The organism is uncultured Thomasclavelia sp. (assembly GCF_944324745.1).
In the GTDB taxonomy this organism is placed as follows: domain Bacteria; phylum Bacillota_I; class Bacilli_A; order Erysipelotrichales; family Coprobacillaceae; genus Thomasclavelia.
This window is the reverse complement of record NZ_CALUXO010000021.1, coordinates 1-41,036: the sequence shown is the minus strand read 5'-3', so window position 1 is coordinate 41,036 and position 41,036 is coordinate 1. Positions and strand designations below refer to the sequence as shown.

The window sequence follows — 41,036 nt, the reverse complement described above, 5'->3', positions numbered from 1 at the left end:
AAAAAATGCTGATTTTACTAGTACTTCAGCATTTTTTTCATAATTTGATAAAAATTTTGAACATCAAACTATTTACAAATAGCTAGATTTTGTTATAATGTGTGCGTAATAAACACGAGGAGGAAATTAACGTGGTATTTGAAAAAGTAAAAGAAATAATTGTTGATTCTTTAGGATGTGACGAAGATAGCGTTACATTAGAAGCTAATTTAAAAGAAGATTTAGATGCAGATTCTTTAGATGCTGTTGAATTAATCATGGCAGTAGAAGAAGAATTTGATGTTGAAATTCCTGATGAAACAGCTGCAGAAATGAAAACTGTTCAGGATATCGTTGATTTTATCGAAGAAAACGCTTAATAATTTTATTACCCAGAGCAGCTGGGTAATAATTTTTTTAAAAAATTACTTTGATAATCAAAATAAAGGAGGATATTATGAAAATTGATTTAGTAAAACAATTAATTACTGAATTTGAAAACTCTGATGTTTTCAAAATGAAAGTAGAAATTGATGATATAAAATTAGAATTAGAAAAAGAACCAGCAGCACCGGTAAATGTAGTTAGTGCGCCAATGGCTCAATACCCAACTATGCCTATGCAACAGCCTGTAACTAATAATACTGCTGAAACAACAGAAGAAAAGGAACCGGAAGTTAGTGGTACACCTGTTAAATCACCAATCGTTGGGGTTTTCTATGCCGCTAGTTCACCAACTGCAAAACCATATGTTGAAGTTGGAAGTAAAGTTAAGGCTGGACAAGTATTATGTATTGTAGAAGCAATGAAAGTTATGAACGAAATTAAATCACCAATTGATGGAACGGTTAGCGCAATTTTAGCTAAAACTGAAGATTTAGTTGAATATGATCAAACATTAATAATCATTGAAGGAAATTAATTATGTTTAAGCGTATTTTAATTGCCAACCGTGGTGAAATAGCTGTTAGAATTATTAGAACTTGTCAAGAATTAGGAATCGAAGCAGTTGCTGTTTATTCAGATGTTGATAAAACATCTTTACATGTGCAATTAGCTGATTATGCGGTTTGTATTGGCCCAGCCAAAGCTTCTGAAAGTTATTTGAATATGAAAAATATTTTAAGTGCTGCAACAGCCTTAGGATGTGATGCTATTCATCCAGGATTTGGATTTTTATCTGAAAATTCTAAATTCGCCCGTTTAGTCGAAGAATGTGGTATGACTTTTATTGGACCAAGTGGTGATGTTATTGATATGATGGGAAATAAAAGTCAAGCTCGTCAAAAAATGATTGAAGCGGGAGTACCAGTAGTTCCTGGTAGTGATGGTAGTGTTAATACTTTAGAAGAGGCTAAAGCCTGTGCTGATAAAATAGGATATCCAGTTTTAATTAAAGCATCAGCTGGAGGTGGTGGTCGCGGAATGCGTAAAGCCTTTAGCGAAGAAGAATTTGAAGATGCTTATTTAACTGCTAAAGCAGAAGCTAAAGCCTGCTTTGGCGATGATGATATGTATTTAGAAAAATTAATTTTAAATCCAAAACATATTGAATTCCAGATCTTAGCCGATAATTATGGTAATGTTATTCATTTGGGGGAACGTGATTGTTCAATTCAAAGAAGAAATCAAAAAATGATTGAGGAAGCACCTAGTAAAGCTTTAACTCCATTATTAAGACAAAAAATGGGAGAGGATGCCGTTAAAGCAGCTAAAGGAGCTGGATATCGTAATGCTGGAACAGTTGAATATGTTTTAGATCAAAATGGAAATTATTATTTTATTGAAATGAATACTAGAATTCAGGTAGAACATCCAATTACTGAAATGGTTACTGGAATCGATATTGTTCGGGAGCAAATTCGCATTGCTGCTAACCAAAAGCTAACTTATAAACAAAGTGATATTCACTTAAATGGTCATGCTATTGAATGTCGTATCAATGCTGAAAATCCTAAAGAAGGATTTAGACCAAGCCCTGGGGTTGTAAAAAATGTTCATTTACCAGGTGGACCTGGAGTGAGAATCGATACAACGTTATATCAAGGTTACGAAGTATCATCTCATTATGATTCAATGATTGCTAAGGTAATTGTCCATGGGGCTAATCGTCTAGAAGCAATTCGCCGGATGCGTAGGGTTTTAGCAGAGTTAGTAATTGATGGAATTGATACTAATCAAGAGTTACAATATTTGATCTTACATTCAAGTGAGTATGTCAAAGGTAATTTTGATACTAGTTTCATTGAAAAGAATTTAGATAAGCTGGTGGTATAATAGATGGAAGAGTTATTTAAAGCACGGAAAGCTAAATTAAATTTATTTAAGTCTTTACGTCATAAAATGAAAACTAATCGTCGAATTGATATACCTGAGGGGCTTTACACTAAATGTGATGATTGTGGTGAATCAATTTTAACGACGGATTTAAAAGAAAATTATTATGTTTGTCCTAAATGCGGTGCTCATTTAAAAATGCAAGCTTATACTCGCTTAAAGTTACTCTATGATGGGGGTAGATATCGAGAACTTTATCGCGGGATTCAATCAAATGATCCATTAATGTTTCCTGGTTATCAGGAAAAGTTAAAACAGCTACAAGAAAAAACGCATTTAAATGAAGCTGTTGTCTGTGCAACTGGTAAGATTGATGGGAAAAAAGTTGTTGTCTGTGTAATGGATTCTCGCTTTTTGATGGGAAGTATGTCCGGAGCAGTCGGTGAAAAAATCACTCGTGCTATTGAACATGCTACTAAGCGAAAATGTCCATTAATCATTTTTACTACATCTGGTGGGGCCAGAATGCAAGAGGGAATTATTTCATTGATGCAAATGGCTAAAACTAGTGCAGCTTTAGCTAAACATCATGAAGCTGGTTTATTATATATCTCATATATTACTCATCCAACAACAGGTGGGGTTACGGCATCATTTGCGATGTTAGGAGATATTATTATCGGAGAACCAAAAGCCTTAATTGGTTTTGCCGGACCGCGGGTCATTGAATCGACAATTAAACAAAAATTACCTGAAGGGTTCCAAAGAACAGAATTCATGCAGGAACATGGGTTTATTGATTTAATTGTTGAACGTCCTAAAATGCGCGAAACAATTATTAAGTTATTAAAAATGCATAGTCGGGGGGTTCAATAATGACATTACAGGAAAAAGAAGTTAAAATTAAAGAAATTGAACTAGAATTATTAAAATTAAAAGAAGATCAGAAAGTTGATCATACGCTACAAATCAAAGATTTAGAAAATACTAAAGCTAAATTAGAAAAAGAAGCCTATCAAAACTTAACTGCTTACGATCGAGTATATTTAGCTCGTAAGGCTGATCGTCCTAATGTATATGAGTATATCGACAATCTGTTTGATGATTTTATTGAACTACATGGAGATCGAAATTTTAAAGATGATGGTTCAATTGTTGGTGGGTTAGCTCTTTTTAATGATATTCCTTGTACGGTTGTTGGTCATTTAAAAGGAAGAACAGTTGAAGAAAATATTAAATGTAATTTTGGAATGTCATCACCAGAAGGCTATCGTAAAGCTTTACGTTTGATGAAACAAGCCGAAAAATTTAACCGACCAATTATAACTTTTATTGATACACCAGGTGCTTATCCTGGTCTAGAAGCAGAAAAAAATGGGATTGGAGAAGCGATTGCTCGAAATCTAATGGAAATGTCACGTTTAAAAGTACCAATCATCGTGATCGTAACTGGTGAAGGTAATAGTGGTGGTGCTCTTGGTATTAGTATCGGGGATCGAATTGTAATGTTAGAAAACAGTGTTTATTCGGTTTTATCACCTGAAGGTTTCTCTTCAATTCTATGGAAAGATAAAGAAGGTAAACGGGTTCATGAAGCAACTGAGTTAATGAAATTAACAGCTCAAGATCTTTATGATATGAAAATAATTGATAAAATTATTCATGAACCACGTGGTGGTATTACTAAAAAACCAGAATATGTTTATAAACGGTTAAGAATTTATCTTCGTGATACCTTAGCTGAGTTATTAAAATTATCAAAATCATCATTAATTAACAAGCGTTATCAAAAATATAGAGAAATGGGTAGAATTACGAATGACTAATCGTGATATTTTAAACCGAGAATTAATTAACCATCTTTTTGTACGTTTATTTAATCAAATTCTTGATATTGAAAGCAAGTATATGGTTGCCCATGGAGTAGAGGACTTAAGTGTATCTGAATTACATATTATTGATGCTATTAGTTCTTTATCTAGTCCAACAATGTCAACGATTGCTTCAAAAGCAACGTTGACTAATGGTACTATTACTACCGCAATTAAAAAATTAGAAGCTAAAGGCTATGTTAAAAGACACAAGGATCAAAATGATCGCCGGATTATTCGGGTTGAGTTAACGCCAAAGGGAACTCGAGTTTGTAAAGTGCATAGCGATTTTCATGAAGAAATGGTTAGTCGGGTTTGTGAAGATAGTACTGTTTTAGATGATGAATTATTGATTAAATCGTTACAACAGCTGGTTTATTTCTTTGAAGATATCAAGGAAAGATATTAGGAGATTATAATGGATGGAATAAAGATATTATCTACTGGTTACTATGCCCCTTCCAAAATATTAGATAATTTTGATCTAGAAAAAATGGTTGAAACATCTGATGAATGGATCGTGTCAAGAACTGGTATTGAAAGAAGACATATATGCGAAACTGAAGATTGCACCCAGATGGCTTATTTAGCAGCTGTAAAAGCCATTGAAAAAGTTGATAAAGATAAAATCGGATTGATTATCTGTGCAACGATGACCCCAGATTATTTTACCCCTAGTACAGCTTGTTTATTGCAAGAAAAATTAGGATTAAATGATCATGAGGTAATGTGCTTTGATTTAAGCGCAGCTTGCAGTGGTTTTGTCTATGCATTAACAACGGCGCAGGCTCTTTTAAAAGGGATGCCAGATAAATACGCTTTAGTAGTAGGCAGTGAAGAAATTTCTAAGATTATTGATTTTACTGATCGTAATACTTGTGTTTTATTTGGAGATGGTGCTGGGGCTGTCGTTGTCAGCAATGGTGACGGTATGTTTGCAAGTTATTGTAATTCAGCTGGTAATATTGGAGCTTTATGTGCTCCGGCAATAAATAAGCAGGACGAAAACCATTTTCTAACAATGGCTGGTCAGGAAGTGTTTAAATTTGCAGTTAAAGTAATTCCTGAAAGTATAAATGCCATTTTAGATAAAACAGGATTAAGCTTTGATGATATTGATTATGTAGTTTGTCATCAAGCTAATTATCGGATTATTAGAAATGTTTATAAAAAAATGAAAGCTGATCCTAATAAGTTTTATATGAATCTACAAGAATATGGAAACACTTCAGCGGCTAGTATTCCTCTGGCATTAGGTGAAATGGATGCTAATGGTTTATTAAAAGCTGGTGATAAAATTATTTGTGTTGGTTTTGGTGGCGGTCTAACATGGGGCGCAACATTAATAGAATGGAGTTAAAAAATGAAGTTAAATGAAATATTAGGAATTGAATACCCATTAATTCAAGGGGGAATGGCAAATATTGCTACTGGTGAATTTGCAGCCAGTATTTCTAATGCCGGAGCATTAGGATTGATCGGAGCCGGTGGAATGGATACGGCAACTTTAAAGAAAAATATTGAAATCTGTCGTAGTTTAACTGATAAACCTTTTGGGGTTAATATCATGTTGATGAATCCATATGCTGATGAAATGGCACAATTAGTGATTGATGAAAAAGTTCCTGTTGTTACAACTGGAGCTGGTAATCCAGGTAAATATGTTAAAGCGTGGAAAGAAGCTGGAATTAAAGTATTACCAGTAGTACCTAGTGTTGCTCTAGCAAAAAGAATGGAAAAATATAACGTTGATGCAGTTATTGTAGAAGGTACTGAAGCTGGTGGTCATATTGGAGAATTAACAACAATGGCTTTAGTTCCTCAAGTAGTTGAAGCAGTTAAGGTTCCAGTAGTTGCTGCTGGTGGGATTGCTTCAGGAAAACAAGTTCTGGCAGCTTATGCTTTAGGAGCTTGTGGTGTTCAAGTTGGTACTTGTCTATTGGCAAGTGAAGAATGTCCAATTCATCAAAATTATAAGGATGCTGTAATTAAAGCTAAAGATACAAGTACAATTGTTACTGGAAGAATTGGTGGAACACCTGTTAGAATTATCAAAAATAAAATGGCTAAAGAATATGTTAAACGGGAAAAAGAAGGAGCCGGAATGGAAGAACTAGAAAAATATACACTAGGTTCTTTAAGAAGAGCTGTTCTTGAAGGTGATGTTGATACAGGTTCTTTAATGGCCGGACAAGTAGCTGGAATGGTTAAAGAAATTCAACCAGCAGCGACAATTATCAAAAATTTATTTGATGAATGTAAAGAAGAAATGAAAAGATTAGAAAGTGAGATTTAATGATGAAAAGTGTTTGCATAGGTGATATGAAGTTAGAAGTACCAATTATTCAAGGGGGTATGGGTGTTGGTATTTCACTGGGTAACTTAGCAGGACACGTAGCAAAAAATGGTGGAATGGGGGTAATTTCCACAGCCCATCCTGGATATCGGGCATCGGATTTTGATAAAAATCCAACTGAAGTAAATAAACGCGAGCTAGCTAAAGAAATCCAAAAAGCCAGAGAGATTGCTAAAGGAAAAGGAATGGTGGCTATTAATGCAATGGTAGCAATAACTGATTATGCAGAAATGGTAGAAGTGGCAATAAAAAATAAAATTGATGCGATTATTTCAGGAGCTGGTTTACCATTGAACTTACCAAGTTTTGTTAAAGGCACTAAGGTAAAAATTGCACCAATTGTATCTAGTGGTAAAGCAGCACGTTTGATTTGTAAAACCTGGGATCGTCGGTTTAAAGTAGCACCAGATTTTGTGGTAATTGAAGGTAGCGAAGCTGGAGGGCACTTAGGTTTTCATAAAGAAGATGTTTTAAATAAAACTACAGCTAAATTGGCTGATATTTTTAAAGAAGTAAAACAGACATTACAACCATTTGTTGAAAAATACCAAAAAGAAATTCCTATCTTTGTTGCTGGGGGTATTTACACAGCTGAAGATATCAAAGAATTTATGGAATTAGGTGTCGATGGTGTACAGATGGCAACAAGATTTATTTGTACTGAAGAATGTGATGCGGATCAAAAATACAAAGAAGCGTTTATTAGAGCTAAAAAAGAAGATATCGAAATTGTAAAATCTCCAGTAGGTATGCCTGGAAGAGCAATTATGACCAAACTTACAGAACGCTTAAAAAATGATGAACGAATTCCAGTTAAAAGATGTTATAATTGTTTAATACCATGCGATGTTAAAACAACACCTTATTGTATTTCAGCAGCTTTGATCAATGCTGCTAAAGGAAATATTGATGAAGGATTAGTTTTTAGTGGCAGCAATGGGTATCGAAATGATAAAATTGTAACAGTTAAAGAATTAATGGATGAATTAAAGGAAGGGTTTAAATAATGGGTAAAATTGGATTTGTATATGCTGGTCAAGGTAGCCAGGTAGTTGGTATGGGTAAATCTTTCTATGATAACTATCAAGTGGCTAAAGATGTTTTTGATCAGATTGATTTAGATATTGATGTAAAGAAATTATGTTTTGAAGGTCCAATTGAAGAACTTTCAAAGACAAGCAATACACAACCATGTATGGTGGCAGTTGCTATAGTTGCAACAAAGTTATTAAAAGAAAATGGAATAAATCCTGATTATGTCGCTGGGCTTAGTTTAGGTGAATATTCAGCATTAAATGCAGCTGGTGTTTTAGATGATCAAACAGCAATTAATTTAGTTCGCTTCCGTGGTCAGGCAATGGAAGAAGCAGCAGCTGGTATTGACAGTAAAATGATTGCTATTATTGGTCTTGATCGTGATTTATTAAATGAAGCGGTAGCTGAAGCTAGTGATTTAGGAGTAGTTTCAATTGCTAATTATAATTGTCCAGGACAATTAGTTATTGGTGGTGAAGCGGCTGCCGTAACTAAAGCTAGTGAATTAGCTTTAGAAAAAGGAGCTCGAAGAGCAATTCCATTAAATACTAGCGGACCTTTCCATACAAAACTTTTAGAACCAGCTAGTTTAAAATTAAAAGAAAAGTTCCAAGAAGTGACTTTTCATGAAATGCAAGTACCAGTAATCTTTAATAGCACTGCTAAAGAATTAGAAGCTGGAGTTACTGTTGCTCAAATGTTAGAAAAACAAGTAAAATCATCAGTATATTTTGAAGATAGTATTCGTTATATGCTGGCAAATGGAGTAGATACTATTGTTGAAATTGGTCCAGGTAAGGTGTTAAGTGGATTTGTTCGTAAGATTGACCGTAAAATTAAAACTTACCAAGTTGAAGATCAAGCATCATTAGAAAAGACATTAGCGGGATTAAAAGGAGAATAAAATGAAATTAAAAGATAAAGTAGTTTTAGTAACTGGTGGCGCTCAGGGAATTGGAAAAGAAATTTGTTTTGCCTGTGCTCGTGAAGGTGCTAAAATTGTAGTAAATTATATTGATATTGGTGATAACAAAGAAATTGCAATGCAAACTAAAGCTGAGCTTGAAGAAACTGGAGCAACTGTCATGTTAGCACAAGCCAATGTAGCTTCATTTGATGAAACAGCAGCGATGGTTAAAGAAGTTGTTAAAGAATTTGGACGAATTGATGTTTTAGTTAATAATGCTGGAATTACTAAAGATAATTTATTAATGAGAATGAAAGAAAAAGATTTTGATGCTGTTGTTGATGTTAACTTAAAAGGAACATGGAATTGTATGAAACATGTCACTAAGGTTATGATGAAACAACGTTATGGTCGTATCATTTCAATGTCATCAGTAGTTGGTGTTATGGGAAATGCTGGTCAGGTTAACTATGCAGCAACTAAATCAGGAATTATCGGAATGACAATGTCATTAGCTCGTGAAGTTGGTAGTCGTGGCATTACAGTTAATGCTGTAGCTCCTGGATTTATCAAAACAGCGATGACTGATGTTTTACCAGAAGATATTAAAGAAAGTATGATGAAACAAATTCCGTTAGGTACATTTGGTGAAGTTAGTGATATTGCTAATACAGTTGTTTTCTTAGCAAGTGATGATGCTAAATATATTACAGGACAGACTATCCACGTTGATGGCGGAATGGCAATGTAAGGAGAATGATGATGAAAAGAAGAGTTGTTGTTACGGGAATTGGTACAATTAATGCAATTGGGCATAATGTTGCAGAATCTTGGAAAAGTATTAAAGATGGTGTATGTGGAATTGGTGAAATTAAAAATTATGATAATTCACTAACAAAAGTTAAAATTGCCGGAGAAGTTAAAGACTTTAATGCAGCTGATTATTTAGATAAAAAATCTATTCGTAAAATGGATCGTTTTACCCAATTTGGAGTAATTGCTGCTCGTGAAGCTTTTAAAGATTCTGGATTAGAAATTGACAAAATTGATGCAGATCGTTTTGGAGTAGCAGTTTCTAGTGGTATTGGTGGTATTGGAACAATTGAAAAAGATCATACTAAAGCTTTACAAAAAGGTTATGATCGTGTTTCTCCATTCTTTGTACCAATGGTCATTACTAATTTAGCTGCTGGAAATATCGCTATCGATTTAGGAGCTAAAGGAATGTGTACATGTCCAGTCACTGCTTGTGCTGGAGGTACAAATGCAATTGGTGATGCTTTTAGAAATATTCGTGATGGATATCTAGATATTATGGTAGCTGGGGGAACTGAAGCTAGTATTACGCCATTAGGTATTGGGGGCTTTGCTTCAATGAAAGCTCTTAGTGATAGTAATGATCCAAATAGAGCTTCTATTCCATTTGATGCTGATCGTAGTGGTTTTGTTATGGGTGAAGGTGCTGGTATTTTAATTCTTGAAGAATTAGAACACGCTAAAGCTCGTGGGGCTCATATCTATTGTGAAATGGTAGGATATGGTGCTAGCTGTGATGCCCATCATATTACAGCTCCATTAGAAGATGGTTCTGGTGGTGCCAAAGCAATGATCAATGCGTTAGAAGATGCTAATTTAAAACCTGAAGATGTTACTTATATCAATGCTCATGGAACTAGTACACCATTAAACGAAAAAGGTGAAACTCTAGCAATCAAAGCCGCTTTAGGTGAAGCAGCTTATCATGTAGCGGTTTCTTCAACTAAAGGAAATACCGGACACTGCTTAGGAGCAGCTGGTGGTATTGAAGGTGTTTTCTGTGTTAAAGCTATTGAAGAAGGATATATTCCGGCAACAATTAATTATAAAAACCCAGATCCTCTATGTGATTTAGATATCGTTCCTAATGTTGGAAGAGAACAAGAAGTAAATGTTGCAATGTCTAATTCACTTGGATTTGGTGGACATAATGCAGCAATCGTATTTAAGAAATATGGAGAGTAAGAGAATGGAATTAAATAGTAATCAAATTCAAGAAATCAATCCACATCGTTATCCTTTTGCTTTAGTTGATCGTATCACTGATTATAAACCAGGTGAATATGCTAAAGGAATCAAATGTGTAAGTGTGAATGAAATGCAATTTTGTGGACATTTTCCACAACATCATGTAATGCCAGGAGTTTTAATTGTTGAAGCAATGGCACAAGTTGGATGTATTGCCATTTTATCTAAAGAAGAAAATAAAGGAAAAATTGCTTTCTTTGGTGGAATTAATAAATGTCGCTTTAAAGGACAAGTTATTCCTGGTGATGTTTTAGAAATGGAATGTCATTTAACTAAACAAAAAGGTCCTGTTGGAATTGGTGAAGCAGTTGCTAAAGTTAATGGTAAAGTTGTTTGTAAAGCTGAATTAACTTTTGCAGTTCAATAATTATTAAGCTAGTTGAAAAAACTAGCTTTTTTCTTTGATTGATAATTGTGAGTTCTTAATTATATAATGTAATTAGAAAAATTTTTACTTTGTAAGAAATGGACATTATCAAAATAAATGATATGGTAGAAAATGGAGGTAATTATGAAAATACAGACGTTATTAGAAAAAGCTGATGCAGTTATTAAAGATGAAAAACTAAAAACAATGTTTAAACAATGTTTTTTATCAACAATTGAAACAAGTATGAAAGTAGTTGATGATAAAACTTATATTATTACTGGTGATATTAATGCCATGTGGTTAAGAGATTCTAGCTGTCAAGTTAATCATTATTTAGATTATATAAATGATGATAAAGATCTACAATTAAAAATCAAAGGATTAATTAAAGCTCAAGTTGATTATGTTCTTCTAGATCCATATGCTAATGCATTTTTAAATACTGAAGATACTAAAAGAGAATATCACGATACTACTATTATGAAGCCATATGTATGGGAACGAAAATATGAAGTAGATTCACTATGTTATCCCATTAAATTGGCTTATCAATATTATCAAAAGTGTCAGGATACTTCTATTTTTGATCAAAAATATCTTCATTTTATTAACGTTGTTTTAGATACCATTGAAACTGAACAATATCATAGTCAAAGATCATCTTATACATTTGAAAGAGAAATTGCTAAAAAATGGAATTTAAGAAAAACCGAAACATTACAAAATCACGGTCACGGTTTTACTACTCGTTATACAGGAATGACCTGGAGCGCTTTTCGTCCCAGTGATGATGCTTGTGCATTAAATTATAATATTCCTGGTAATATGTTTTGCAGTATTGTTTTAGGGTATTTAAAGCAAATCGTTGCTGAGATATATCATGATCAATATTTAGTGGCCAGAATTGAAGATTTAAAATTTGAAATTGATTATGGGATTGAATTATTTGGAACTTATTTACATCCTAAATATGGTAAAATATATGCTTATGAAACAGATGGTTATGGTAATCATGTGCTAATGGATGATGCCAATGTTCCTAGTTTACTTTCAATTCCTTATCTAGGATATGTTGATATCGATGATGAAATATATCAAAACACTCGTAAGTTCATTTTAAGTGCCGATAATCCTTATTATTATCAAGGAAAACTAGCTAAAGGAATTGGTTCACCACATACTTGGAAAGAATATGTTTGGCCAATTGCTCTTACCATGCAGGCCTTGACTTCTAATGATGCTAATGAAATTAATGAACTTATTGAAATGATTGTCAATAATACCGGTAATACTGGATATTGTCATGAAAGTTTTGATGTCAATGATGATAGTAAGTATACTAGAGAATGGTTTTGTTGGGCCAATTCTTTATTTGCTGAGTTAATTATTAAAACATACTTAAAATAATTGTCTATTGCTTAAAAATCAGTATAATCTAGCCAGAAGGATTAAATTCCTTCTTTTTTTGTTTAGAAAAAATATTACCGGTTCTGTAATTCCAATTTGAAAGCGCTTTTTATATACTGGTATTTGTCAAAGGGAGGAAAATAGAAAATGAAATTTATTATGTCATTATTAGAAAAATATTTGATGCCTTTTTCTAATAAAATTACCGCAAACAGATTATTGAATGCGATTAAAGATGCTTGTATTTTAACTAGCCCATTTACTGTTGTCGGTTCCCTAGCGGGACTAATTAGTCAACAAGCTACTTATTGGTGTGGTCAATGGGGAATAGCATTAGATGGTATTTTGGGAAGTATTGTTAATACATTTGCTAACATTAATACTGTTGCCATGGGACTAACTGGATTAGTAGTTGTATTAGCTTCTTCTTATAATTATGCAACACAACTTAAAGGAAATAAAAAAGGTGATAAATGTGTTCCATTAGTTGCTTGTGTAGTATCATTGATAGCTTATATTGCTACCATTCCAAATGCAATTGATGTTGGTGATTCAACAATTACTGCGTTTCAAATTAATTTCTTCAACTATGAAGGAATGTTTACTGGAATGGTTATTGGTTTAGCCTCTTCATATTTATATTATCATTTAGTTAATTCTAAATACACTATTAAATTACCAGGTCAAGTGCCACCAATGGTCTTGAATTCTTTTTTATCAATTATTCCATTTTTTGTAATCATGGTTGTTTTTTCAGGAATTAAAGAAATTGTAACTGTTTGTGGATTTGCTTCGATTCAAGAATTGTTCACTCAATTTATTATTACCCCATTAAATGGTATTGGTACGGGATTACCAGCAGTTATTTTAGTAATTATCATTATGCAATTATTATGGTTCTTTGGAGTTCATGGTTTTTCAATCATGTGGGGTTTAATTTCAGTTTTATGGATGCCAATTTTCTATGAACATATTCAAATTTATGTTGAAACAGGTTCATTTGATAAAATTACTCAAGTCGCACCTAATACATTATGTAATGTTTATGCCATGATTGGTGGTTCAGGGTCAACTTTAGCTTTAGTAGTATTATTATTAGTTTTAGGTAAAAAAGGATCAGCAGAAAGATCAATTGGAAAAGTTGCTATCATTCCCGGATTATTTGGAATTAATGAGCCAGTAACATTTGGTTTACCAATTGTTTTGAATCCAATCATGTTTATTCCATTTGTATTTGTACCAGTTATTAATGCCATTATTGGATATTTCGCCACATCTTGGGGCTTAGTCAATCATTTGGTTGTATTAAATTCTGGGGTTGAGCCAATTTTCGTTAATGCATGGGTATTAGGAGCCTTTACAATTAGTCCAGTTATTTTATGTATTGTTTTATTCATCATTGATTTGATTTTATATTATCCATTTGTAAGACTACAAATTAAACAAAATAGTATAGAAGCAGAGAGTGAGGGTGTTGTTCTTGAGTAGAATACATTTTATTCCCCATGTTCATTGGGATCGCGAATGGCTTCGTTCCACTGATGCTTCAAGAATTAAATTAGTTTATTTCTTTGACCGCTTAATCGATATGTTAGAAAACGATAGTAAAATGGAATGTTTTACCTTCGATGGTCAAACCGCAGCTTTAGAAGATTATCTGGCAATTAAACCATATCAAAAAGAAAAAATTGCTAAATTGGTTAAAGAAAGAAAATTATTAATTGGTCCCTGGTATGTTCAACCGGATATGATTATACCATCTGGTGAAGCTTTAATTAGAAATTTATTAGTAGGTTCTAACTACGCTCGTTCTTTAGGACATTGTATGAACGTGGGTTGGGTACCGGATGCCTTTGGACAAAATAAAGTAACACCTTATCTGTTTAAAGAATTAGGAATGAAAGGAATTTATGCTTGGCGTGGGTTTGATTATGATTGCTTAGATGATTCATTATTTCTGTGGAGCGGAAATGGAAATACAGTTTTACCAACGGTTCATTTTGCCTTAGGTTATGGACATTATCGTGGTTTTCCTGAAGATTATCAGGAAGTAAAAAAGGATATGGAAAATTTTATTCCTAAATTAAAAGCTCGTTATCAAGATCAAGAAATATTATTCATGTTAGGAAGTGATTATGCATTTCCTAGAAGACATGCTCCAAAAATGATTGAATTGTTAAAACAAGATGGTTATAACTGTCAAATGAATAATCCCGAAGATTTCTTGGATACAATTTTACAAGCAGCAAAGAACAATCACCATGATTTAAATGTTTATGAAGGTGAAGCCCGCAGTGCGTCATTAGGACGAATTCATGCTGGAATTACTTCAACACGAATTGATATTAAAAATGCTATGCGTTATTATGAAACATTAATGGCTAAAGTGGTTGAACCAATGATTAGTATATCACGAATGCTCGGTGGTTATTGTGACCAAGAATTAGTTAATTATTTTTGGAAAATAATCTTTAAAAATCAGTTTCATGATTCAATTTACAGTTCTTCACCTGATAGTGTTAATCATACAGTTGCCAATCGTTTGTTGAATTTGCGACATGGCTTAAATGAATTAATCTGGATGAATTTTAGATATTTGGCAGAAAAAACCGATTTAAGTTCATTAAATGAAAATGAAGATATTCTAGTTTTATTTAATACTTTACCATATCAGCGTAATGACTATGCGTTTGTTAGTATGATCGTCAAGGATAAGAATTTTGTTTTAAGAAAACAAGATGGTTCAATTGTTCCGTACCAATTAATGAATGAAACAATTGATACTTGTCATGATATTGAATATTACAATGGAATGGAAAACTTCCATGATTCAGGTGAAGTTTTAGAAGGAACTAAGTTTAAAGTGCAGTTAAAAATTGCAACATCATTTTTACCAGCAATGGGATATGAAATCTTAAAAGTATGTTTTAATGAAACAAGCACTAATAATATTGATGGTGATGTAACAGTTTTTGCAAATGGGGCTGAAAATAAATATTTAAAAATTAAAATTGAAACTAACGGCACGATTACTGCAACAAATAAGATTACTAATGAAACATATAATAATTTAAATGCTTTTGTTGAAAAGGGTGATGATGGTGATGAATATAATTATTCACCATGTATTGATGATCAAGAAATTTTAATCAATGATTCCAAACCAGTTATTACTTTAGTTGAATCATCACCGATTGAAGCTAAATATCGAATTGTCTATAAGACAATGGTTCCAGAAAAGGTTGTTGAACATCATCGTGTTGCAAAATTAAAAGAGTTAAAAATCATTAGTGATGTTTCTTTAAAAGCCGATAGTCAAACAATAGATTTTAAAACAACAGTGGAAAATCATTCATCTGATCATATCGTCCGGGTAACTTTTGATGATTTATATAAATCTTTTCAAAATTGTAGCCAAGATCAATTTGGAACCATCATCAGAGATAATAAAATCGAAAATCAAAAAAGTTTGGAAGATGGAGCAACGGAGTATGTATTACCAATTTATGCAATGCAGCGTTTTGTCAAATTGAATCATCAAAAATCAATTATGGCATTAATTAGTAAAGGTCCATTAGAGTATGAAATTGAAGATAATCAAAAAATCTGTTTAACATTATTACGAAGTGTTGGTAAATTTGGAAAAGCTGATTTATTAATTAGACCAGGAAGATCTTCAGGCTATCGAATGGATACACCATCCTCACAGTTATTGGATAAATCAATTACTAGTGAATATTCTATCTTTTTAGGTAAAGCTGATCAAATGAGTGACTTGATTAAAAATGCTGAAGTTTTAAATACACCAGTACAAAGTCGTTATTTAAATGATATTAGTCGTCACAAAAATGCTGGTTTAGCTTGGCGTAATAGCATTCTTGAATTAGATTCAAGAGTTGAATTGATGGCTTATAAAAAATTAGAAAACGGTAATGGATCAGTAATACGGATTTTAAATAATCGTGATGATGATGTAAAAGATGTTGTATTGTCATTAGATAAGAATTGTAAGTGCTATTTGGCTAATGTTCATGAGGAAAAATTAGAAAAATTAGAGAATAAAAACGGACAAGTTTTATTTGAAAATATTATGGCAAATACTTTCATTACTGTTATAATAGAGTAGATTTTTTCTACTCTATTTTCACATGAAAGGATGGTACAGTAATATGAGTTTGATTAAAAATTTTCAAAAGTTTGGTAATAATTTAACAGAACTGGAAATTGAATCATTTCAAAAATTATTAACTTTTGAAAATTTGGAACCAAGTCTAACAATCTCTTCACTTGCTGAAGCTTTAAATGTATCGACAACAACGATATTTAGAATGGTAAAAAAGTTAAATTATAAAACATTTATGGATTTTCGTTATGATCTTTTATATCAACGTCATGATGAATTTGTCGCTGAAAAGACTAATAAAGATATTTGTGATCTGATGGAAAAAGAGATTCGAGATACAATAACTATGCTAAAAAGCATAAATATTGACGAGGCAATTAAAGACATTGTCAATGCCAAAAGTGTTCTTATCTGTTCATCAGGTATGAATAAATATGTGGCCAAAATATTGGCAGTAAAATTGAGTTTATATGGAATAAGAACAATCTACCCCGATGATAGTTGGTTTTTATATTTAGAAGCTAATAATTTAACGAAAGATGATTTTGTTATTGTTTTATCACGAAGTGGGGAAACTGAAGCGATTTTTGATGTTTTAAAAAATGCTAAGTTTAGTGGCTGTAAAATATTATTAATAACTGAGCGAAAACAATCACCAATGGGCAAGTTATCAGATTATGTCATGAATGTTTCGGTTTGTGAAGATGAAGGTTATGATATTGATTCACGGTTGCATATTCATCTGGCAATCGAATATTTATTAAGAGAATTAGTTAATCAGTATTTATATAATAAAAAATATTTATAATTAATAGGAAGATAGATATGGTAGAAGAAATTGTAAAACAAATGACATTAAAAGAAAAAGTTGGCCAGTTAAATCAGCATTTATATGGCTGGCAATGTTTTGAAAAAGTAGCTGATCATTATGAATTGACTGAGACATTTAAAAAACATGTTAAAGAATTCGGTGGCGTTGGAGCAATTTATGGTATTATGCGCGCTGATGCCTGGTCACAGATTGATAAAAATAATGGAATCAGTCGCGAAGATAGTAAAAAAGTAATTACAATGATCCAAGATTACATCAAAAAACATTCACGCTTTAATATTCCCGCATTAATTAGTGAAGAATGTGTTCATGGCCATATGGCTTTAAAAAGTGCGGTGTTTCCAACACAATTAGCTATGGGAATGACCTGGAACATAGAGTTAATGGAACAGGTGAGTCAAAATGTCAGTCAGGAATTAGCAGCTAAAGGTGGTAATCTTGCTTTATTTACTGGATTTGATGTGCTAAGAGATCCCCGCTGGGGACGTAGTGAAGAATGCTTTAGTGAAGATCCTTATTTAACTAGTCAGATGGTAAAAGCGGGGGTTACCGGATTTCAAAAAGATAATCACAGTGTTGGGATAGTTGTTAAGCATTTATGCGGTCAAGGTGCTGGAGTTGGAGGACATAATTCTGATGCTGCTAATATTGGAATGCGGGAGCTAAGAGAAATTCATTTACCACCTGTAAAAGCGGCTGTTATGGCTAATGCCAGTGCTGTAATGGCAGCTTACAATGAAATTGATGGAATTCCTTGTCATATAAATCAGTACCTGTTAAATGATATTTTAAGAAAAGAATATGGTTTTAATGGAATTGTGATGGCAGATGGCTGTGCTTTAGATCGTCTTTTATTAATGAATGATAATCCTTTATTAATGGGAAGTAAAGCATTAAAAGCCGGTGTTGACTTAAGTCTCTGGGATCAAGTGTATTTAAAATTAGATGATGCTATTAAATCTGGATATTTGCAAGAGAAGGAATTGGATCAGGCGGTTATTAGAGTTTTAAAATTAAAAGAAAAACTTGGTTTATTTAAACCATCAAAAAATATCCCTTTACCTGAAAGTGATGATTTATTACTTGAATGTGCTAGAGAATGTCAAGTACTATTAAAAAACGAGAATCGGATTCTACCAATTGCAACTGATAAAAAAATTGCAGTTATTGGTCCTAATGCTCATAATTATTTAAACCAATTAGGCGATTATACCGCTTATCAAGAAGCTGACGATATTGTCACTGTTTTACAGGGAATTGCTAAAAAGACTAAAACACCACCGATGTTTGCACTTGGGTGTACTACAAGGCTTAAACAATTTGAAGATTTAGATCAAACACTAAAAATAGCTAAAGAAGCCGATGTAGTTGTTATGGTCTTAGGTGGTAATAGTACGCGATTATATCAAAATGATTTTGAAAATAATGGAGCTTTGAAAATTCAAGAATATAATGAGATGAATTGTGGTGAAAATATTGATCTAGCTTCTCTAGAATTAGAGGGTTATCAAAATCAATTGTTGCAAGAAGTTAGTAAAGTTAATTCTAATATTGTTACTGTTTTAATCCAAGGACGACCTCACGTAATAGATCAAGTATTGAAATATTCTAAAGCGGTTATTGCCAGTTTTTATCCTGGAGCTCGTGGTGGTGATGGGATTAGTGATGTGTTATTTGGAGATTACAATCCTAGTGGCCATTTATCAGTTTCGTTGCCGCGGCATGTAGGGGCCTTACCTTGTTATTATAATCATAAATATAATGGGGCTCAAAAAGACTATGTTGATTTGAAGCCAGGACCACTTTTACCATTTGGCTATGGATTAAGTTATAGTGATTTTGTCTACCAAAACATATCTATTCCTAAAACAATTAGTATTTCCAAATTAAAAAAAGATGGATTAGAAATCTCACTAGATATCTGTAATTTAAGCAATATCGATGGTAGTGATGTCATCCAAGTGTATTTAAAACATCTAAATGCATCGATAGTAGTTCGAATCTTGGAATTAAAAGGATTTAAAAAAGTATTTGTTCCTAAATTAGCAAAGGTAAATGTTCAAATAAAGCTAACATATGAAGATTTTGCTATTTGGGATGAATTCATGAATTTTACAGTTGAAGCCGGGAAAGTGATGATTTGTCTAGGACAAGATAGCCAAAATTATCAAGAATATCTCCTTACCATAGAAAAATAAGTTTTTAATATTTTAAAATAGTAATTATTTGTTAAAATAATGGTAATAGATATGAAAGGATCATGGCAATGAAAGAAAATGAGAATATTTGTTTAGAAATTGATGATAATAGTTTTGAATATTATCCAATAGCACCAGAAATAGTACAGACTTCTAATTTTAAGTTTAAAAATTTTCAACATTATGTAGATGTTAATGCTAATAGCGAGTTTGCATACACTTATACACGTGGCGATAATCCAACAATTAAAATTTTAGAAGATAAACTGGCTAGATTGGAAGGTGGTCAACAAGCTCGAGCATTTGCTTCAGGAATGGGAGCAATTTCGGGAACTGTTTTAAGTTTAATTAAACAAAACGACCATATTATTATTGTTAACACTGTATATGGTTCTAGTGTTAAGTTGATTCAGCAATTATCTAAATTTGGAGTGGAATCAACAAAAATTGATGTCAATGAAACAAAAGAAATCTTTGATTATATTCAAGAAAATACTAAAATGATTTATTTTGAGAGTCCTTCATCACAAAAGTTTGCAATGCTGGATTTAGAGTTGATTGCCAGAGTTGCTAAAGAAAAAGAAATCTATACAGTAATCGATAATACTTGGGCAACGCCATTATTGCAAAATCCGTTAAATCATGGTATTGATGTTGTAATCCATTCTTGCTCTAAATATATTGGTGGTCATAGTGATATTGTTGGCGGTGTGGTGATTACTAATGAAAGTTTAATGCAAAAAATTGATGATTTTGCAACGATTTTACTAGGTGCAACTATGACTCCAATTAATGCCTGGCTGGCAATTAGAGGATTAAGAACTTTACCAGTACGTTTAAAATCACAAAATGAAACAATTATTAAGATGTTAGATATGTTAAAAACACATCCTAAAATTGAAAAATTATATCATCCATATATTAATGATCGAGATTTGGCAAGTCGTTATTTAAATGGATATGGTAGTTTATTTGGCGTTGTTTTAAAAGAGGCGACACCAGTGATAATTGAAAAATTTGTTGATTCATTAAAGCACTTTACCCTGGCTTATAGTTGGGGTGGTTTTGAAAGTTTGATTATGCCAGTATATAAAGGAAATAATCTTGAAGAATTAAAACAGCGCGGGCTAGCTGTTGGTCAGTTGCGAGTTTATTTAGGGTTAGAAGATAGTCAGTTATTAATTGATGATTTTGTTTCAGCTTTAAATAAAGCTTATCAATAAATTAGTAGAAGTAGAAAATTCTATTTCTACTTTTTTATGTCTATTTAATATTAATAATATTGCGTAAATGATAGAATTTGATAGAAATTTTTATAGTGAAAAATAGCTTTAAGTTATAATAATGAAACAAGCATATTGTTTGACTCATTATGGCATTTCATTATAATGGCAACTATTGGAGGAATTTATGAATAATACTAAAAAGGGAATGATATATATTATTTTAGCGGCATTCTTTTTTGCAGCTATGAATGTTTTTGTTAGGATGGCTGGTGATTTACCATCAATTCAAAAGAGTTTTTTTAGAAACTTAATTGCGGCCATCTTTGCTTTTGGAATTTTAATTAAAAACAAACAGGGATTTAAATATCAGCAAAAAGATTTACCAATGTTATTATTACGCTCGTTTTTTGGAACAGTGGGCATATTGTGCAATTTTTATGCTGTCGATCATTTACTGGTAAGTGATGCTTCGATGTTAAATAAATTATCACCGTTTTTTGTAATTATCTGTTCAGCTATCTTTTTAAAAGAAAAGGCCAATTCGATGCAGAAAATATCCATAATTATTGCTTTTATTGGGACTTTATTTGTTATTAAACCATCTGTTAATTTTATTAATAATGTTAATTCATTGATTGGTGTTTTAGGAGCTTTAGGCGCTGGAGTAGCTTATACTTGTGTTAGACAATTAGGAAAACAAGGAGTGTCAGGACCAAAGATCGTCTTTTTCTTTTCATGTTTTTCTTGTCTAGTTGTAGTTCCATATTTGATTTTCAATTATCAGCCAATGACCTTACAACAGACACTAATATTAATCTTGGCTGGATTCATGGCAGCAGGTGGTCAATTTTCAATTACGGCGGCGTATAATCAAGCTCCAGGACGCGATATTTCTATTTATGATTATAGTCAAATTTTATTTGCAGCTATCTTAGGTTTTGTTTTCTTGAATCAAATTCCAGATGTTTTCAGTGTTGTTGGATATATGATTATTATTCTAGCTGCTGTCGCCAGTTATATTTATCAAAGAAAACGAATGGTTATTAAAGATTAAAATACCCAAAAGGAAATGGAATTTCTTGGTTTAATAAGAAGTTCAATTCCAATTGGGTATTTTATTTAAATTTACGTCGAGTATTATTTACTCGTTTCAAAGGTAAAGTTAAATATTGGGTGATAATGAAATTAATATGATCTTACATATGCCATATATGGCCGCCGGAATTACAATTCATGAAGGAGAAGCTCGTAATCAAATCTGTTATCAGGCTACTCATCATGAACTACTGGTTAGTGCTTTAGCAGTAAAGATGGCGCATGATATCGATCCTGATAATTTTGTTAGCTGTATGTTAGCCACTGGAAATGCTTATCCATATTCATGTCGCCTAGAAGATGTGATGGAAGCAATTACTAAGGATCGCGAAAATTATTATTTTACAGATATCCAAGTTAGAGGCTGTTATCCATCTTATGCTTTAAAGGAATTGGAACATTTAGGTGTTAAAATTGAATTTGTGCAAGATGGTAAACAAATTTTAAAAGATGGAACTGTAGATTTTGTGTCTTTTTCTTATTATAGCAGCATGGTAGCTTCAAGTGATGAAAATGCTAATGGCGGTGCTAAAAGAAATATCTTTGCCTCAATTGAAAATCCTTATTTATCATCAAGCAAGTGGGGATGGCAAATTGATTCTCTAGGACACTGAATTACTTTAAATTATTTATATGATTGTTATCAAAAACCATTGTTTATTGTTGAAAATGGCTTAGGAGCAACCGATAAATTAGTAGATGGTCAAGTTTGCAGATGATTATCGAATTAAATATTTAAAAGACCATATTCAAGCAATGAAAGACGATATTTTAATTGACAGTGTTGATTTATACATCATGGGGCTGCATTGATTTAGTTAGTGCCAGCTCTGGCGAGATGAAAGAAAGATATGGTTATATCTATGTCGATATTGATGACAAGTTACAAGGTAGCTTTAAAAGATATCCGAAAAAGTCGTTTTATTGGTATCAAAAAGTAATTGCTTCTAATGGAGAAAATCTTGATGGATAAAATAAAAAATTATTAGTTATTTTTTGTGAATTATTTGTTTAATCACCTTGGTTGTATTATAATAAAAAGTAGCAATGGGGTGGTATTATGAGTTATATTCAATTAGATACAATTGATTCTACAAATGAATATGTTAAAAGAAATATGGATAAATTAACCAACTTAAGTGTGGTTCGTTGCAATTATCAAACTAATGGTAAAGGAAGAAATGGTCATGTTTGGCAAAGTGAGGCCGGTAAGGATTTATTAATGAGTATTTTAGTTAAAGATTTTAAAAATCCTCAAGATTTGCAAAAAATGACCCAAATCGCTGCCTGCAGTGTTGTAGGTTTATTAGAACGTTTTGATATTAAAGCAAAGATAAAATGGCCTAATGATGTCTATGTAGATGATTTGAAAATCTGTGGGATTTTAGTTGAAGCTGTTTTTCAGCCAGATTTAAAAGGAATTGTAGTTGGAATTGGCCTGAATGTTAATTCTATTGGTGGCAGTTTTGCCTCAATGAAGATGAAAACTGGACAGGATTATTCGATTTATCCGCTAATGATTACGATGTTAACTTATTTTAAGATCTATTATAATCTTTATCAGCAGGGATGTTATGATAAGATATTGGATTATGCTAATGATATTGCCTATTTAAAAGACAAAAAAGTTAATTTTCAAGATTATGGTTTAGTAACCTTTTTGAAATTGAATGAAGATGGTACTGTTGATTTTATTGATAATCATAATCAAAGACATAATGTTTTAGTAAACGAAATATCGCTTCACAGTAAATAAAAGACTTTGGGATTTTTCCAAAGCCTTTTTTGTTTAATCAAAAGTTACATAAGGATTTTCCAGCGGTTTTACTACTTCAAGATTATCAACTGGTAAAACAGGAACGTCCATTTGATATTCAGGATCATATTCAACCTGAATTTTTCCTTCGACACTGACCCATTCATCAGGAATCAGTTTTTTCGCTAATGGACTAATACAAATAAGTCCTATTAATGATGTATCCTGTTCGCAGCACACCATTGCTTGTCTACCTAAGACAAAGCCATTATCTAAAACCCGATCAAGTCCAATGAATTTTCCTTTGATCTTAATCGTCTTTCCTTCATATTTTTTAGGATGATCCATAATATCCATACAGAAAATACCAAAATCATGATCAAGAACTTCAATTCGATCTTTAGAAATATCAAAAGGCATTTCTTCATCAGTATTTAATGTATCAATAGTACCATCAGGTAATTCATAGATAATCTGAGCATTAGAATTAATTGCTTTGATATTATTGCGTAAACTTGATTTTTTGACATTACGATCATAGCGATTAAAGATGACTAAATCACTAAATACCACTTGGCCATAAACTAAAGAACGCATGTTATTTACATACATTGAAAAAGTTGTTGTATCAAAAGTAGTCAAAACCTGCACAACATTCCAGCTTTCAGGAACGATTTCCTTAACAAAAGCATTTAAATCCATCATCCCATTAGCTTCAACTAAAATTTGAGTTGGTTGGTACTTAGTTACTAAATCATCTAAATCTTTAGCAGTATAATTTTCATGATCTAATGTAACTAAAGTTGTTGCTGCTCGTTTTAAAACTTGCATGTCATATGGGACTTCACCTTCTTCAAAACTGACCAGTAAAGTATCTTCACCTAGATAAAAATCAGGATTACTTAAAGTGTCATTAATAAATGTGGTTTTTCCACTATCTAAAAATCCCGCAAAAATATAAACTCGAGTGCTCATTAGGCTTCTCCTTCAAATAATGTTTCTAATTTTGCTTCGTCTAGTTTTTCACCAATAACACAAATTCTACCAGTAAAATCGGCATCACCAGTTCTAATTTCATATTCTCCAGGAACTAAATCAAAATACCACCACTTGTCATTATCACTATCAACATAACCTTTAGCTCTTAAAATATTTCCATATTCTTTACTTTCACTAAGGTCTTTTAAGATTGCTTCTAGCTGTTCTTTAGAATATTTTTTAGGTGTCTGTTTTCCCCAGCTAGTAAATACTTCATCAGCATGATGATGGTGATGATCATGATGATGGCCACAAGTACATTCGTGATCGTGATCATGTTCATGGTCGTGATGATGATGTTCACAAGAACATTCATGTTCATGATCGTGATGATGATGTTCGTGGTCATGATGATGGTGATGACCACATTCAGGACAAATATCAAGTTCAGCTAATAGTTCATCACGTAAATTATCACTATTACTGAAAGCATGAAGTAAAGTGTCTTTAGTTAATTTATCCCATGGCGTTGTAATAATATTAGCTTTATCGTTATGTTCTTTAATGATTTTAATACATTCATCTAATTGCATTTCAGTAATATCTTGGCTACGGCTTAAGATAATTAATGATGCATATTCGATTTGATTATTGAAGAATTCACCAAAGTTTTTCGTATATAAACGACATTTTTTAGCATCAATAACAGCAATATAGTTATCAAGTTCTAATTCATCACTATGAACATCACCAACCGCTTTGATTACGTCGGATAATTTACCAACACCTGAAGGTTCGATAATAATTCGATCAGGATGATAAGTATCTAAAACTTCTTTTAATGAAGCTTCAAAATCACCAACTAGGCTGCAACAAATACATCCAGAGTTGATTTCAGTAACTTCAATCCCGGCATTGTTCATAAAAGTTCCGTCAATACCAATTTCACCAAATTCATTTTCAATTAAAACAATTTGTTGTCCTTGATATACTTCATTGATTAATTTTTTGATAAAGGTTGTTTTCCCAGCCCCTAAAAAACCAGATATAATATCTACTTTTGTCATTAATATTTCATCTCCTATTCGCGTCTATTATAGCATTAAGAAATTAATCATTCAAATATGATAATTTTTTTGTAGTTTAATAAAGTGTTTGAAGAGTTGGATAAATACCATTGACAATGGTAATAGTAATCATTGATAAAATTTCTTTTTTACTAGTTTCTGGACTTTCCAAATGCCACCACTTAATTGCAGTTAGGATATTGGAAGTGATTATTTGACAATAATAGGTTATAAGTTTAATTTTTTGATTATTAGTAATATGATAATAACTAACTATTTCATGAATTAGATAATTACTATAAATAATAAACATTTCGTGGAAAATATTGATTGGTAATTTATTGTGATTTAAAATTAATAATTCATTTTTGTTTTTTTCAAAATAGTCTAATAATGGTAAAAAATATGGTTTAAAGTCAATTGATTTATGACTGTTGTTAATAATAAAGTGAGGATTAATTATTTTTTCAAATTGGCCAAGTTGTTTTTCGATTATTTTATAAAGTAAATCATACTTATCTTCATAGTTACGATAAAAAGTAGAGCGATTAATTTTACATTCGCTAATAAGTAATTTAATAGTAATATCATCAAATGAATTGTTTTTTAGTAGTTCTATAAATTTGTTTTCAATATTTGTTTTGGTCTTAGTTATTCTTAAATCTTGTTTCATAGTGACTCCTTAAGCGATAAATTGGTGTAAATAGTTGCATATGCAACTATTTAGAAATTACTGTTGCTTGTTTGTAAAAATACTCAGTACTAATATTATAAATGAAAAAAGTAGAAAGGGGAATAAACTATGAGAAATAAATATTATCCTAATTTATTTCAAAAAGGTAAAATTGGAAATGTTATAATTAAAAACCGAATTGTCCGTAATTCAATGGGAACATATTTAGGGAATCCTGATGGTACTGTAACTGATCGTCAGATTAAAGCATATGCCGAAGCTGCTGAAGGTGGTGCTGGTCTTATTTTTATGGATAATGCGGTTCCAGTACCAATGACATCATGTGGATTAAGAGCCGACTCAGATGAATTTATAGCGGGATTAACATTGTTGGCTGAGGCAGTAAAACAGCATGGGGCGATACCAGGAATGCAATTGGCTCATCCAGGTCGTGATGCAGGATTTGTTGGTAGCGAAGATGTAATTGGTGCCAGTAACATCACTTTTGAACCCTGGTATGAGGCGGGAGCTAAATTACCACGGGAATTGACGATTGATGAAATCCATGATCTTGTAAGTAAATTTGGTGATGCAGCTTTACGCTGTAAAAAAGCTGGTTTTGAAATTGTTGAGCTTCATGGTGCAGCTGGTTGTATTCCGACTAACTTTTTATCACCTCATGATAATAAGCGTAATGATATGTATGGAGGTTCTTTACATAATCGGATGCGTCTTTTAATAGAAATTGTGCGTGATATGAAGAAAAAATGTGGTCCAGATTTTCCAATCGGTGTTAAATTAAGTAGTGAAGACTGGGAGCCTGAAGGAATTAGAATTGAAGAAACGATTGAAGTCGCTAAAGCTTTAGAAAAAGAAGGAGTATCACATTTAAATATAATGGGTGGAACTCATGCGACAGCAGCAAGGGAATTTTTATTGCCTAATGCATTTAATGCTAAACAAACAAAAATGATAAAGGATGCTGTTAATATACCTGTATTTATTGGACATAATATTTTTACTCCAGAAGAAGCTGAAAGTTTAATTGCTGAAGGTTGTGGTGATTTTGTAGCTTTAGGTCGTAGTCAATTAGCTGATCCAGCCTGGGCTAAAAAAGCTAAGGAAGGACGCAGCGAAGATATTAAACCATGTATTAATTGTTTGATTGGGTGTTTAGATCGGGGATTATTATCCCATACTCCAATTCATTGTACAGTGAATCCGACGTTATATAAATATGAATGTCCTAAAATTACTCCAGCCGAGACTAAGAAAAATGTTGCGATTATTGGAGCTGGACCTGCTGGATGTGAAGCAGCTTTAACACTGGCAAAGCGAGGACATGAAGTTACTATTTATGAAAAGCGAGATATTGGTGGTATGATGATTGAAGCAGCTGTACCTGATAATAAAGCTAATATCCGAAGATTAATTAGATATTATCAAAATCATATTGAAAATAACCCCCATATTAAAGTGATTAAAGAACAGGCAGATTTTGATAAAATCGCTAGTGGAAATTACGATGCAGTGATAGTTGCTGTTGGTGGTAAGACTAGAAAATTAAAAATTAGCGGTAATAAACCCGATCAAGTAATTTATGCTAATGATTATTTAAATGGTAGTGTAAAAGTAACTGGCAATAAAGTAGCTGTAATCGGTGGCGGTATTACTGGTGCGGAAACGGCTTTGGAATTAAATCAAGCTGGTAAAGAAGTCACTGTTGTGGAAATGGCTGATCAATTTTTAGCTAATATGTCATCATCAAATCAGGCGTATATGATGGCAATTCAACAAACAGATATTAAAGTTATGACTGGAAAAAGATTAATTGCTCTAGAAGATGATAAAGCGATTTTGACTGATCGTTGGGGCAATGAGACTGAAATAGTAGTTGATGATGTTGTTATTGCAGCTGGCTTTTTACCACAAAATAGTTTAGCTGATCAAATTGAAGATAATTTAGATGTTGAGGTATTTAGAGTAGGAGACTGTACTAAAGTTCGGCAAATTTATGATGCAATCCATGAAGGATTTGTAGCTGCAAGACAAATTTAATAATATTTATGATTTATTGTGAAATGTTTCGAAAAAAGTTGCTAATAGTATTGGCAACTTTTTTTAATGACATAAAATTGCTTTTAATAAAGGATTATGATATTCTTTTGATGGAAAGAGTGATAGCTATGAATGAAAGACATACAAAAATATTAGACTTACTAACGAAAGATAAAAAAGTGGAAGTTAGTAAACTATCCCAGTTATTAGGAGTTTCACAGGTAACCATTAGAAAAGATTTAGATCAATTAGAAAGTACTGGAATTTTAATTCGTGAACATGGCTATGCCAAGTTAAACGAAAATGATGATATTAATAATCGATTAGCTTATCGTTATGACAGTAAGCAAAAGATTGCTCTTTGGGCATGCCAAATGGTAGAAGACAATGAAACAATTATGATAGAATCTGGTTCTTGTTGTGCTTTATTAGCCTTAGAAATTGCTAAACAAAAAAAGAATGTGACCATTATTACCAATTCAACATTTATTGCTGATTTTGTCCGTAAAAATGGTGGTGTAAAGATCATTTTACTTGGTGGTGAATATCAAATGGAATCTCAAGTAAATGTTGGACCAATGACCAAAGCTTGTTTAGAAACTTTTTATGTTGATAAGCTATTTATAGGAGTAGATGGTTTTAATGAAAAAACTGGTTTTACAGGTAGTGATTATATGCGTGGAGAAACAGTACGGGATATGGTCAAACAAGCTAATCAGGTAATTATTTTAACTGATTCTCGTAAGTTTGGACAACAAGGATTAATCAATTTGGTATCTCTTAGCCAGGTTAGTACCGTAATTACTGATGGAGATATTAGTTCAAAATTTGAAACATATTTACAAGAGAAGAATATTAATGTCGTTAAAGTTTAGGATTTTAATAAATCTTAAACTTTTTTTAAAATAATCATCATTTTAAATATTTAATAAATAATTTAATTCCAGCTTATTGTACTAAAAAAATAGCAATGTTATACTTGAGACAAAGGAGATGATTTGTATGTGGCCCGAAAGTCCATGTGGCATGATGATTCGCCAGATACATTTAGCACTTTCTCGAAATATTGATAATGCTTTGCGAAAACATAATTTGACTTTATCACAATTAAGTGCTTTGATGCTGTTGACTGAAGCACCAAATAATGAATTATCATTAAAAAAATTAGAACAGCTCTTACAAGTCTCGCAGCCGAATGTTGCTGGTTTAGTATTACGTTTAGAAAAAAAGAAGATGTTAGAAGGATTTACCGATCCTAATGATAAACGGATTAAACGCGTAAGAATTAATCAATTTGGTATTCAATGCTGTAATGAAGCTAAGTATAATATGGCTAATTTTGAACGACAAATGTTGCAAAATATGTCTGAGGAAGAAGTTATTGTATTTAAGGAATTATTGGAAAAAGTTTGTAACAATTTAATATAATTTAAGGCTTGCCTTTTGGCAAGCTTTTAATTACAATATATCAATAACATGTTATTGATAATATGTTATTATGGTGATAAGAGGTGATAAATAAAAAACAGGTATTTATTTAAAAAATGATAATAATATGATAGTGATTAATTATTTATAAAATAAGTAGAAAGAGGTGCAAAAAATGTTAGAAGAAAATGTTATGATATCTTTTTTGAAGAAGTTTGATGAACATCCATTTTGTGTGAAATTTGAAGATAAAGAATATCTTATCGGAGAAGGAAATCCAGAATTTACCGTTCGAATTAAGAAGAACATTCCATTGTCTTCATTGATGACGAGTACTTCTTTGGCTTTAGGTGAAGCTTATATGAATGGAGATATTGAAGTTGAAGGTGATTTATATTATGCTTTGGATCATTTTTTAGGGCAGATGGGTAAATTTTCTAAAGATGAATCGGCTTTAAAAAAATTAATTCATCCTTCAACTGGAAAAAAGAACCAAAAGAAAGAGGTTCAAAGTCATTATGATATCGGTAATGATTTTTATAAATTATGGCTTGATGAAACTATGAGTTATTCATGCGGTTATTTTAAAAATCCTGATGATAGTTTATATCAGGCGCAAGTTAATAAAGTAGATTATATTCTAGAAAAATTATATCTAAAAGAAGGAATGAGTTTACTTGATATTGGTTGTGGCTGGGGATTTTTATTAATTGAAGCTGCAAAAAAATATAAAATTCATGGATTGGGAATTACATTAAGCGAGGAACAATATCGAGAATTTAAAAGACGAATTGAACAAGAAAATTTACAAGATCTATTGGATGTTGAATTAATGGATTACCGGGATTTACCAAAAACAAAACAAACATTTGATCGAGTTGTCAGTGTTGGTATGGTTGAACATGTTGGACGTGAAAATTATCAATTGTTTATTGATTGTGTCAATGAAGTATTAAAACCTGGTGGTGTCTTCTTGTTGCATTATATTAGTGGTTTAAAGGAATATTCTGGAGATCCTTGGATTAAAAAATATATTTTTCCAGGAGGGGTAATTCCTAGTTTACGTGAGATGTTATCATGTGCGGCTGAAGATAATTTCCATACTATTGATGTTGAAAATCTGCGCTTGCATTATAATAAGACCTTGCTTTGCTGGCTAAATAATTATCATGAACATATCGATGAAGTTCGCGAAATGTTTGATGAAAAGTTTGTAAGAATGTGGGATTTGTATTTAGCTGCTTGTGCTGCAACTTTCCATAATGGAATTATTGACTTACATCAAATATTATTTACTAAAGGAATCAATAATGATTTGCCAATGGTCAGATGGTATTAATTAAGAGTAAGAAATAGTATCAATGTGATACTATTTTTTTATATCTGTAATAAAAAATGATTGATATGATAAAATATTATTGACAGATAACTTTTTTAGTATTAAGATATTTTACATGCCAAGGATAAAAGGGGTGATTTTTGTTGATGAGTCAAATAAAGATAATCATAAGACGCTTTATTGCTTATGGAATTGATTGGTATATCGGGGGTTTGATGATTAATTTACCAATTGTTCTAATTTATGGTTGTGTCTTTAATCAAACACAAATGCAAACAAATTTATTAGTAATTGGCGAAAATAATATTATAGTAGCATTGCTATCTGGAATTTTCGGGGTTATATTTGGAATATTTTATTTTTTTATTATTCCTTTGAGATTATGGCCTGGGCAAACACTTGGGAAACGAATACTGAAGATGAAAATTATTCAAAACGATACTCAGGAAATCTCTTTTAAAAATCTTTTTTTAAGACAAATTATTGGAATCACGATTTTTGAGGGAGTTGTCTTTTCTCTAACGACTACATTAAGACAGTTTTTAGATTTAATCTTAACGACTGATATTTTTACTTCTGATCCTGTGATGATTTTTGGATATCTAATTACTTTTATTTCTTGTTTACTGGTGGTTTTTAAAGGACGTGCTTTACATGATTTTATCGGGGCAACAAAAATTGAATATCTACAATAACGATTGATTTATCTTTGGTGGATAATAAAAAGGGGGTTTATGTCATGAGCTTAATGGACAAATTTGAAGACAAATTAATGCCGATAGCTAGTGTGATAGGACAAAACAAATATCTCGTTGCATTACGTGATGGAATGACTCTAGCTATGCCATTATTAATTGTTGGATCATTTTTTACTTTGATTACTAATTTTCCAATTACAGCTTGGACTGATTGGTTAGCGAATACTACACTTAACGGTCAGTCACTTGCTACATTGCTTTCGATTCCATCAACAGTAACGGTTTCAATCATGGCAGTTTTTATTGTTTATGGAATTGGAATGAATTTTGCTAAACAAGAAGGAATTAATCCAGCTTCTGGGGGAATCACAGCAATCGTTACCTGGTTTGTATTAATGCCATTTACCACATCTTTTACACCAGATGACAGTATTGTTGCTTTATTGCCTGAAGGAAGTGTACCATTTTCTGTTTCTAGTATTCCGCTTGATTGGGTTGGAGCCCGTGGTATTTTCATTGGAATTATCTGTGCTTTTATTTCTATTTTATTATATAAATACATTAGCGATAAAGGTTGGACAATTAAAATGCCAGATGGGGTACCACCAACAGTCAGTCAATCATTTTCGGATTTGATTCCAATTGCGCTAGTAGTAATTTTCTTTTTGGTGATTAGAATTCTATTTGTTTTAACACCATGGAATGATCCATTTACTTTTGTTTATACGATCTTACAAACACCATTACAAAATATTGGTGATTCACTAGGGGCTATGTTATTAGTGTATCTTATCGCTCACGTATTATGGTTATTTGGTATTCATGGTACTAATGTTACCGGTGCGGTCTTCAATCCTATTTTATTAGTATTATCTAGTGAAAACCAAGTAGCTGTAGCTGCTGGTCAAGCACCAACACATATTATCAATCAACAGTTCCAAGATTTATTTGCGACTTTTGGCGGTGGTGGATCGACTTTATCTTTGTTGATTGCAATGTTTTTCTTCTGTAAGTCAAAACGAATTAAACAATTAGGTAAATTAGCAATCTTGCCAGGTATTTTTGGAATTAACGAACCAGTTATTTTTGGTTTACCAATTGTTTTAAATCCGACATTGGCAATTCCATTTATATTGACACCACTAATTAATATTATTATTAGTTATGTTGTAATGTTAATAGGTTTAGTACCTATAACCAATGGGGTTATTTTACCATGGACGACACCACCTATTATTTCTGGCTTTTTAGCTAGTGGATGGCAAGGATCAATTTTACAGATCTTATTGATTATTTTAGGAGTCTTCATTTATTTGCCATTTATTAAAGCGATTGATAAAGAATATTTATTGGAACAAGGTAATTAATTAAATAATTATTCTTGACGAATCAGCTTATAGCTAGTTATAATTTAAATAGTTAAGATGAGTTGTGTTATCACGTAAGTCCAATCGTGACAGCACAACTCTTTTTTTTTAGGATGGTGAAATAGATGAAATCAGTAAGTAAAAATGAATTAGTTAAGTTACTTTCAATCTGTGGACAGGTAGCTGAACACAAAAGTGAAAAGATGCAAGAACATGGTAAAGATGAGGCAAGTATTTTATCAACTTTATCTGAAGATGAACAAGGACAATTAAAAACAATCCTAGAAAAGCTTCAAAAACAATGGCTAGAAGATCATAAAAAGCATCATAAAAAAAGCCAGGCTTAGAATAACTGGCTTTATAATTTAAATGGAGGATCGATAAGATCCTTTCTTTTTACTTAAAAAAAGGACAAAGCTTTACAATTTAAGTGTTCATTTTCAATAGAAAGAAGGCTAAGGGTATGTCCAATTATGATTGATTTATCAAAAAGATGATAATGTCATGTATATCAATCTTGTTTTTGGCTTGTTTCACTATTCATCGGTGCTGAATTTATCAATCGACATATGTTTCTTTTGGGTTTTTAAAAGAAGCAATCAATTCCTTGGTCAATAAATATTTGCTGATATTCCTTGAGATCTTCAGGATGTAAAGCTGGTATTTGCTGGTAGTCATATTGACGGTTCAACAATTGATATTTTTTTTCACCAAATTGATGAAAAGGTAATAATTGGCATTTATTTAAATTAATTGATTGTAGATATGTAGCTATCTCTTTAGCGTCATCAAGTGTTTCATTGAAATCAGGAATAACGGGAATTCTTGGTAGCACATTAAGATTATTTTCAACAGCCCATTTTAAATTGGCTTTGATTTGTTCATTGGAAACCCCGGTTTTACATCGGTGTTTATGATCATCTACATGTTTAACATCAAATAAAAGTAAATCAAATAACGGTGCTAATTCGCTAAAGATTTTTGGGTTTGCATAACCGGTAGTCTCAATTGCTACATGCAACTGATGCTTTTTTAAAGTTAAGACTAGTTGTTTTAAAAACTGGGGCTGCATCATCGCTTCACCACCAGAAATAGTAATACCACCATTAGATTCTAAATAAAAATCTATGTCTTGTAAACATTCTTCAACGATGGTGTCGATTTCACTTACTCTACCTTCATAGCTTAAGGCTTCACTATTACAGCTAGCAACACATTTTAAACAACCAACACATTTTTGATCGTCGATAACAATTTGATCGTTGCTTAAGCTAATTGCCTGCTTAGGACAGTTATTCAGACAGTTTAAGCAATGAAGACATTTTTGGTAATCACATAAAATTTGAACTTTTTCTAGTTGCGATTCAGGATTAGAACACCATTGACATCTTAAAGGACAGCCCTTAAAAAAGATCGTTGTCCGAATTCCTGGTCCATCATGAATACTAAATTTTTGGAGATTAAAAATTATTCCCTGGCACATATTTTCACTTCCTTATCTATGATATTAACATGATTACGAATGAAAGTAAACAAATAATTTCAAATGAAAGAAAAAATAGTTATTTTTGAAATATTTACTTGACTAAATAATAATTAATGCTATTATATAAGCAGTTAATAAGTTGTAATAAGTTTCAAATGAAATTATGGAGGTAACAAATGAAAAACGTTGAACATTTTGGTGACTTAACACCACGTATGAATGATTTTAGAGAAGCAGTTTTAGATAAAAAACCATATATTGATGCTACCAGAGCTATCTTAGCTACTGAAGCTTATCAAAAATATCAAAATCAGCCAATTGTAATTAAACGAGCTTTAATGTTGCAAAATATTTTAGAAAAAATGCCAATTTATATTGAAGATGAAACTTTAATCGTTGGGAACCAAGCAGCTTCTAATCGTGATGCTCCTATTTTTCCTGAATATACGATGAAATTCGTTATTGATGAATTAGATTTATTTGAAAAACGTGATGGTGATGTTTTTTATATCACTGAAGAAACTAAAGAGGCTTTACGGAAAATAGCTCCATTTTGGGAAAACAATAATTTAAGAGCAACAGGGGAAGCGCTATTACCTGAAGAAGTAAGTGTTTTTATGGAAACTGGTTTTTTTGGAATGGAAGGTAAATTGAATTCCGGAGATGCTCATTTAGCTGTTGATTATAAGCAGTTACTAGAAACGGGATTAGTTGGTTATGAAAAAAGAGTTTTGAAATTAAAAGAAAGTTTAGATTTATGTGTCGCTGAAAATATTGATAAGTATCATTTTTATCGAGCTGTTTTAATCGTTATTAATGCTGTTAAAAATTTTGCAAAGCGCTTTAGTGATTTAGCTTTAACCTTGGCTAATGATGTTGGAGAAACTAGAAAACAAGAATTATTAGAAATAAGTCGTATCTGTAAAAAAGTACCATATTATCCAGCTGAATCTTTTCATGAAGCCATTCAGGCTGTCTGGTTTATCCAATTAATCTTGCAAATTGAATCTAATGGACATTCATTATCATATGGACGTTTTGATCAATATATGTATCCTTATTTTAATAAGGATATTACTAATGGTATTATTGATGAAGAAAAAGTTGTTGAATTATTGGATAATTTGTGGATCAAAACTTTAACGATCAATAAAGTACGCTCACAATCACATACGTTTTCTAGTGCCGGTAGTCCGATGTATCAAAATGTTACAATTGGTGGTCAAACAACTGATAAAAAGGACGCTGTCAATCGTTTATCATTTTTAGTATTAAAATCAGTTGCTCAAACTAGATTACCACAACCAAATTTAACAGTTCGTTATCATCGAAATATTGATCCAGCTTTTTTAGATGAAGCAATTGAAGTAATGAAACTAGGAACGGGAATGCCAGCTTTTAATAATGATGAAGTTATTATTCCTTCTTTTATTGAAAAAGGAGTCAAAGAAGAAGATGCTTATGATTATTCAGCAATAGGTTGTGTCGAAACAGCAGTTCCTGGTAAATGGGGTTATCGTTGTACGGGAATGAGTTATATGAATTTCCCAAGAATTTTATTGATTGCAATGAATAATGGCATTGACATGACTTCGGGTAAACGTTTTGTCAAAGAATGTGGATATTTTACCGAAATGAATTCTTTTGATGAATTGATGGCAGCCTGGGATCAAGTAGTTCGAGAATTAACACGAATGAGCGTTATTGTTGAAAATGCTATTGATCTAGCTTCAGAAAGAGAAGTGCCAGATATTTTATGTTCAACATTGACCCAAGATTGTATTGGTCGTGGTAAAACAATAAAAGAAGGTGGCGCAATCTATGATTATATTTCAGGGTTACAAGTTGGAATTGCCAATATGGCGGACAGTTTAGCGGCAATTAAAAAACTAGTATTTGAAGAAAAGAAAATTACTAAGCAACAATTATGGGATGCATTATTGGATGATTTTACTAGTCCAGAAAGTCAGGAGATTCAAAAAATGCTGATTAATGAAGCTCCTAAATATGGTAATGATGATGATTATGTAGATCAATTAGTCGTAACAGCTTATGATAGCTATATTGATGAAATGAAGAAATATCCTAATACTCGTTATGGCAGAGGACCAATTGGGGGAATTCGTTATGCAGGAACATCATCTATTTCTGCTAATGTCGGACAAGGTTATGGTACTATGGCTACTCCAGATGGACGTAAGGCCCATAGTCCTTTAGCTGAAGGATGTTCGCCAGCTCATAGTCTTGATAAAAAAGGACCAACAGCAGTCTTTAAATCAGTTTCTAAATTACCAACACATGAAATTACAGGTGGAGTATTGTTGAATCAAAAAGTGACACCACAAATGTTATCTAGTGAAGAAAATAAACAAAAATTAGAATTATTAATTAAAACTTTCTTCAATCGTCTAGAAGGATATCATGTTCAATATAATGTCGTTTCGCGCGAAACCTTAATCGATGCCCAAAAGCATCCAGAAAAACATAAAGATTTGATTGTTAGGGTGGCTGGATATTCAGCTTTCTTCAATGTTTTATCTAAAGCCACTCAAGATGATATTATTGGACGAACTGAACAAACTTTATAATTAAAAAGTAATACCGTAGTTTAAATAGTACGGTACTTTTTCTAGTATAAATCAGGTTTGACTAATATTTCGTGAATTTTTGTATCTAAGATAGTTGCTGAATATGACGGAGTAATAATCATGGGCGTATCGCTACCACGACTGCTACCACCGATTGCTACAACTGGCTGGTTATAAATAACAGCATCATTGTCTAAAGCCATAACAGCACATTCAAAGCAGACTTTAGTGCCCTGACCAAAAGTCCTTAAAGTGTGGGCCATAATTTCAACTGGATAGACACCGTTAAAACGGCCGCTTAAGCCTCGTTCTGCACCACTTAAAGCATGACCAGCAGTGACGACAGTGACATTTTATTGATTCCTTTTTGACTGGCTAGTCTGACAACGATAATTCGATTTTGATAATTAATCTGTTTACAAGCTTCAATCAATGCTAAAGCACTAGCACCGCTTGAAGAAGCAATTACTAGATCTAATTATTTTTCTTGGGCTTTTTTAGCAGCTATAGTATAAATATTATCCATAAAATCACTCTCCTTGATTTTATAGTAACGGTAGTAATTGATAAATCAAGCAGTTAACAGTTTATGAAAAGAAAAAAGTAGTATAAAATAAAGGCAGTTAAAAAGAAAGCAGGGATAGTGTGAAAAAATATGCTGTTATAACTGGGGCCAGTTCCGGAATTGGAAAAGAGTTTGCCAAAATATTAGCTAAACAACATTATAATTTAGTTTTAATTGCTAGAAGAGTTGATCGTTTAGAAACACTTGCAAAGCAATTGGATACTAATTGTTTAGTAATTAAAGCGGATTTAAATAATGAGACAGAATGTCATGATTTATTTAATCAGATTAAAGACCTAGAAATTGAAATATTTATTAATAACGCTGGATTTGGTATTAGTGGTAATTATGATCAAATTGATTTAAATCAAGAATTGAAAATGATTAATGTTAATGTTAAAGCATTGCATATTCTGACGAAGTTGATGCTTGAAAAAATGGAAAAGAATCATCAGGGCTATATTTTAAACGTGGCATCTTGTGCTGGGTTAATGCCGGCAGGACCGCATATGGCTACTTATTATGCAACTAAAGCTTATGTAACTAGTTTAACTCAAGGCATAGCTAAAGAATTAAAAGAACAGCATAGTCCCGTTTATATTGGTTGTCTTTGCCCGGGACCCGTAGATACTGAATTTAATCAGATAGCTAAGGTTAAATTTGCTTTAAAAGGAATCTCAGCTGATTATTGTGCCAGCTATGCTTTAAAGCAGATGAAAAAAAGAAAAGTTGTCATTATTCCAACTCTTAAAATGAAATTAGCGATGACATTAGGAAGATATTTACCTAACTATTTATATATTACAATTGCCTCATGGCAACAAAAAAGAAAACAAAATTAAAAGATTAGCTTGGCTAATCTTTTAATCGTTATGACGGTAATGTAAAAAGATACTAATACCAATAATTTCAATAACAGACATAATAACAATAGCAACTATAGGATTCATTTTATCCCCTCCATTTATACATCTATCTTAACAAACAAATCTTAAAAATATGTTAAAGTAATTATTAAGATTTATTAATTAATTTTTTAATTAGTTATCTGATCTGATTTAGCTCAATAAGTATAATAATTTTATGCTTAAAAGTAAAGAAAAAGAACAATTTTTATATTTGTATTAAAGTTAAGTAAAACAATTTTATTAATAAGAAAAACTAATGGTCATAATTAGTAAACAAAATTGCGGTTAATAGTCAGATTGGATAAAATTTTAATTAGAAAAGGGGTGTTAATAGATGGAATATGTAACATTAAATAATGGAGTAAAAATGCCAATTTTAGGTTTTGGTGTATATCAAATTAGCAAAGATGAATGTAAACAATGTGTAATTGATGCTATTAATGCTGGTTATCGATTAATTGATACTGCCGCAATTTATATGAATGAAATTGAAGTAGGTCAGGCGATCAAAGAAGCTGGAGTAGCTCGTGATCAGTTATTTATAACAACTAAATTGTGGGTACAAGATGCTACTTATCAAAAAGCTAAATTCGCAATTGATGCAGCTTTACAAAGAATGCAATTGGATTATATAGATTTATTGTTAATTCATGAACCTATGGGAGATATTTATGGAATGTGGCAGGCTATGGAAGAAGCCTATCATGATCATAAAGTAAGAGCTCTGGGTGTAAGTAATATGTATGCTGATCGTTTAATGGATTTTATTATACATGTTGATGTTAAACCAACCATTAATCAAATTAGAACTAACCCATATTTTCAACATCGTGATACTAAAGAATTTATGGATCAATATCAGATTATTCATGAAGCTCATTCACCATTTAGTCAGGGTGATGCTAATTTATTTCAAGAACCTATCTTAGTTGATTTAGCACAAAAGTATCATAAAAATGTGGGACAAATCATCTTACGCTGGTTAGTCCAACGTGGAATTGTAACTTTAACTCGAAGTCATAATCCACAGCGAATAAAAGAAAATCTTCAGATTTTTGATTTTAAATTGACAGATGAAAAGATGGATTTAATTAAGACATTAGATCGTAAAGATGGAAATACTTTTGACAATCGTAATCCTGAAGACGTTAAAAAAATCTGTTTAAATCGTTATCAATATTAAAAGAAGCACCACCGTGCTTCTTTTATAATCCCATTTCTTTCTTTAACTTTTCTAATTCTTCATCAACAGCAACATCACTATTACTATATTTAGCTTCTAATTCATCAGCAATATCAACTGGTTTTTCATTTAATTCAGCCATTGAATTAACTTGATCTAACATTCGATCAGCTTTTTCTTCCATGCGTTCAAAAGCCTTCATAGAACCGCTGGCGGCATCCATTGAACTAGTAACTTTATTAATTCGATCTTGTGTTTTAGCAACTGCAACTTTAGCTTTAATAACTTGACGACGTTGTTGTAATGTTTGGACATCATTAGTTAGTTTATCATGCATTTGTCGCATTTTAGTTGCATTATCATGAGCGATATCATAGGATTTTTGTAAATCAATTCCATTATCAACATATGATTGTTTTTTCTTTAAAAATACTCGTGCATCATCTTCATTACCAGCGGTTAAAGCTTTACGAGCTAAGTTATCATATTTAGTAATCTGTTCATCATTTTGTTCTAATAAGCGTTTAGCTCTTTTTTCTTCAGCCATGATTCCAGCTGTTTCTTTTTTTACTTCAGCTAATTCTTCAGTTATTTTCCGCATATATTCATCGATCATTTTAGCGGGATTTTCCGCTTTATCTAATAATGCATTGATGTTTGCAGACATGATGTCTTTAAATCTTGAAATAATTCCCATAATTTTCTCTCCTATTCGTTTTCATATTTTTTTTCTAGATCACTGGTGTCTTCACCAAAGGTTTCTAGTGGTTTATCTAGAATATCTTTTACATATTCTTCTTTTTCTTGTTCTCGTTTCTTTCTAGTCTTATATAATTTGTAAAGAATGAAGATAATGATTACAGCTGCAATTACAATGACAGCAATAATTGCAAAATCCCAAAAACTAGTTGGGTGTGACATGATGGAATCAGCCGTATCAATAAATGTCTGTGAGATTAGCTGTTCAGTTGAAAGTGAAGTGTTATAATAGTTTTCAAAATAATAGCCTTCAAAAATATTACAAGCTTCATTATCCATAATAGTATCAACCGCATATCCGGAAAGATATCTAAACTCCAATGTCATTAAGTTAAGATTTTAATGACAATCGATGGTTATATTGCAAATATGCCCTCTCTTTTTTATAAAATTTTTATCATTTTTAAAAGAAAAATATTGACATTGCAACGATAGTGTGCGGC

General features: G+C 31.8%; 40 protein-coding genes. 33 read left to right on the top strand and 7 right to left on the bottom strand.

Going from position 1 to position 41,036, the window contains the following annotated elements; translation table 11 throughout:
* Positions 1–131 precede the first annotated feature (131 nt).
* The 23 genes from acpP (at position 132) to Q0K54_RS02285 (ending at position 23,496) form a co-directional block, all read left to right on the top strand.
* Complete coding sequence (gene acpP, locus Q0K54_RS02395; RefSeq protein WP_374011442.1) at positions 132–359, top strand: acyl carrier protein; 228 nt, start codon at positions 132–134, stop codon at positions 357–359.
* Positions 360–436: 77 nt separating this feature from the next.
* The gene (accB, locus tag Q0K54_RS02390) at positions 437–901 is read left to right on the top strand and encodes an acetyl-CoA carboxylase biotin carboxyl carrier protein (protein ID WP_294578246.1); all 465 of its coding nucleotides are present in this window, start codon (positions 437–439) and stop codon (positions 899–901) included.
* Between the two features lie 2 nt (positions 902–903).
* Positions 904–2,256: an acetyl-CoA carboxylase biotin carboxylase subunit gene (locus Q0K54_RS02385; RefSeq protein WP_294578245.1), complete on the top strand. Its 1,353-nt coding sequence runs from the start codon at positions 904–906 to the stop codon at positions 2,254–2,256.
* Between the two features lie 3 nt (positions 2,257–2,259).
* On the top strand, positions 2,260–3,132 hold the full coding sequence (accD, locus tag Q0K54_RS02380; protein ID WP_294578244.1) for an acetyl-CoA carboxylase, carboxyltransferase subunit beta: 873 nt from the start codon (positions 2,260–2,262) through the stop codon (positions 3,130–3,132).
* Complete coding sequence (locus tag Q0K54_RS02375; RefSeq protein ID WP_294578243.1) at positions 3,132–4,082, top strand: acetyl-CoA carboxylase carboxyltransferase subunit alpha; 951 nt, start codon at positions 3,132–3,134, stop codon at positions 4,080–4,082. Before accD ends, Q0K54_RS02375 begins: the two co-directional genes overlap by 1 nt.
* A complete protein-coding gene (locus Q0K54_RS02370; RefSeq protein ID WP_294578242.1) occupies positions 4,075–4,536 on the top strand; it encodes a MarR family winged helix-turn-helix transcriptional regulator in 462 nt (153 codons plus the stop codon). Before Q0K54_RS02375 ends, Q0K54_RS02370 begins: the two co-directional genes overlap by 8 nt.
* A 9-nt stretch (positions 4,537–4,545) precedes the next feature.
* Entirely contained in the window at positions 4,546–5,487 is a 942-nt protein-coding gene (locus Q0K54_RS02365) for a beta-ketoacyl-ACP synthase III (RefSeq protein ID WP_294578241.1), read from the top strand.
* Positions 5,488–5,490: 3 nt separating this feature from the next.
* On the top strand, positions 5,491–6,423 hold the full coding sequence (locus tag Q0K54_RS02360) for a DUF561 domain-containing protein (RefSeq protein ID WP_294578240.1): 933 nt from the start codon (positions 5,491–5,493) through the stop codon (positions 6,421–6,423).
* 2 nt (positions 6,424–6,425) lie between these two features.
* Complete coding sequence (locus Q0K54_RS02355; protein ID WP_294578248.1) at positions 6,426–7,490, top strand: nitronate monooxygenase family protein; 1,065 nt, start codon at positions 6,426–6,428, stop codon at positions 7,488–7,490.
* The gene (gene fabD / locus Q0K54_RS02350; RefSeq protein WP_294578239.1) at positions 7,490–8,422 is read left to right on the top strand and encodes an ACP S-malonyltransferase; all 933 of its coding nucleotides are present in this window, start codon (positions 7,490–7,492) and stop codon (positions 8,420–8,422) included. Before Q0K54_RS02355 ends, fabD begins: the two co-directional genes overlap by 1 nt.
* 1 nt (position 8,423) lies before the next feature.
* Entirely contained in the window at positions 8,424–9,176 is a 753-nt protein-coding gene (gene fabG / locus Q0K54_RS02345; RefSeq protein WP_294578238.1) for a 3-oxoacyl-[acyl-carrier-protein] reductase, read from the top strand.
* A gap of 8 nt (positions 9,177–9,184) precedes the next feature.
* On the top strand, positions 9,185–10,426 hold the full coding sequence (gene fabF, locus Q0K54_RS02340) for a beta-ketoacyl-ACP synthase II (protein ID WP_294578237.1): 1,242 nt from the start codon (positions 9,185–9,187) through the stop codon (positions 10,424–10,426).
* A 4-nt stretch (positions 10,427–10,430) separates the two neighbouring features.
* A complete protein-coding gene (gene fabZ, locus Q0K54_RS02335; protein WP_294578236.1) occupies positions 10,431–10,856 on the top strand; it encodes a 3-hydroxyacyl-ACP dehydratase FabZ in 426 nt (141 codons plus the stop codon).
* 144 nt (positions 10,857–11,000) lie between these two features.
* Positions 11,001–12,266, top strand: coding sequence for a glycoside hydrolase family 125 protein (locus Q0K54_RS02330; protein ID WP_294578235.1), 1,266 nt, complete (start codon positions 11,001–11,003; stop codon positions 12,264–12,266).
* Between the two features lie 147 nt (positions 12,267–12,413).
* Positions 12,414–13,754: a PTS sugar transporter subunit IIC gene (locus tag Q0K54_RS02325; RefSeq protein WP_294578234.1), complete on the top strand. Its 1,341-nt coding sequence runs from the start codon at positions 12,414–12,416 to the stop codon at positions 13,752–13,754.
* On the top strand, positions 13,738–16,392 hold the full coding sequence (locus Q0K54_RS02320; RefSeq protein ID WP_294578233.1) for a glycoside hydrolase family 38 C-terminal domain-containing protein: 2,655 nt from the start codon (positions 13,738–13,740) through the stop codon (positions 16,390–16,392). The genes Q0K54_RS02325 and Q0K54_RS02320 overlap by 17 nt, the downstream gene beginning before the upstream one ends.
* 43 nt (positions 16,393–16,435) lie before the next feature.
* On the top strand, positions 16,436–17,197 hold the full coding sequence (locus Q0K54_RS02315) for a MurR/RpiR family transcriptional regulator (protein WP_294578232.1): 762 nt from the start codon (positions 16,436–16,438) through the stop codon (positions 17,195–17,197).
* Between the two features lie 17 nt (positions 17,198–17,214).
* Positions 17,215–19,419, top strand: a complete 2,205-nt coding sequence (locus Q0K54_RS02310; RefSeq protein ID WP_294578231.1) for a glycoside hydrolase family 3 N-terminal domain-containing protein — start codon at positions 17,215–17,217, stop codon at positions 19,417–19,419.
* 68 nt (positions 19,420–19,487) lie between these two features.
* A complete protein-coding gene (locus Q0K54_RS02305) occupies positions 19,488–20,642 on the top strand; it encodes a PLP-dependent aspartate aminotransferase family protein (protein WP_294578230.1) in 1,155 nt (384 codons plus the stop codon).
* Between the two features lie 187 nt (positions 20,643–20,829).
* Complete coding sequence (locus tag Q0K54_RS02300) at positions 20,830–21,699, top strand: DMT family transporter (protein WP_294578229.1); 870 nt, start codon at positions 20,830–20,832, stop codon at positions 21,697–21,699.
* A gap of 115 nt (positions 21,700–21,814) precedes the next feature.
* The gene (locus Q0K54_RS02295) at positions 21,815–22,354 is read left to right on the top strand and encodes a family 1 glycosylhydrolase (RefSeq protein WP_294578228.1); all 540 of its coding nucleotides are present in this window, start codon (positions 21,815–21,817) and stop codon (positions 22,352–22,354) included.
* A 167-nt stretch (positions 22,355–22,521) separates the two neighbouring features.
* Positions 22,522–22,713, top strand: a complete 192-nt coding sequence (locus tag Q0K54_RS02290; RefSeq protein WP_294578247.1) for a family 1 glycosylhydrolase — start codon at positions 22,522–22,524, stop codon at positions 22,711–22,713.
* An 87-nt stretch (positions 22,714–22,800) separates the two neighbouring features.
* Positions 22,801–23,496: a biotin--[acetyl-CoA-carboxylase] ligase gene (locus tag Q0K54_RS02285; protein ID WP_294578227.1), complete on the top strand. Its 696-nt coding sequence runs from the start codon at positions 22,801–22,803 to the stop codon at positions 23,494–23,496.
* A gap of 33 nt (positions 23,497–23,529) precedes the next feature.
* Here the strand turns inward: Q0K54_RS02285 and Q0K54_RS02280 are convergent, their stop codons facing one another.
* The 3 genes from Q0K54_RS02280 to Q0K54_RS02270 all read right to left on the bottom strand — a co-directional run bounded on the left by Q0K54_RS02280 (position 23,530) and on the right by Q0K54_RS02270 (position 26,214).
* Positions 23,530–24,471 carry a GTP-binding protein gene (locus tag Q0K54_RS02280; protein WP_294578226.1) on the bottom strand — a complete coding sequence of 314 codons (942 nt, stop codon included), beginning with the start codon at positions 24,469–24,471 and terminating at the stop codon, positions 23,530–23,532.
* Positions 24,471–25,541 (bottom strand): GTP-binding protein, encoded by a 1,071-nt coding sequence (locus Q0K54_RS02275; RefSeq protein WP_294578225.1) that lies wholly within the window; start codon positions 25,539–25,541, stop codon positions 24,471–24,473. Before Q0K54_RS02275 ends, Q0K54_RS02280 begins: the two co-directional genes overlap by 1 nt.
* Before the next feature lie 76 nt (positions 25,542–25,617).
* Positions 25,618–26,214 carry a hypothetical protein gene (locus Q0K54_RS02270; protein WP_294578224.1) on the bottom strand — a complete coding sequence of 199 codons (597 nt, stop codon included), beginning with the start codon at positions 26,212–26,214 and terminating at the stop codon, positions 25,618–25,620.
* A 129-nt stretch (positions 26,215–26,343) separates the two neighbouring features.
* Here Q0K54_RS02270 and Q0K54_RS02265 point away from each other — a divergent pair, with 129 nt between their 5' ends.
* The 7 genes from Q0K54_RS02265 (at position 26,344) to Q0K54_RS02235 (ending at position 33,451) form a co-directional block, all read left to right on the top strand.
* Complete coding sequence (locus tag Q0K54_RS02265; protein WP_294578223.1) at positions 26,344–28,272, top strand: NAD(P)/FAD-dependent oxidoreductase; 1,929 nt, start codon at positions 26,344–26,346, stop codon at positions 28,270–28,272.
* Positions 28,273–28,400: 128 nt separating this feature from the next.
* Positions 28,401–29,147, top strand: a complete 747-nt coding sequence (locus Q0K54_RS02260) for a DeoR/GlpR family DNA-binding transcription regulator (RefSeq protein WP_294578222.1) — start codon at positions 28,401–28,403, stop codon at positions 29,145–29,147.
* A 127-nt stretch (positions 29,148–29,274) separates the two neighbouring features.
* The gene (locus tag Q0K54_RS02255) at positions 29,275–29,700 is read left to right on the top strand and encodes a MarR family winged helix-turn-helix transcriptional regulator (RefSeq protein WP_294578221.1); all 426 of its coding nucleotides are present in this window, start codon (positions 29,275–29,277) and stop codon (positions 29,698–29,700) included.
* Between the two features lie 175 nt (positions 29,701–29,875).
* Complete coding sequence (locus Q0K54_RS02250) at positions 29,876–31,039, top strand: cyclopropane-fatty-acyl-phospholipid synthase family protein (protein WP_294578220.1); 1,164 nt, start codon at positions 29,876–29,878, stop codon at positions 31,037–31,039.
* Positions 31,040–31,185: 146 nt separating this feature from the next.
* Positions 31,186–31,734, top strand: coding sequence for an RDD family protein (locus Q0K54_RS02245; protein WP_294578219.1), 549 nt, complete (start codon positions 31,186–31,188; stop codon positions 31,732–31,734).
* A gap of 44 nt (positions 31,735–31,778) precedes the next feature.
* The gene (locus tag Q0K54_RS02240; RefSeq protein ID WP_294578218.1) at positions 31,779–33,104 is read left to right on the top strand and encodes a PTS sugar transporter subunit IIC; all 1,326 of its coding nucleotides are present in this window, start codon (positions 31,779–31,781) and stop codon (positions 33,102–33,104) included.
* Positions 33,105–33,229: 125 nt separating this feature from the next.
* The gene (locus Q0K54_RS02235) at positions 33,230–33,451 is read left to right on the top strand and encodes a hypothetical protein (protein ID WP_294578217.1); all 222 of its coding nucleotides are present in this window, start codon (positions 33,230–33,232) and stop codon (positions 33,449–33,451) included.
* A gap of 239 nt (positions 33,452–33,690) precedes the next feature.
* On the opposite strand, the gene Q0K54_RS02230 is transcribed toward Q0K54_RS02235, so the two are convergent.
* Positions 33,691–34,587: a glycyl-radical enzyme activating protein gene (locus Q0K54_RS02230; protein ID WP_294578216.1), complete on the bottom strand. Its 897-nt coding sequence runs from the start codon at positions 34,585–34,587 to the stop codon at positions 33,691–33,693.
* Between the two features lie 179 nt (positions 34,588–34,766).
* Here Q0K54_RS02230 and Q0K54_RS02225 point away from each other — a divergent pair, with 179 nt between their 5' ends.
* Positions 34,767–37,178 (top strand): glycyl radical protein, encoded by a 2,412-nt coding sequence (locus Q0K54_RS02225; RefSeq protein ID WP_294578215.1) that lies wholly within the window; start codon positions 34,767–34,769, stop codon positions 37,176–37,178.
* Between the two features lie 41 nt (positions 37,179–37,219).
* On the opposite strand, the gene Q0K54_RS02220 is transcribed toward Q0K54_RS02225, so the two are convergent.
* Positions 37,220–37,441 (bottom strand): hypothetical protein, encoded by a 222-nt coding sequence (locus tag Q0K54_RS02220; protein WP_294578214.1) that lies wholly within the window; start codon positions 37,439–37,441, stop codon positions 37,220–37,222.
* 382 nt (positions 37,442–37,823) lie between these two features.
* Here Q0K54_RS02220 and Q0K54_RS02215 point away from each other — a divergent pair, with 382 nt between their 5' ends.
* Positions 37,824–38,585: an SDR family oxidoreductase gene (locus tag Q0K54_RS02215; protein WP_294578213.1), complete on the top strand. Its 762-nt coding sequence runs from the start codon at positions 37,824–37,826 to the stop codon at positions 38,583–38,585.
* A 400-nt stretch (positions 38,586–38,985) separates the two neighbouring features.
* Positions 38,986–39,834 carry an aldo/keto reductase gene (locus Q0K54_RS02210; RefSeq protein WP_294578212.1) on the top strand — a complete coding sequence of 283 codons (849 nt, stop codon included), beginning with the start codon at positions 38,986–38,988 and terminating at the stop codon, positions 39,832–39,834.
* Between the two features lie 22 nt (positions 39,835–39,856).
* Here Q0K54_RS02210 and Q0K54_RS02205 read toward each other — a convergent pair whose 3' ends face one another.
* Positions 39,857–40,531: a PspA/IM30 family protein gene (locus tag Q0K54_RS02205; RefSeq protein WP_294578211.1), complete on the bottom strand. Its 675-nt coding sequence runs from the start codon at positions 40,529–40,531 to the stop codon at positions 39,857–39,859.
* An 11-nt stretch (positions 40,532–40,542) separates the two neighbouring features.
* Positions 40,543–40,872 (bottom strand): hypothetical protein, encoded by a 330-nt coding sequence (locus Q0K54_RS02200; RefSeq protein ID WP_294578210.1) that lies wholly within the window; start codon positions 40,870–40,872, stop codon positions 40,543–40,545.
* Positions 40,873–41,036 lie beyond the last annotated feature (164 nt).

Bases quoted from the DNA above. Each gene is read 5' to 3' on its own strand.
- Q0K54_RS02255 (WP_294578221.1), top strand. From the start codon at position 29,275: ATGTGGCCCGAAAGTCCATGTGGCATGATGATTCGCCAGATACATTTA.
- Q0K54_RS02360 (WP_294578240.1), top strand. From the start codon at position 5,491: ATGAAGTTAAATGAAATATTAGGAATTGAATACCCATTAATTCAAGGG.
- Q0K54_RS02280 (WP_294578226.1), bottom strand. From the start codon at position 24,471: ATGAGCACTCGAGTTTATATTTTTGCGGGATTTTTAGATAGTGGAAAA.
- Q0K54_RS02375 (WP_294578243.1), top strand. From the start codon at position 3,132: ATGACATTACAGGAAAAAGAAGTTAAAATTAAAGAAATTGAACTAGAA.
- Q0K54_RS02225 (WP_294578215.1), top strand. From the start codon at position 34,767: ATGAAAAACGTTGAACATTTTGGTGACTTAACACCACGTATGAATGAT.
- Q0K54_RS02200 (WP_294578210.1), bottom strand. From the start codon at position 40,872: ATGGATAATGAAGCTTGTAATATTTTTGAAGGCTATTATTTTGAAAAC.
- accB (WP_294578246.1), top strand. From the start codon at position 437: ATGAAAATTGATTTAGTAAAACAATTAATTACTGAATTTGAAAACTCT.
- Q0K54_RS02385 (WP_294578245.1), top strand. From the start codon at position 904: ATGTTTAAGCGTATTTTAATTGCCAACCGTGGTGAAATAGCTGTTAGA.
- Q0K54_RS02265 (WP_294578223.1), top strand. From the start codon at position 26,344: ATGAGAAATAAATATTATCCTAATTTATTTCAAAAAGGTAAAATTGGA.
- Q0K54_RS02230 (WP_294578216.1), bottom strand. From the start codon at position 34,587: ATGTGCCAGGGAATAATTTTTAATCTCCAAAAATTTAGTATTCATGAT.
- Q0K54_RS02310 (WP_294578231.1), top strand. From the start codon at position 17,215: ATGGTAGAAGAAATTGTAAAACAAATGACATTAAAAGAAAAAGTTGGC.
- Q0K54_RS02270 (WP_294578224.1), bottom strand. From the start codon at position 26,214: ATGAAACAAGATTTAAGAATAACTAAGACCAAAACAAATATTGAAAAC.
- Q0K54_RS02305 (WP_294578230.1), top strand. From the start codon at position 19,488: ATGAAAGAAAATGAGAATATTTGTTTAGAAATTGATGATAATAGTTTT.
- Q0K54_RS02205 (WP_294578211.1), bottom strand. From the start codon at position 40,531: ATGGGAATTATTTCAAGATTTAAAGACATCATGTCTGCAAACATCAAT.
- Q0K54_RS02275 (WP_294578225.1), bottom strand. From the start codon at position 25,541: ATGACAAAAGTAGATATTATATCTGGTTTTTTAGGGGCTGGGAAAACA.
- Q0K54_RS02220 (WP_294578214.1), bottom strand. From the start codon at position 37,441: ATGGCCCACACTTTAAGGACTTTTGGTCAGGGCACTAAAGTCTGCTTT.
- fabD (WP_294578239.1), top strand. From the start codon at position 7,490: ATGGGTAAAATTGGATTTGTATATGCTGGTCAAGGTAGCCAGGTAGTT.
- Q0K54_RS02250 (WP_294578220.1), top strand. From the start codon at position 29,876: ATGTTAGAAGAAAATGTTATGATATCTTTTTTGAAGAAGTTTGATGAA.
- Q0K54_RS02315 (WP_294578232.1), top strand. From the start codon at position 16,436: ATGAGTTTGATTAAAAATTTTCAAAAGTTTGGTAATAATTTAACAGAA.
- Q0K54_RS02325 (WP_294578234.1), top strand. From the start codon at position 12,414: ATGAAATTTATTATGTCATTATTAGAAAAATATTTGATGCCTTTTTCT.
- Q0K54_RS02370 (WP_294578242.1), top strand. From the start codon at position 4,075: ATGACTAATCGTGATATTTTAAACCGAGAATTAATTAACCATCTTTTT.
- Q0K54_RS02285 (WP_294578227.1), top strand. From the start codon at position 22,801: ATGAGTTATATTCAATTAGATACAATTGATTCTACAAATGAATATGTT.
- Q0K54_RS02210 (WP_294578212.1), top strand. From the start codon at position 38,986: ATGGAATATGTAACATTAAATAATGGAGTAAAAATGCCAATTTTAGGT.
- accD (WP_294578244.1), top strand. From the start codon at position 2,260: ATGGAAGAGTTATTTAAAGCACGGAAAGCTAAATTAAATTTATTTAAG.
- Q0K54_RS02355 (WP_294578248.1), top strand. From the start codon at position 6,426: ATGAAAAGTGTTTGCATAGGTGATATGAAGTTAGAAGTACCAATTATT.
- Q0K54_RS02300 (WP_294578229.1), top strand. From the start codon at position 20,830: ATGAATAATACTAAAAAGGGAATGATATATATTATTTTAGCGGCATTC.
- Q0K54_RS02260 (WP_294578222.1), top strand. From the start codon at position 28,401: ATGAATGAAAGACATACAAAAATATTAGACTTACTAACGAAAGATAAA.
- Q0K54_RS02240 (WP_294578218.1), top strand. From the start codon at position 31,779: ATGAGCTTAATGGACAAATTTGAAGACAAATTAATGCCGATAGCTAGT.
- fabG (WP_294578238.1), top strand. From the start codon at position 8,424: ATGAAATTAAAAGATAAAGTAGTTTTAGTAACTGGTGGCGCTCAGGGA.
- Q0K54_RS02365 (WP_294578241.1), top strand. From the start codon at position 4,546: ATGGATGGAATAAAGATATTATCTACTGGTTACTATGCCCCTTCCAAA.
- Q0K54_RS02235 (WP_294578217.1), top strand. From the start codon at position 33,230: ATGAAATCAGTAAGTAAAAATGAATTAGTTAAGTTACTTTCAATCTGT.
- Q0K54_RS02245 (WP_294578219.1), top strand. From the start codon at position 31,186: ATGAGTCAAATAAAGATAATCATAAGACGCTTTATTGCTTATGGAATT.
- fabZ (WP_294578236.1), top strand. From the start codon at position 10,431: ATGGAATTAAATAGTAATCAAATTCAAGAAATCAATCCACATCGTTAT.
- Q0K54_RS02330 (WP_294578235.1), top strand. From the start codon at position 11,001: ATGAAAATACAGACGTTATTAGAAAAAGCTGATGCAGTTATTAAAGAT.
- fabF (WP_294578237.1), top strand. From the start codon at position 9,185: ATGATGAAAAGAAGAGTTGTTGTTACGGGAATTGGTACAATTAATGCA.